This window comes from Arsenophonus nasoniae DSM 15247 (assembly GCF_000429565.1).
GTDB classification, from domain to species: domain Bacteria; phylum Pseudomonadota; class Gammaproteobacteria; order Enterobacterales; family Enterobacteriaceae; genus Arsenophonus; species Arsenophonus nasoniae.
This window is the reverse complement of record NZ_AUCC01000010.1, coordinates 1-57,671: the sequence shown is the minus strand read 5'-3', so window position 1 is coordinate 57,671 and position 57,671 is coordinate 1. Positions and strand designations below refer to the sequence as shown.

The 57,671-nt window shown below is 38.0% G+C and carries 45 protein-coding genes, 2 tRNA genes and 2 pseudogenes (1 of these 49 running past the window's edge); 30 read left to right on the top strand and 19 right to left on the bottom strand.

Annotation, left to right across the window (positions count from 1 at the left end; all coding sequences use genetic code 11):
* Positions 1-843, bottom strand: the 5' portion of a protein-coding gene (locus G468_RS0104205; protein WP_026822056.1) for an acetate kinase. Its footprint begins 360 nt before the window's first position; the window shows 843 of its 1,203 coding nt (coding positions 1-843); it begins with the start codon at positions 841-843; its stop codon lies off the left edge, out of view.
* A gap of 417 nt (positions 844-1,260) precedes the next feature.
* Between G468_RS0104205 and yfbV the strand changes: the two genes are divergently transcribed.
* From yfbV to G468_RS19650, 4 genes and pseudogenes are all read left to right on the top strand, one after another.
* Positions 1,261-1,716, top strand: coding sequence for a terminus macrodomain insulation protein YfbV (gene yfbV / locus G468_RS0104200; RefSeq protein WP_026822055.1), 456 nt, complete (start codon positions 1,261-1,263; stop codon positions 1,714-1,716).
* Between the two features lie 181 nt (positions 1,717-1,897).
* Positions 1,898-2,392 (top strand): YfbU family protein, encoded by a 495-nt coding sequence (locus G468_RS0104195; protein ID WP_026822054.1) that lies wholly within the window; start codon positions 1,898-1,900, stop codon positions 2,390-2,392.
* 18 nt (positions 2,393-2,410) lie between these two features.
* Positions 2,411-3,076, top strand: coding sequence for a sugar phosphatase (locus tag G468_RS0104190; RefSeq protein WP_026822053.1), 666 nt, complete (start codon positions 2,411-2,413; stop codon positions 3,074-3,076).
* Between the two features lie 87 nt (positions 3,077-3,163).
* Positions 3,164-4,993 (top strand): annotated as a pseudogene (locus G468_RS19650) (SLC13 family permease).
* Positions 4,994-5,058: 65 nt separating this feature from the next.
* On the opposite strand, the pseudogene yfbR reads toward G468_RS19650, so the two are convergent.
* Together yfbR and G468_RS0104175 are read right to left on the bottom strand one after the other, a co-directional pair.
* Positions 5,059-5,639, bottom strand: a pseudogene (gene yfbR, locus G468_RS19645) (5'-deoxynucleotidase).
* Between the two features lie 115 nt (positions 5,640-5,754).
* Positions 5,755-6,969, bottom strand: a complete 1,215-nt coding sequence (locus tag G468_RS0104175) for a pyridoxal phosphate-dependent aminotransferase (RefSeq protein WP_026822052.1) — start codon at positions 6,967-6,969, stop codon at positions 5,755-5,757.
* 741 nt (positions 6,970-7,710) lie between these two features.
* On the opposite strand from G468_RS0104175, the gene G468_RS0104170 reads away from it, so the two are divergent.
* The 20 genes from G468_RS0104170 to menE all read left to right on the top strand — a co-directional run bounded on the left by G468_RS0104170 (position 7,711) and on the right by menE (position 31,691).
* Positions 7,711-8,628 (top strand): LysR substrate-binding domain-containing protein, encoded by a 918-nt coding sequence (locus tag G468_RS0104170; RefSeq protein WP_026822051.1) that lies wholly within the window; start codon positions 7,711-7,713, stop codon positions 8,626-8,628.
* A gap of 770 nt (positions 8,629-9,398) precedes the next feature.
* Complete coding sequence (locus G468_RS0104165; RefSeq protein WP_026822050.1) at positions 9,399-9,839, top strand: NADH-quinone oxidoreductase subunit A; 441 nt, start codon at positions 9,399-9,401, stop codon at positions 9,837-9,839.
* A gap of 20 nt (positions 9,840-9,859) precedes the next feature.
* Complete coding sequence (locus G468_RS0104160; RefSeq protein ID WP_026822049.1) at positions 9,860-10,534, top strand: NuoB/complex I 20 kDa subunit family protein; 675 nt, start codon at positions 9,860-9,862, stop codon at positions 10,532-10,534.
* An 80-nt stretch (positions 10,535-10,614) separates the two neighbouring features.
* Positions 10,615-12,414: an NADH-quinone oxidoreductase subunit C/D gene (nuoC, locus tag G468_RS0104155; RefSeq protein ID WP_034249286.1), complete on the top strand. Its 1,800-nt coding sequence runs from the start codon at positions 10,615-10,617 to the stop codon at positions 12,412-12,414.
* Positions 12,415-12,416: 2 nt separating this feature from the next.
* Complete coding sequence (nuoE, locus tag G468_RS0104150; protein WP_026822047.1) at positions 12,417-12,965, top strand: NADH-quinone oxidoreductase subunit NuoE; 549 nt, start codon at positions 12,417-12,419, stop codon at positions 12,963-12,965.
* Positions 12,962-14,317, top strand: coding sequence for an NADH-quinone oxidoreductase subunit NuoF (nuoF, locus tag G468_RS0104145; protein WP_026822046.1), 1,356 nt, complete (start codon positions 12,962-12,964; stop codon positions 14,315-14,317). The genes nuoE and nuoF overlap by 4 nt, the downstream gene beginning before the upstream one ends.
* A 94-nt stretch (positions 14,318-14,411) precedes the next feature.
* Positions 14,412-17,135: an NADH-quinone oxidoreductase subunit NuoG gene (nuoG, locus tag G468_RS0104140; protein ID WP_026822045.1), complete on the top strand. Its 2,724-nt coding sequence runs from the start codon at positions 14,412-14,414 to the stop codon at positions 17,133-17,135.
* Positions 17,135-18,109, top strand: coding sequence for an NADH-quinone oxidoreductase subunit NuoH (gene nuoH, locus G468_RS0104135; protein ID WP_026822044.1), 975 nt, complete (start codon positions 17,135-17,137; stop codon positions 18,107-18,109). Before nuoG ends, nuoH begins: the two co-directional genes overlap by 1 nt.
* Before the next feature lie 17 nt (positions 18,110-18,126).
* Complete coding sequence (gene nuoI, locus G468_RS0104130) at positions 18,127-18,669, top strand: NADH-quinone oxidoreductase subunit NuoI (protein ID WP_026822043.1); 543 nt, start codon at positions 18,127-18,129, stop codon at positions 18,667-18,669.
* A 12-nt stretch (positions 18,670-18,681) separates the two neighbouring features.
* Positions 18,682-19,215, top strand: a complete 534-nt coding sequence (gene nuoJ / locus G468_RS0104125) for an NADH-quinone oxidoreductase subunit J (protein ID WP_026822042.1) — start codon at positions 18,682-18,684, stop codon at positions 19,213-19,215.
* Positions 19,212-19,514 (top strand): NADH-quinone oxidoreductase subunit NuoK, encoded by a 303-nt coding sequence (nuoK, locus tag G468_RS0104120; protein WP_026822041.1) that lies wholly within the window; start codon positions 19,212-19,214, stop codon positions 19,512-19,514. The genes nuoJ and nuoK overlap by 4 nt, the downstream gene beginning before the upstream one ends.
* Complete coding sequence (gene nuoL, locus G468_RS0104115; RefSeq protein ID WP_026822040.1) at positions 19,511-21,358, top strand: NADH-quinone oxidoreductase subunit L; 1,848 nt, start codon at positions 19,511-19,513, stop codon at positions 21,356-21,358. Before nuoK ends, nuoL begins: the two co-directional genes overlap by 4 nt.
* Before the next feature lie 19 nt (positions 21,359-21,377).
* Positions 21,378-22,898, top strand: a complete 1,521-nt coding sequence (gene nuoM / locus G468_RS0104110; RefSeq protein ID WP_026822039.1) for an NADH-quinone oxidoreductase subunit M — start codon at positions 21,378-21,380, stop codon at positions 22,896-22,898.
* A 6-nt stretch (positions 22,899-22,904) separates the two neighbouring features.
* Positions 22,905-24,359, top strand: a complete 1,455-nt coding sequence (gene nuoN / locus G468_RS0104105) for an NADH-quinone oxidoreductase subunit NuoN (protein WP_026822038.1) — start codon at positions 22,905-22,907, stop codon at positions 24,357-24,359.
* A 173-nt stretch (positions 24,360-24,532) separates the two neighbouring features.
* Positions 24,533-25,828: an isochorismate synthase gene (locus G468_RS0104100; protein WP_246067210.1), complete on the top strand. Its 1,296-nt coding sequence runs from the start codon at positions 24,533-24,535 to the stop codon at positions 25,826-25,828.
* 158 nt (positions 25,829-25,986) lie between these two features.
* A complete protein-coding gene (menD, locus tag G468_RS0104095) occupies positions 25,987-27,660 on the top strand; it encodes a 2-succinyl-5-enolpyruvyl-6-hydroxy-3-cyclohexene-1-carboxylic-acid synthase (protein WP_026822036.1) in 1,674 nt (557 codons plus the stop codon).
* On the top strand, positions 27,657-28,433 hold the full coding sequence (gene menH / locus G468_RS0104090) for a 2-succinyl-6-hydroxy-2,4-cyclohexadiene-1-carboxylate synthase (protein ID WP_026822035.1): 777 nt from the start codon (positions 27,657-27,659) through the stop codon (positions 28,431-28,433). The genes menD and menH overlap by 4 nt, the downstream gene beginning before the upstream one ends.
* 2 nt (positions 28,434-28,435) lie before the next feature.
* Positions 28,436-29,293 carry a 1,4-dihydroxy-2-naphthoyl-CoA synthase gene (menB, locus tag G468_RS0104085; protein WP_026822034.1) on the top strand — a complete coding sequence of 286 codons (858 nt, stop codon included), beginning with the start codon at positions 28,436-28,438 and terminating at the stop codon, positions 29,291-29,293.
* Positions 29,293-30,267 (top strand): o-succinylbenzoate synthase, encoded by a 975-nt coding sequence (menC, locus tag G468_RS0104080; RefSeq protein ID WP_026822033.1) that lies wholly within the window; start codon positions 29,293-29,295, stop codon positions 30,265-30,267. Before menB ends, menC begins: the two co-directional genes overlap by 1 nt.
* Positions 30,264-31,691: an o-succinylbenzoate--CoA ligase gene (menE, locus tag G468_RS0104075; protein ID WP_026822032.1), complete on the top strand. Its 1,428-nt coding sequence runs from the start codon at positions 30,264-30,266 to the stop codon at positions 31,689-31,691. Before menC ends, menE begins: the two co-directional genes overlap by 4 nt.
* 135 nt (positions 31,692-31,826) lie before the next feature.
* Here menE and G468_RS0104070 read toward each other — a convergent pair whose 3' ends face one another.
* Positions 31,827-33,290 (bottom strand): catalase, encoded by a 1,464-nt coding sequence (locus G468_RS0104070; RefSeq protein ID WP_026822031.1) that lies wholly within the window; start codon positions 33,288-33,290, stop codon positions 31,827-31,829.
* Positions 33,291-33,556: 266 nt separating this feature from the next.
* Here G468_RS0104070 and G468_RS0104065 point away from each other — a divergent pair, with 266 nt between their 5' ends.
* Positions 33,557-34,099 (top strand): YfaZ family outer membrane protein, encoded by a 543-nt coding sequence (locus G468_RS0104065; protein ID WP_026822030.1) that lies wholly within the window; start codon positions 33,557-33,559, stop codon positions 34,097-34,099.
* A 56-nt stretch (positions 34,100-34,155) separates the two neighbouring features.
* Here G468_RS0104065 and tyrP read toward each other — a convergent pair whose 3' ends face one another.
* Positions 34,156-35,370 (bottom strand): tyrosine transporter TyrP, encoded by a 1,215-nt coding sequence (gene tyrP / locus G468_RS0104060; RefSeq protein WP_026822029.1) that lies wholly within the window; start codon positions 35,368-35,370, stop codon positions 34,156-34,158.
* Between the two features lie 234 nt (positions 35,371-35,604).
* On the opposite strand from tyrP, the gene G468_RS19640 reads away from it, so the two are divergent.
* The gene (locus G468_RS19640; RefSeq protein ID WP_425322470.1) at positions 35,605-36,324 is read left to right on the top strand and encodes a class I SAM-dependent methyltransferase; all 720 of its coding nucleotides are present in this window, start codon (positions 35,605-35,607) and stop codon (positions 36,322-36,324) included.
* A 28-nt stretch (positions 36,325-36,352) separates the two neighbouring features.
* On the opposite strand, the gene yfaE is transcribed toward G468_RS19640, so the two are convergent.
* The 4 genes from yfaE to ubiG all read right to left on the bottom strand — a co-directional run bounded on the left by yfaE (position 36,353) and on the right by ubiG (position 41,165).
* On the bottom strand, positions 36,353-36,628 hold the full coding sequence (yfaE, locus tag G468_RS0104050) for a class I ribonucleotide reductase maintenance protein YfaE (RefSeq protein ID WP_026822028.1): 276 nt from the start codon (positions 36,626-36,628) through the stop codon (positions 36,353-36,355).
* 5 nt (positions 36,629-36,633) lie between these two features.
* Positions 36,634-37,770, bottom strand: a complete 1,137-nt coding sequence (gene nrdB / locus G468_RS0104045) for a class Ia ribonucleoside-diphosphate reductase subunit beta (RefSeq protein ID WP_026822027.1) — start codon at positions 37,768-37,770, stop codon at positions 36,634-36,636.
* Positions 37,771-37,781: 11 nt separating this feature from the next.
* Complete coding sequence (nrdA, locus tag G468_RS0104040) at positions 37,782-40,073, bottom strand: class 1a ribonucleoside-diphosphate reductase subunit alpha (protein WP_026822026.1); 2,292 nt, start codon at positions 40,071-40,073, stop codon at positions 37,782-37,784.
* 360 nt (positions 40,074-40,433) lie between these two features.
* Complete coding sequence (gene ubiG, locus G468_RS0104035) at positions 40,434-41,165, bottom strand: bifunctional 2-polyprenyl-6-hydroxyphenol methylase/3-demethylubiquinol 3-O-methyltransferase UbiG (protein ID WP_026822025.1); 732 nt, start codon at positions 41,163-41,165, stop codon at positions 40,434-40,436.
* Between the two features lie 166 nt (positions 41,166-41,331).
* Here ubiG and gyrA point away from each other — a divergent pair, with 166 nt between their 5' ends.
* Together gyrA and rcsC are read left to right on the top strand one after the other, a co-directional pair.
* Positions 41,332-43,959, top strand: coding sequence for a DNA topoisomerase (ATP-hydrolyzing) subunit A (gene gyrA, locus G468_RS0104030; RefSeq protein WP_026822024.1), 2,628 nt, complete (start codon positions 41,332-41,334; stop codon positions 43,957-43,959).
* A 151-nt stretch (positions 43,960-44,110) separates the two neighbouring features.
* Positions 44,111-46,960 carry a two-component system sensor histidine kinase RcsC gene (gene rcsC, locus G468_RS19635; RefSeq protein ID WP_248604872.1) on the top strand — a complete coding sequence of 950 codons (2,850 nt, stop codon included), beginning with the start codon at positions 44,111-44,113 and terminating at the stop codon, positions 46,958-46,960.
* A gap of 117 nt (positions 46,961-47,077) precedes the next feature.
* Here the strand turns inward: rcsC and rcsB are convergent, their stop codons facing one another.
* Both rcsB and rcsD read right to left on the bottom strand, forming a co-directional pair.
* Positions 47,078-47,725, bottom strand: a complete 648-nt coding sequence (rcsB, locus tag G468_RS0104020) for a response regulator transcription factor RcsB (protein WP_026822023.1) — start codon at positions 47,723-47,725, stop codon at positions 47,078-47,080.
* A gap of 1 nt (position 47,726) precedes the next feature.
* Positions 47,727-50,432 carry a phosphotransferase RcsD gene (gene rcsD / locus G468_RS0104015; RefSeq protein WP_026822022.1) on the bottom strand — a complete coding sequence of 902 codons (2,706 nt, stop codon included), beginning with the start codon at positions 50,430-50,432 and terminating at the stop codon, positions 47,727-47,729.
* 204 nt (positions 50,433-50,636) lie between these two features.
* On the opposite strand from rcsD, the gene G468_RS0104010 reads away from it, so the two are divergent.
* A tRNA-Ser gene (locus G468_RS0104010) sits at positions 50,637-50,724 on the top strand.
* Positions 50,725-50,730: 6 nt separating this feature from the next.
* Positions 50,731-50,806, top strand: a tRNA-Thr gene (locus G468_RS0104005).
* 352 nt (positions 50,807-51,158) lie between these two features.
* Here G468_RS0104005 and G468_RS0104000 read toward each other — a convergent pair.
* The 8 genes from G468_RS0104000 to G468_RS0103965 form a co-directional block, all read right to left on the bottom strand.
* Positions 51,159-51,395, bottom strand: a complete 237-nt coding sequence (locus tag G468_RS0104000) for a hypothetical protein (RefSeq protein ID WP_026822021.1) — start codon at positions 51,393-51,395, stop codon at positions 51,159-51,161.
* Between the two features lie 686 nt (positions 51,396-52,081).
* Entirely contained in the window at positions 52,082-52,867 is a 786-nt protein-coding gene (locus tag G468_RS0103995) for a hypothetical protein (protein WP_026822020.1), read from the bottom strand.
* 1 nt (position 52,868) lies between these two features.
* Positions 52,869-53,087, bottom strand: a complete 219-nt coding sequence (locus G468_RS19630; RefSeq protein ID WP_034249283.1) for a hypothetical protein — start codon at positions 53,085-53,087, stop codon at positions 52,869-52,871.
* A gap of 1,259 nt (positions 53,088-54,346) precedes the next feature.
* A complete protein-coding gene (locus G468_RS0103985; RefSeq protein WP_026822019.1) occupies positions 54,347-54,697 on the bottom strand; it encodes a Rap1a/Tai family immunity protein in 351 nt (116 codons plus the stop codon).
* A gap of 79 nt (positions 54,698-54,776) precedes the next feature.
* Complete coding sequence (locus G468_RS19625; RefSeq protein WP_051296937.1) at positions 54,777-55,481, bottom strand: DUF2971 domain-containing protein; 705 nt, start codon at positions 55,479-55,481, stop codon at positions 54,777-54,779.
* Between the two features lie 464 nt (positions 55,482-55,945).
* Positions 55,946-57,124 carry a tyrosine-type recombinase/integrase gene (locus G468_RS0103975; protein WP_026822018.1) on the bottom strand — a complete coding sequence of 393 codons (1,179 nt, stop codon included), beginning with the start codon at positions 57,122-57,124 and terminating at the stop codon, positions 55,946-55,948.
* A 1-nt stretch (position 57,125) separates the two neighbouring features.
* Positions 57,126-57,347 carry a hypothetical protein gene (locus G468_RS0103970; protein WP_026822017.1) on the bottom strand — a complete coding sequence of 74 codons (222 nt, stop codon included), beginning with the start codon at positions 57,345-57,347 and terminating at the stop codon, positions 57,126-57,128.
* Positions 57,337-57,671 (bottom strand): MT-A70 family methyltransferase (locus G468_RS0103965; protein ID WP_026822016.1); only part of this gene is annotated, 335 nt, incomplete at its 5' end. The genes G468_RS0103970 and G468_RS0103965, both read right to left, overlap by 11 nt.

The following is a 57,671-nucleotide window of genomic DNA, read 5'->3' as shown; positions in this document are numbered from 1 at the left end:
TTCAGTTAATCCAAGTATGCCAGACTCTTTGGTTAATAATGTATTGATTTTATCAACACTCATGCCCAAGGCGTCATGAAGGTGGAACACAATTGCTGGATCAATATCACCACTGCGAGTTCCCATCACTAAGCCTTCTAGGGGGGTCAGACCCATTGAGGTATCAACAGATTGCCCATTGACTACCGCAGTCACTGATCCGCCATTACCCAAATGGCAAGTGATTACATTCAGTTCATTGATCGATTTATTCAGTTCTTTGGCTGCTTGCTGGGAAACATAATAATGGCTAGTTCCATGTGCGCCGTAACGACGGATACCATGTTCTTTGTAAAGATTATAAGGCAGCGCATATAAATAAGCTTCAACCGGCATCGTCTGATGAAAGGCAGTATCAAAAACAGCGACATGTTTGTCATTTAAATGGGGAAATGCTTTTTTCGCTTCTTCAAGTCCAATAATGCCAGCAGGATTATGTAAAGGCGCAAATGGAATAGATGCTTTAATGCCTTCAACAACTTCATCATTAATAACAACTGATTGAGTAAACTTTTCACCGCCATGAACAATACGATGACCAATAGCAGAAATGGCTTGAGCTAATTCTGGTTTTTGGGTGAGAATTTGATTGACTATGAAAGTCATTGCTTCACTGTGTGCAGCACCTTCGCCTAAAGCAGCTTCGTTTTTCGTGCCATCTATTTTCCATTTAATACGGGCTTCTGGTAGATGAAAACATTCTGCTAAACCAGATAGTTGTTCTTCGCCGTTAACAGGATCAATGATAGCAAATTTAAGGGAAGAGCTACCGCAGTTGAGGACAAGTACCAGCTTACTTGACATGGAATTACCTACTATATCGTTATCATGCAGTCTTCTTTGTCAGATTAACCAGGAAGACTAGGGTTAATAAACATCAATCCAATAGAATGCTAGTAGCCTAGCTTATCCCTGGGATCATATTGAATGATTAATATCATATTTACGCAATATTATGATATTTTAATCGTATTTATCGAATAAATAACTATGTTTGCAATGTTGATATTAAAGATGCAATATAATATTAACATTATGGATTGAAAACATAGTAATAGACCAAATATAAACTTTATATGATATCAGTTTTTCTATAGATTATAGAAATCGTAGTCTCTGGCAACCAATGTTGCCCTGTAAATTCTACTAAAAAGATTTTATGCTTTATACATTTATTTTAAATTTTGCATGAAAAATTGATTGAAGTCATGTGAGGTATTGATGAATACGACACCAGAAACGACCCCCGGTTTCATACAAAAGTTGAAACTAGGTCGTCAGTATGCCAAGACATTTCCGTTAGAGAAATGTTTGATGCCTATTTTTCCCGAGCATCGTGTGATCACCGCTAGCCGATTTGCGATTCGTTATATGCCTGCTGTTGCTGTGTTTACACTTACCTGGCAGATTGCATTGGGTGGTCAGCTAGGACCGGCTGTGGCGACAGCGTTTTTTGCTTGTAGCTTACCATTGCAGGGTTTATGGTGGTTAGGTAAGCGTTCAGTTACGCCGCTACCTTCTGCATTACTTAGTTGGTTTTATGAAATTCGGGAAAAATTTAATCAAGCTGGAATTACCATTACGCCAGTTAAAGGTACACCGACTTATCAAACATTAGCAGAATTGTTAAAACGTGCTTTCAAACAATTAGATCGCTCTTTTATTGATGGTATTTAACTTAATTTGAAAGGATAGTGGGTCAGCTAATCAGTAATAGAGATAACAGGCATTAGAAAATAGTTTTTTAAAGGTTAATGCTTGAAAAGCCTTCTTAGATCAATAAAAGGTGTGTTATCACTATAAAAGGCAGGGCGGTGATGCGATGATTTAACAAATTTCCTCGTATTGGAGAGCCATAATGGAAATGACCCATGCACAACGCTTAATTCTGTCTAACCAGTATAAAATGCTGATCCTGCTTGATCCGGATAATGCCAAACGCTATCGACGTTGTCAAACTATCATTGAAGCTGGTTTTGGCTTGCAAATAAAAGAGTTAGAACAAGATTTTGCTGAGTTGTCAGAAGAAAATTGCCAGATTATCATTGATATTATGGAAATGTATCATGCCTTACAAGTTTCTTGGGAAAATCTATCGTCTAAAGCGGATATTACGGACAAAAGAGTTATCTTTTTAGGCTTTGATGCAGTGACGGAAGCACATTACCTACATTATGTTCGTTTTTTGGTGAATAGCGAAGGTCGTTATCGTCATTTTGTGCGTGGTAGCGATGATTTTAATGCTCAAACACCCATGTGGGATAAGTATCTGAGAATGTTAAATGTTTGGACATCTTGTCCGCGTCAGTATCATCTTTGTGCAGTAGAAATTAATCAAATCATTAATGCATGACTTATCTAAGGAGCATCAATGGTATTAAAATGTAAGGGATTTCTATTTGATTTGGATGGCACCCTGGTTGATTCTTTACCAAACGTTGAACATTGTTGGCGAGAATTTAGCCGTCGGATCGGTGTTTCAGAAACGGAGGTTTTGCACTATATTCATGGCAAACCGGCAATAAATTCTATCCGTCATTTTATGCCAAATGCCACTGAAACTAAAATTGATGAAGTTTTTTATTGGCTAGAAAATTTGGAAGCCGCCAATACGACAGGCATAGTGGCCCTACCCGGTGCGATTGATCTACTTGAACAACTAAATACATTTGCTATTCCATGGGCAATAGTGACTTCTGGCACCATTCCAATTGCTTTTAATCGGAGTAAAGCCGCAGGCTTACCGGAACCAAAACACTGGGTCACGATTGAACGGGTTGAGCAAGGTAAGCCGCAGCCAGATCCGTTTTTGCTTGGTGCACAACTACTAAATTTACCGCCAGAAGCGTGTATTGCGGTTGAAGATGCACAGGCAGGAATCTATTCTGCCTTAGATGCGGGTTGCCAGGTTATTGCTGTTCATGCGCCAGCAGGTATGGCGCGGCGAGAAGAAATATCGCTAATTATCAAATCATTTACTGAATTAAATATTTCAAAACCAGATAACCAAGGTGTTGTTACGGTGACTCAGCGTTAAAAAGATGTCAATTTCATAGAGTAGGCCGGCTAATTTGCACGATTTATGACAAATGAGCCCGATGAATAGACTTAATTTGAGGTCATTTTGAATAGCCAGCTGGTATGGGTACTAATTTTACTGCTAATCGTGGTCACGTTTTTTATGACTAATAAGATCCGTATGGATGTGGTTGCATTATTAGTCATTGTGGCTTTAGTATTAAGTGGAACGCTGACCCTTAAACAAGCAACAATCGGTTTTAGTGATCCCAATGTGCTGCTAATTGCAGCACTTTTTGTTTTTAGTGAGGGATTAGTTCGCACCGGTATTGCCTACCAAGTTGGTGATTGGTTAGTTGGTGTAGCCGGTAATAATGAAAATAAGATGCTGATTTTTTTGATGATAACAGTCGCAGGGTTAGGCGCTTTTATGAGTTCCACCGGCATTGTTGCTATTTTTATTCCCGTTGTTCTTAATGTGGCAAAACAAATGAGAATTCCACCAGGGCGCTTTATGATGCCATTAGGCTTTGCTGGACTCATCAGTGGTATGATGACGTTAGTAGCGACACCGCCAAATATGATAGTGAACAGTGAACTAGTCAGAGAAGGTTATACGGGATTCAAATTTTTCGCCATTACGCCGATTGGGATTGCGGTACTGTTGCTGGCAATTATTTATATGTGGATGGTTCGTCGTTGGTTAGGTAATCGCGAAATTGCAGCGGGTACTAATCCTCACCGGCGAACATTTCACGACTTTATTCGCGACTATAAGCTATCAGGTCGCGCTCGCTGTTTGGCCATCTGCCCAGGTTCCCCCTTAATAGGCTACTCTCTCGATGAATTACATTTACGCTCACGTTATGGTGCCAATGTTATTGGTATTGAGCGTTGGCATCGTTTTCGTCGACTTATGCTAAGTGTAACGGCTGCAACGGAGTTACATGAACGAGATGTGTTATTAGTCGATATCTCTGAGAGTGAAGTTGATCTCAATGACTTTTGCCATGAGCAAAAATTGGCCCCAATGATTTTGCGAGGTGAATATTTCTCTGCTCGCTCGCGTGAGGTCGGAATGGCTGAGTTCTCCTTAGCGCCGCAATCTTAGCTATTAGGCAGTACATTGCGAGAAATTAAATTTCGTACCCGTTATGGTCTTAATGTTGTTGGCATTTACCGTGAAGGAAAAACTATCGATGATAAATTAATTGATCAGCCAATGCGTTTAGGTGATATTTTACTGATCGTGGGTGACTGGAAATTAATTCGCTTATTGTCAACGGATAGGCGTAATTTTATTGTGTTAAATTTGGCCGCAGAAGTAGAAGCGGTGGCGCCTGCTACCTCGCAAGCGCCACATGCGATTTTTTGTTTGGTATTAATGGTTACTATGATGGCAATAGATGAAATCCCTAATTTTATTGCTGTGCTTATCGCGTGTCTTTTAATGGGAAAATTTCGCTGTATTGATATGGAAAGTGCTTATCGTGCAATACACTGGCCAAGTATTATGTTGATTGTTGGTATGATGCCTTTTGCTTTGGCATTAGAAAAAACCGGTGGTATCAATTTGATTGTTAATTTGCTAATGGATATTGCTGGTGGCATGGGAGCAAGGATAATGCTGCTTTGTTTATTTATTGTTTGTGCAGTGATTGGATTATTTATTTCTAATACTGCAACCGCAATATTAATGGCACCGATTGCCATTGCTGTCGCTAATCAGATGAATATCTCGCCTATGCCATTTGCTATGGTGATAAATGTTGCTGCTTCTGCGGCTTTTATGACTCCCGTTTCTTCACCGGTTAATACACTAATTTTGGCGCCTGGTGGCTATAAATTCAGCGATTTTCTTAAATTTGGTATTCCTTTTACTTTTTTAGTTATGGCTATTTCTATTATTATTATTCCTGAATTTTTTCCATTTTGACGTCATCCCCTATTATATGTAACAAATAGTAAGATAATGATATTATTTATATGCTGTATAATGTGTTAGCTACTAATTTCATCTAAAGATAAACTAAATCCTGGAACAAAAATTTCAATAAAGTATTGCATTTCATCGCTATAACGTTCAGAAAGTGTTTTTTCAAGTCGCATTTTAGCTAAATTAAACTCGCTGTTCCCTGCAGATAATTCTTCTAAGCATTTTAAATAGGCACAAAGTGCATCAGCTTGTTTAACAATAGCGCGTTCTTCCGCAGTATGATATTCATCATCCAAAATCGGCTGAAAATCTTGCTGTAATTCTTTTGGTAGCATAGCAACCAGTTTTTGTTGAGCGAATTTTTCAATTTTTTTGTATTCGTTCGCAATTTGCGGGTTATGATATTTTATCGGTGTTGGCAAATCACCGGTGATGACTTCACTAGCGTCATGATACATAGCCAGTAATGCGATGCGTTCAGGATTAGTTTGGCCATTAAATTTACGATTTTTAATGCAAGCAAGTGCATGAGCGACAAAGGCAACTTGTAGACTATGCTCTGAAATATTTTCTGTACGTACTTGCGCATCAGTGGCCAACGATTAATTAATTTCATACGAGAAAGATGGGCAAAAAAATAACTCATAGACTTTCCTCATGCGATTGTCATAGTGATAAACATTGTGAATTTACTAGGCAAACAAGTAAATAATAAAATAGAATATCCTTAAGTAAATTAAGGATATTCTATTGTTGGACAACTATTGGCGATAGTTTAGCAGGAATTGGCTAAATTTATTAATTGCAGCTTCAAGCTGACCAACATAAGGTAGTGTTACAATTCTGACGTGATCAGGCTCAGGCCAATTAAATGCCGTTCCCTGAACTAATAAAACTTTTTCTTGTAATAATAAATCAAGTACCATTTTTTGGTCGTTTGAGATATTGAATTTTTTGATATTAATTTTGGGAAACATATATAAAGCACCTTGCGGTTTAACACATGATACTCCAGGAATTTCATTAATCAGTTCCCAGGCACGATTACGTTGTTCATATAATCGTCCACCGGGACAGATAAATTCGTTAATACTTTGATAGCCACCTAATGCGGTTTGGATTGCATGTTGCATAGGAACGTTAGCACAAAGTCGCATGGAGGCTAATATTTCTAAGCCTTCAATATAGCTTTTGGCATTTTCTTTTGGACCATTAAGCACCATCCATCCCTGACGAAAACCAGCAACTCGATAAGTTTTTGATAAACCATTAAAAGTAATGGTTAATAGATCCGGTGCTAATGCAGCAATTGAATGATGTTGTGCATCATCGTAAAGAATTTTATCGTAGATCTCATCGGCAAAAATAATCAGCTGATGCTGACGAGCAATTTCGACGATCTCGGTCAATAATGCTTTGCTGTAAACAGAACCAGTAGGATTATTGGGATTAATGATGACAATACCACGTGTGCGTGGCGTAATTTTTTTACGAATATCATTTAAATCGGGAAACCAATTTTGTTCTTCATCACATCGATAGTGCACCGCTTTGCCGCCAGAAAGCGATACCGCAGCAGTCCATAACGGATAGTCAGGGGCGGGAACTAACATTTCATCGTTATTATTTAATAAGGCTTGCATCGATTGCACAATAAGTTCAGAAACACCATTACCAATAAAGATATCTTCAATATTAATGTCAAGCATTCCTCTGGCTTGATAGTGTTGCATAATTGCTTTGCGAGCGGAGTAAATTCCTTTTGAATCACTATAACCTTGTGAGTGGGTAAGATTGCGTAGAACATCAAATAAAATTTCATCCGGCGCTTCGAAACCAAAAGGTGCAGGATTTCCGATATGAAGTTTCAGAACTTTATGGCCTTCTTCTTCAAGACGCTTGGCTTCTTTAAGAACTGGCCCTCTTATGTCGTAACATACGTTATCCAATTTATTGGATTTACTGATTGTATTCATTTACTCTGTTTAAACCTCAATGTTAATAGAATATGAGGAAATTCCGCTGCATATTTATTTTCACACTCTACTCTTAGTTGGAAAATTTTTGAAGATACAGGCTAACTTTTAGTAGAAAAGGTTGATTTGAATAATTAAATTAGGTCAAATAAACTTTTTATCTAACTTAACTAGATAAATAAGTTCAAAAATATCATATAGGGCGGCCTTAAATTTTAAGTATGAGCTAATTTTTAGTAAACAAAAAATAAATTAATTAGTGTAATCATTGGCAGTGCATTTTTTGTTACAAACCATTGGTGGTTTCATGATAGAAATATTCTTTTTATAACATATAATTAAAGTTAATATGTTATCGCCGTATCTAAGCAAATAAAGTTTTGCTGCTGATTATCAATTTATAGTTTTTCCTAGCTGCATTATCTTTGACGGTTATTTTGTTGAGAATAACGTATTTTCTTCCTGTTTGGAAAATCGTTATTTTGGCATAGATTTGGAATTAAAAATTATTCTAATAAAAACGAGAAGAGGAACATTCTCATTGGCATTTTGTTTATCAATATGTAAAACATGCTTATTATTAAACAATTTAAGTTAATAAAAGTGTATACACAGTAATAAATACTGCATTAATAGAAATAAACTTTAATTTGTAAGGCTTTATCTTTATTTCTTTAACTATCAATGATTTTAATATCTATTGAATTCGTAAAAACACCAGGAATGATATAAGAGAACAAAATGATAAATTCAAATCGCCCAATTATGAATCTCGATCTTGATTTACTTAGAACTTTTGTTGCAGTTGCCGATCTGAATACCTTTGCCGCAGCTGCTGCGGCCGTTTGTCGTACTCAATCAGCTGTTAGCCAACAAATGCAGCGTTTAGAACAGTTAGTTGGCCGTGAGCTCTTTGAGCGCCACGGCCGAAATAAATTATTAACGGATCATGGATTGCAGTTATTAGGTTATGCGCGGCAAATATTACGGGCTAATGATGATGCTTCAGCTTCACTAACTTATAATGATGCTGAAGGCGAGTTGCGAGTGGGTGTTTCTGATGACACTACCAATACATTATTACCGTTTTTGCTTAATCGTATTGCGTCAGTCTATCCGCGTATGGCTGTTGATATTTATATAAAACGCGCCCATCTTATTAAAAATATGTTGGATAATGGTGAAATTGATTTAGCACTCATACCCACAGAATTGAGCCAATATCCCAGCACGCTTTTGCGTTCTGCACCCATCCTTTGGCATTGTGCCCCTGATTATCAGTATCAATTAAATGACCCCATTCCGTTGGTTGTTATGGATGAAACCAATCCGTTTCGTGAAATAGCATTAAGTACCCTTAATGCTGCGGGGATCAAATGGCGTATTGCTTATGAAGCCGCTTCATTATCGGCAGTGCTTGCAGCGGTTAATGCTGAAGTTGGTATCACTGCGCGTCCCTTGGAAATGCAGAATAGCGATTTAAGAATTTTAAGCGAAAGTGATGGTTTACCTCGCTTACCCGAAATTCGTTATTGGTTATACCGTAATATTGATGAGAAAAACGAGGCTATTTTAACGGTATTTGGTGCCATTAAAAATAAGAAAACACCTTACATAGTAGAGCCGTTTAGCGAGACAATTAATAAAGAAATATTATAAATCTGGAGGTTAAAAAATTACCCTTTAGTTTAGATTGTTATTTAAGTTTCATATTGCGAGCAATTCTATTATTCCTGCCCTGTTGCTCTATTTTAAATAGAAAAACAGGGTATTTTTTTATTTTCTGCACAAAGCTTGTTTTATTTAGCAGAGAATAGCCAAAATATTAGTACATAAAATATTCTTTATTATTGCGATAAACAAAGGCATTGTTTAACAAACATTATTTAAATATTTCTTATCAATAGTACTAAATTTTATTTTAGCAAAAAATCTATTCTGACTTGAAGGGTTTTTATTTCATCTAAAAATTAGGTTTATTTATAGAGTTGTGAAAAATGATAGTCGTTAATATAATCATATAAAGTTGATTATTTTTTAATCAGTTGTGTTTTTTCAACAGAATTGTGCGCATGATCAAAAAATAGCGGAACTGATGCTGTTTTAAAACAGGTTTTTCCTGAGATAATGGTGTAGAAAAAACGAAATATCAGTTACACTAGTTACTAGCTGTGAGTATTAGTTGAATGAGCTGTCCCGTTTTAGCTAGCGATGTTTTTTAATTTATAGTTTACGGTAAAAGGTGCGAAGAGAGGCATTATTCTATAAACAAAATAGTGGTGAGAGGGACAAAGTTGAAGAAAATTGATGTTTGTCTGTCGATTTTAATTTTTCTTCTCATCTAATTATGGTTAGTGTGGTGTAATATTGCGCTAATTCAAGAGCAAAGCAATGACACCGTTTTTATTTATAATGAGTAAGCAGCGAGTATGTCTACATCTATTGAAGTATTTGCTCATCATTGGGCTTTTGCAATCTATCTTATCGGTGCTCTTGGTCTGTGTTCCTTAATGTTACTTGGTGCCTATTACCTTGGTGGTAGATCCCAAGCCAGAGCAAAGCATATCCCTTATGAATCGGGTATTAATTCTGTTGGTAGTGCCCGTTTGCGTATATCAGCCAAATTTTACTTGGTTGCCATGTTTTTTGTTATTTTCGATGTTGAAGCGTTATTCCTTTATGCGTGGGCAGTCTCTATTAAAGAAAGTGGTTGGTTAGGCTTTATTGAGGCAAGTATTTTTATTTTGGTGTTATTGGTGGGCTTATTCTACTTGGTTCGTATTGGGGCACTTAATTGGACACCAGTGCGTTCATGTCGCCATGTTGCAAAACCAAGTGAAGTAATTAAAACCAACAATCGTCACCCCTAGTAAAATTGAGGCATTTAAAGATGGATTATACGCTCACTCGCATTGACTTAAATGGTGAGAATGACCGTTATCCCTTGCAAACACAACAAGTTGTCGGAGATCCATTAGAACAGCATGTTCATCGTAGTGTTTATATGGGTAAATTAGAGCATGCTTTACATAATATGGTGAATTGGGGCAGAAAAAATTCTCTTTGGCCATACAATTTTGGCCTTTCCTGTTGCTATGTTGAGATGGTGACCTCTTTCACGGCGGTACATGATGTTGCCCGGTTTGGTGCTGAAGTATTAAGGGCATCACCGCGACAGGCTGATTTTATGGTTGTTGCTGGAACCTGTTTTACTAAAATGGCTCCTGTTATTCAACGACTTTATGATCAAATGTTAGCGCCTAAATGGGTGATTTCGATGGGGGCTTGTGCTAACTCGGGGGGTATGTACGATATTTATTCTGTTGTTCAAGGGGTTGATAAATTTCTTCCTGTTGACGTTTATATACCCGGTTGTCCACCACGTCCTGAAGCTTATATGCAAGCTTTATTATTATTACAAGAATCGATTGGTAAAGAACGTCGTCCATTATCATGGGTGGTCGGCGATCAGGGTGTTTATCGCGCGAATATGCAATCTGAAAAAGAGCGTAAACGTGGGGAAAGAATAGCGGTTAAAACGCTACGGACACCCGATGAAATATAAGGCTTATAAATAAGCTATTCAGCGTAACAGAAGCAATGTGTTGCGGTCGTAATAAACCTGATCAAGTGTTGTGGTGCATAATGATAACAGATCAGATAACGCAAGAAAGTGTCAGGCCAGTATGGCAAACTTATGATCATTGCGATGATCCAATAATTTTGGCACTGCGTAACCAATTTAGTCCAGATGCTTTCACCATTCAATCAACTCGTACGGGAATGTTAGTCATATGGATCAAACGTGAACAACTTCTTGCCGTGATAGAGTTTTTGAAAAAGCAGCCTAAACCTTATGTGATGCTGTTTGACTTACATGGGGTTGATGAACGGCAAAGAGTATATCGGCATGGTTTACCTGACGCTGATTTTTCCGTTTTTTACCATCTCATTTCCATTGAGCGTAACCGCGATATTATGTTGAAAGTGGCGCTTAGTGAGAAAGATCTTAATGTTCCATCTCTAGTTTCTTTATTTCCCAATGCTAATTGGTATGAACGTGAAGTATGGGATATGTTTGGCATAACATTTACTGGCCATCCGAATTTGCGGCGGTTATTAATGCCAGTAACCTGGCAAGGACATCCATTATGTAAAGATTATCCGGCCAGAGCCACTGAATTTGATCCTTTTGTTTTAACCAAACAGAAGCTTGATTTAGAGATGGAGTCACTGACCTTTAAACCCGAAGAATGGGGGATGGCTAGAGGCAACGAACATGAGGATTTTATGTTCTTGAACCTAGGCCCGAATCATCCTTCATCTCACGGCGCTTTTCGAATTGTACTGCAACTTGATGGTGAAGAGATTATCGACTGTGTACCTGATATTGGTTACCACCATCGAGGTGCAGAGAAAATGGGCGAACGCCAATCCTGGCACAGTTATATTCCCTACACTGACCGCATTGAGTATTTAGGTGGCTGTGTTAATGAAATGCCTTATGTATTAGCGGTAGAAAAACTGGCAGGTATTGATGTCCCTGAGCGCGTTATGACTATCCGCGTTATGCTGTCAGAGTTATTTCGTATTAACAGCCATTTACTCTATATCAGTACTTTTATTCAGGATGTCGGTGCGATGACACCGGTTTTCTTTGCCTTTACCGATCGGCAAAAAATATATGACATCATTGAAGCAATCACTGGTTTCCGTATGCACCCTGCTTGGTTTCGGATCGGTGGCGTTGCCCATGATTTACCACAAGGTTGGCAGAAACTGTTGCAGGAATTCCTGGATTGGATGCCAAAGCGTCTCGATTCTTATGTAAAGGCAGCATTGCAAAATAGTATTCTTAAAGGACGCTCAGTGGGGGTTGCCGCTTATACGACTAAAGAAGCATTAGATTGGGGGGTTACTGGTGCTGGATTAAGGGCAACGGGTCTTGATTTCGACATTCGTAAATGGCGTCCCTATTCAGGTTATGAAAACTTTGAATTTGAGGTTCCCATCGGCAACAACGGCGATTGTTATGATCGTGTGATGTTAAAAGTAGAAGAGCTACGGCAAAGCCTGCATATTCTTAAGCAATGCTTAAATAATATGCCGGCTGGACCATTTAAAGCTGATCATCCACTCACGACCCCACCACCCAAAGAGCGCACCTTACAGCATATTGAAACCATGATTAACCATTTTCTACAAGTTTCATGGGGACCAGTTATGCCTGCAAATGAGGCTTTCCAGATGATTGAAGCAACAAAAGGGATCAATAGTTACTATCTGACCAGTGATGGTAATACGATGAGCTATCGTACACGCGTTCGTACGCCAAGTTTTGCCCATTTACAGCAAATTCCTGCTGTAATCAGAGGCAGTCTGGTGTCTGATCTTATTGTCTACCTTGGTAGTATTGATTTTGTCATGTCAGATGTGGATCGTTAATAATGCAAGATGAATTTAATCCAAATCAACAGCAAAAGCGGCTTGATGTCGCTAATAGGATAGAGTCTCACACCAAACATGATTTTGCGTTGACCGAAGAAGAGCGGGAAGCGATCGAACAAGAAAAACATCATTATGAAGATGCTAGGGCTGCATCAATTGAAGCATTGAAAATTGTGCAAAAAAAGCGCGGTTGGGTGGAAGATGGTGCTATTTATGCGATTGCCTCTCTGTTAGGTATTCCTGCTAGTGATGTCGAAGGGGTAGCGACCTTCTATAGTCAAATTTATCGTCAACCGGTTGGTCGTCACATTATCCGTTATTGTGACAGTGTGGTTTGTCATATTACTGGTTATCAAGGTATTGAGACTGAAATTATCAAACTATTGCAGATTGCGCCCGGACAAACCACCGCCGATGGCCGTTTTACCTTATTACCAACTTGTTGTCTGGGTAACTGTGACAAAGGTCCTACAATGATGATTGATGAGGATACGCATAGTCATGTAAAGCCATCTGATATTCAACGGCTATTGGAGCAGTATCCATGACAACACAGCGACAAATTACCCGTAATGAACAGACGCATCCATTAACTTGGCGTTTACGTGCAGATCAGCAACCCGTCTGGTTAGAGGAGTACTTAAGTAAAAATGGTTATCAAGGTGCTAAAAACGCCTTAAAAAACATGTCGCCAGATCAAGTGGTTAGCTTAGTTAAAGATGCTGGTCTTAAAGGTCGTGGTGGTGCTGGTTTTTCTACCGGTCTGAAATGGAGTTTGATGCCGAAAGATGACAGCATGAATATTCGTTATCTACTTTGCAATGCGGATGAAATGGAGCCAGGAACCTATAAAGATCGTCTTTTAATGGAACAGCTACCGCATTTGTTGATCGAGGGAATGTTAATTGGTGCCTATGCATTAAAAGCATACCGTGGATATATCTTCCTACGCGGTGAGTATATTGAAGCAGCCAAACATTTACGTAAAGCGATTGAGGAAGCGAAAGCAGCGGGTCTATTAGGTAAAAATATTCTGGCTACTGGTTTTAACTTTGAGCTTTTTGTCCATACCGGTGCTGGACGCTATATTTGTGGTGAAGAAACAGCGCTAATTAACTCCCTTGAAGGACGCCGAGCAAATCCGCGATCAAAACCGCCTTTTCCGGCAACATCCGGTGTTTGGGGGAAGCCAACTTGCGTCAATAATGTGGAAACACTCTGTAATGTGCCTGCGATTATTGCACATGGTAAAGAGTGGTATCTCGGCCTTAGTGAAGGTAAAAGTAAAGATGCAGGTACCAAGCTGATGGGATTTTCTGGCCGGGTTAATAATCCAGGGTTGTGGGAATTACCTTTTGGTATCACTGCGCGCGAAATCTTAGAAGATTATGCGGGTGGCATGCGTGAAGGTTTAACCCTCAAAGCCTGGCAACCAGGCGGGGCGGGTACCGATTTTCTGACCGAAGCGCATCTTGATTTAGCGATGGATTTCGACAGTATCGCTAAAGCGGGTAGCCGTTTAGGAACCGCACTGGCCATGGCGGTTGATCATAAAATTAATATGGTTTCTTTAACCCGCAATTTAGAGCAATTTTTTGCCCGTGAATCGTGTGGTTGGTGTACGCCGTGTCGTGATGGCCTACCTTGGAGTGTGAAAATTTTACAGGCTTTAGAGCGGGGTGAGGGACAACCCGGTGATATTGAAACATTAGAGCAACTATGTCGCTTTCTTGGGCCAGGTAAAACTTTTTGTGCGCATGCACCCGGTGCGGTGGAACCTTTGCAGAGTGCTATCAAATATTTTCGTGCTGAATTTGAAGCTGGCATCAGTCAACAGAATTTGGCCAACTTGAGTCCAATTGCAGGTATTCAGCCAAATTTGTTAAAGCAACGTTGGTAATAATCTACCCGAAGCTAAATAAAAACGTATTTAAGTCGACTGAATTTTTGATTAACGCCTGCTAAAAAGCAGGCCATTAGGAAGCATGCTGACTATGGCTACAATATATGTAGACGGCAAACGATATGATGTAAATGGGGCTGAAAACCTATTGCAGGCCTGTCTCTCTCTGGGGCTGGATATCCCTTACTTTTGCTGGCATCCAGCGTTGGGTAGTGTTGGTGCTTGCCGTCAATGCGCAGTTAAGCAATATCAAAACGCTGACGACACCCGAGGTCGTCTGGTCATGTCCTGCATGACCCCGGCTTCTGATGGAACCTATATTTCCATCGATGATGATGAAGCTAAGCAGTTTCGTGCAAGTGTTGTTGAGTGGTTGATGACAAATCATCCACATGATTGTCCGGTTTGTGAGGAAGGCGGCAATTGTCATTTACAAGATATGACAGTGATGACTGGTCATACGATGCGTAAATATCGTTTTACTAAACGCACTCATTATAATCAGGATCTGGGCCCATTCATTGGGCACGAAATGAATCGTTGTATCGCTTGCTATCGCTGTGTTCGTTATTACAAGGATTATGCTGATGGTACCGATCTAGGTGTTTATAGCGCGCATAATCATGTCTATTTTGGCCGGGTGGAAGACGGTACGCTAGAAAGTGAATTTGCTGGCAATTTAGTTGAGATCTGTCCCACGGGTGTTTTTATTGATAAAACCCATTCTGAACGTTACAATCGCAAGTGGGATATGCAATTTGCGCCAGGAATATGTCAACAGTGTAGTATCGGTTGTAACACAAGCCCTGGTGAACGTTATGGTGAATTACGCCGGATTGAAAATCGTTACAACGGCATGATAAACCACTATTTTTTATGTGATCGTGGCCGCTTTGGTTATGGTTATGTTAATCGTAAAGATCGTCCTCGCCAGCCTCAATTAGTTAAAAAAGGAAAACGCCACACGATTTCGGCGCTAGAGGCGATGCAAGCGGGGGCGAAAATTTTACGCCAGGCAAAAAAGACTATTGGTATTGGGTCACCACGAGCCAGTATCGAGAGCAATTATGCATTGCGAGCACTGGTTGGCGAAGATAACTTTTATTCCGGTATTTCCGCAGCACAACAGCGTCGTCTCGAATTAATGGTCAACATTTTGCAAAAGGGCGGCGTCTATACGCCGACATTGCGCGAAATTGAAAATTATGATGCGGTACTGGTTTTGGGAGAAGATTTAACCCAAACTGGGGCACGTATTGCATTGGCGGTTCGTCAAGCGGTTAAAGGCAAAGCCAGAGCAATGGCTGCAGCACAAAAAGTGGCAGATTGGCAAATCGCCGCAGTGTTAAATATAGGCCAACATGCTAAATATCCTCTATTTATCACCAATATAGACGATAGCCGGTTAGATGACGTTGCTGCATTAAATTATCGGGCACCAGTTGATGATCAAGCTCGCTTTGCTTTTGCTATTGCTCACGCTTTGGATAGTAAGGCGCCAGCCGTTAATGATTTACCGGCAGATGTCAAAGCGAAAGCGGAATTAGTGGCCGCAGCATTATTGCAGGCCAAAAAGCCACTTATTATTAGTGGTAGCAATGCTGGTAGTGACGCACTTATCCAGGCCGCGGCCAATATAGCCTTTGCATTAACCGGGCAGAATGTCGCAGCCGGCATTACCTATATTGCTGCTGAAGCGAATAGCTTTGGTTTGGCTTTAATGAATGCTCAACCGTTAGATAGGGCAATTGAGCGTATCGCATCCGGTGAGGTTGATACTGCCGTTGTTATGGAAAATGATCTTTATCGCCATAGTGATGTTGACAGCGTTAATAATGCTTTGGATAAGCTTAATAAATTGATTGTCGCCGATCATCAGCGTACCGCTATTATGGATTATGCAGATCTTATTTTACCCGCCGCTAGCTTTGCTGAAAGCTCTGGAACAATGATTAATAATGAAGGTCGCGCACAACGTTATTTTCAAGTGTTTGATCCGACTTATTACCAACCTAATATTGCCATCAATGAAAGTTGGCGTTGGTTTCATTCATTGCAGGCAGAGTTTGAAACACGTCAAATAGATTGGTCACAATTAGATCATGTGATCAAGGCTTGTATAACCGCCATGCCTCAGTTTACCGCTATTGTTGATGCAGCACCTAATGCGACATTCCGTATTCGCGGACAAAAACTAGCACGATCTCCGCAACGTTATAGTGGTCGTACCGCAATATTGGCTGATATTACGGTCAGTGAACCTGGCCAGCCAAGAGATATTGATACGCCATTTGCTTTTTCTATGGAAGGCAACAACAGTCCCATGGCTAAACGCCAACAAATTCCATTTGCTTGGTCGCCAGGCTGGAATTCACCTCAAGCATGGAATAAGTTTCAAGCTGAAGTCGGCGGGCCGTTACGCTTTGGTGATCCGGGTATCCGATTATTTAATTCAACCGATAGTCGCCTAGATTATTTTACTGCTATTCCGCCAGCGTGGCAGCGCCAAGATGACCAATGGACGGTTGCTCCTTACTATCATTTATTTGGTAGTGATGAAACCTCCCAGCGCGCGGAAGCAATACAACAACGTATGCTAGAAGCTTATATTATGCTCAATATTGAAGATGCTGAAAACCTAGCGGTGAAAGTTGGTGCCATGCTTGAATTCAGTTATGGTGGGCAAGTTTATCGATTGCCAGTTCGTGTCAGTTATCATTTAGCGCGAGGGCAGGTTGGCTTACCACTAGGTATGCCCGGTATTGCGCCATCGATGGCAGGTGTTGCCGTGAAAAATTTACGGAGGGCAACATGATGACGCTATTTTCTACCGAAATCACTGCTGCGATTATTGCTGTTTTACAAGCGATAGTTATTTTGCTGGTAGTGGTTATTTGTGGCGCTTTAATGAGTTTTGGCGAACGCCGCTTATTGGCACTGTTCCAGAATCGTTATGGACCTAATCGGGTAGGGTGGGGAGGTTCATTACAGATTGCTGCTGATATGATAAAAATGCTATTTAAAGAAGATTGGATCCCGCAATTTTCAGATAAGCGTATTTTCATGTTGGCACCGGTAATTGCTTTTTGTTCCATGTTATTGGTGTTTGCCATTATTCCAGTTAGTGCAACTTGGTATGTTGCCGATCTTAACATTGGCTTACTGTTTTTTTTCATGATGGCCGGATTAGCGGTTTATTCGGTACTGTTTGCGGGTTGGTCAAGTAATAATAAATACTCTTTATTAGGCGCGATGCGCGCTTCTGCCCAGACCTTAAGTTATGAAGTTTTTTTGGGACTTTCATTAATGGGGGTCGTCGCTCGCGCTGGCTCCTTTAACTTAATCGATATTGTCAATTCACAAGTAGGGTTATGGAATATTATTCCCCAATTTTTCGGCTTTTTAACCTTTGTTATCGCAGGTGTTGCAGTTTGTCACCGTCATCCATTTGATCAACCTGAATCAGAGCAAGAACTGGCTGATGGCTATCATATTGAATATTCTGGTATGAAATTTGGTCTATTTTTCGTCGGCGAATATATCAGTATTGTCACCGTTTCCGCATTAATTGTGACCTTATTTTTCGGTGGTTGGCTTGGCCCATTTTTACCTGGCTTTATTTGGTTTGCCTTAAAAACTGCCTTCTTCATGGTGATGTTTATTCTGGTTCGCGCCTCATTACCACGTCCGCGGTATGATCAAGTGATGGCTTTTGGTTGGAAAGTGTGTTTGCCATTGACGTTGATCAATCTGTTAGTCACAGCAGCCGTTATTCTATGCAATGCTTAATAAGGGAGGATTGAGCCATGACATTAAAAGAGTTAGTGGTTGGTTTAGCCACCCAAATACGTAGTATTTGTATGATTGGGCTACACGCTTTTCATAAACGTGAAACGAAAATGTACCCGGAAGAACCGGTTTATTTACCTCCTCGCTATCGCGGGCGTATTGTATTAACTCGTGATCCTGATGGTCAAGAGCGATGTGTGGCATGCAATTTATGTGCTGTAGTTTGCCCTGTTGGTTGCATTTCACTGCAAAAAGCGGAACAGCCAGATGGCCGTTGGTATCCAGAATTTTTCCAAATTAATTTTTCCCGTTGTATTTTTTGTGGTTTATGTGAAGAGGCTTGTCCGACTACCGCTATTCAACTAACGCCCGATTTTGAAATGGGGGAATACCAACGCCAAGATTTAGTTTATGAAAAACAGGATTTGTTGATTTCAGGGCCAGGTAAATATCCAGATTATAATTTTTATCACAAAACGGGTATGGCGATTAATGGTAAAGATAAAGGTGAAGCAGATAATGAAGCTAAGCCGATTAATGTCAAAGATTTGTTGCCATAAGGAACGATGTTTATGGAATTTACATTTTATGTCGCCGGATTGGTTGCTATTTTGGCGACGCTAAGGGTAATAACACATACCAATCCAGTTCATGCGCTGTTGTATCTGATCGTTTCCCTGTTAGTTTTAGCAATAGTTTTCTTTGCTGTTGGATCTTATTTTGCTGGTGCCTTAGAGATTATCGTTTATGCCGGAGCGATCATGGTGCTGTTTGTGTTTGTTGTCATGATGCTTAATTTAGGTAAATCAGTCGTCGATCAGGAACGTGTCTGGCTACAACCAAAAGCATGGATTGGCCCAGCCATTCTTTCAGCCGTTTTACTTGGCGTTATTGTTTATGCCATCGTGGCAATAAAACATAGCCAGATCAAAGGCGAAATGATCAGTGCTAAACAGGTTGGCATCAGTTTATTTGGTCCTTATGTGTTAGCGGTTGAACTGGTTTCTTTATTGTTATTGGCAGGTCTGGTCGTGGCATTTCATATCGGGCGTGAAAAACGGCTACACGCTGTTGATAGTCATTCTGAAGTGGAGGAACAAGTATGATCCTTCTGCAACATGGTTTAATTTTAGCGGCGATTTTATTTGTTTTAGGCTTAAGTTGTTTACTGATCCGGCGCAATCTTCTCTTTATGTTAATTGGATTAGAAATAATGATTAACTCAGCGGCATTAGCGTTTGTAGTGGCGGGTAGTTATTGGGGACAAGCTGATGGTCAAGTGATGTATATTTTAACCATCAGTTTGGCTGCAGCGGAAGCAAGTATAGGATTGGCGTTGTTATTACAACTTCATCGTCATCGCCAGAACCTTAATATTGATGAAGTCAGTGAGATGCGCGGATGAATTTACTCTATTTAACCATTCTGCTGCCACTATTGGGATTTCTACTGCTCGCATTCTCTCGCGGACGTTGGTCGGAAAATTTGTCCGCTATCGTCGGGGTTGGTTCGGTAGGTTTGGCAGCACTAATAACCTGTTGGCTAGCGATTGATTTTTATGCTAATAATGCTGATGGTGGCTATGTTTATCGTCAGACATTGTGGCATTGGATAGCAGTAGATAACTTTAACATTCCTATTACACTGGTACTTGATGGTTTATCGTTAACCATGTTAGCGGTTGTCACCGGCGTTGGCTTTTTGATTCATCTATACGCTTCTTGGTATATGCGTGGTGAAGAAGGTTATTCACGCTTTTTTGCTTATACCAATTTATTTATTGCTAGTATGGTTATTCTCGTTTTGGCTGACAACATGCTGCTAATGTATCTTGGTTGGGAAGGCGTCGGCTTATGTAGTTATTTGCTAATTGGTTTTTATTATACCAAGCCAGAAAATGGCAAAGCAGCCATGAAGGCTTTTTTTGTCACACGAATTGGTGATGTTTTTTTAGCCATTGGCATGTTTATTCTCTATAACCAATTTGGCACTCTGAATTTCCACCAATTGAGCCTATTAGTGCCACAGCAAATTAGCGCGGGTTCGCCGCTTATCAATTGGGCAACGTTAATGATCCTTGGCGGTGCAGTTGGTAAATCTGCTCAGTTACCTTTGCAGACTTGGTTAGCCGATGCAATGGCCGGCCCAACGCCAGTATCTGCCCTTATTCATGCCGCAACCATGGTCACTGCGGGGGGTTATTTAATTGCCCGTACGCATATTTTGTTCTTAATGGCACCGGAAATATTGCATTTAGTCGCTATTATTGGTGCGGTTACCCTTATATTGGCCGGATTTGCGGCTCTAGTACAAACCGATATCAAACGCGTACTGGCTTATTCGACGATGAGTCAAATAGGTTATATGTTTTTAGCTTTAGGGGTTCAGGCATGGGATGCGGCTATTTTTCATTTGATGACCCACGCGTTTTTTAAAGCGTTACTTTTTTTATCCGCAGGTTCAGTTATTGTTGCCTGTCACCATGAACAAAACATATTTAAGATGGGTGGCTTACGTAAAACGCTACCCTTTGTTTATGGTTGCTTTTTAATTGGCGGGGGAGCGTTATCGGCAATACCGCTAGTTACTGCCGGCTTTTATAGTAAAGACGATATCTTATGGGGAGCCGCCCTGCAAGGAGAAACGGTTTTACTGTGGGCTGGCATAATTGGTGCATTTATGACCGCACTCTATACCTTCCGTATGATTTTTATTGTCTTTCATGGCAAAAAACAGGCAAGGGTTCAAGCTGTCGGTGGTATTAGTCATACCCTGCCGTTAGCGGTATTAGCCGTATTATCCACGGTTGTTGGAGCACTGATTATTCAACCGTTAGCGGGCATATTCCCTGTCAGTGAAACAATCGATGAGTCGGGTAAAGTTAGGTTAGAAATAGTTTCAGCGATTGTTGCATTACTCGGACTGGCACTAGCGATATTTCTCTATCTGGGCAAACGTCAGGTTGTTAAATCTATTGCTAAAAGTCCAGTGGGACGTTTTTTTACTGCTTGGTGGTATCAGGCATGGGGATTTGACCAACTTTATAACCTTATTTTTATAAAACCCTTTAAAGTAATTGCTCAATTATTGGCAAATGATCCGGTCAATTCATTCATGAATATTCCAGCTGTGATGTCGCGTTGGGGCAATAAAGGCTTAACTTTTAGCCAGAATGGGCAGATCCGTTGGTATTTGGCTTCTATGGGGTTTGGGGCAGTGTTGATGTTAGCACTGTTACTTCTGGTTTAATTAAGGGACACATTGCGCCATGCTATTACCTTGGCTAATACTTCTTCCCTTCATCGGTGGTGTGCTTTGCTGGCAGTCCGGACGATTTAATCAACGGGCACCACGCTATTTAGCACTGCTTGTGATGGGGTTAACACTGCTCCTCTCTGTACTACTTTGGTTACAGGGAAATTATTCGTTGACTAATACTTTAGCATTACCCCAATGGCAGGCAATCTTTTTCATGCCATGGATCACGCCATTAGGTATTAATATTGCCTTGGCAATTGATGGTTTATCATTACTAATGATAGTGCTAACAGCTATCATGGGGATTTTTTCGGTATTGAGTTCGTGGAGTGAAAATCAACCAAATCAAGGGGCTTATCACTTTCATTTGATGTGGATTCTAGCCGGAGTGATGGGAATTTTCCTGGCGGTAGATCTGTTTTTGTTTTTCTTCTTCTGGGAAATGATGTTGATCCCAATGTATTTTCTGATTGCTAATTGGGGACATAAAGGCTCGGAAGAACGTGCACATGTCAATGCAGCGACTAAGTTTTTTATTTATACCCAAGCAAGTGGCTTGATTATGTTGGTAGCAATTGTGGCATTGGCGTTAATTCATTATCAGTCATCGGGTAATTGGTCATTTGCCTATCACGATCTATTAAATACCAAAATGTCAGCGCTGACACAGTATCTGTTAATGCTAGGGTTTTTTATTGCATTTGCAGTGAAAATGCCTTTGGTACCTTTTCATGGCTGGATGGCAGACACACAAGAACAATCGCCAACAGCCGGCTCCGTTGATATTTCAGGTATCATGCTTAAAACGGCAGCTTATGGTTTATTGCGTTTCACATTACCGCTATTTCCTACCGCATCGATTCAATTTACCCCTATCGCGATGACGCTAGGTGTGATCAGTATATTTTATGGTGCATGGTTAGCATTCAAACAGACAGATATCAAACGCCTGGTGGCTTATAGCAGTTTGTCGCATATGGGCTTTGTTACCGTCGCTATTTATGCCGGTTCTACCCTGGCTTACCAAGGAGCAGTGTTACAAATGATTGCTAATGGCCTGTCAGGTGCGGCTTTGATCATTATTAGTGGTCAACTTTATGAACGTACCGGAACCCGTGATATGCGCATGATGGGAGGATTATGGAAACGGATCATGTGGCTACCTGCACTATCACTATTTTTTGCTGTGGCAACATTGGGCATGCCGGGTACCGGAAATTTTGTTGGTGAATTTATGATCCTATTTGGCACTTTTGGGCAATTTAAATTGGTGACAACGATTATGGTATTCGGTGTGGTATTTGCGTCTATTTATGCACTTTGGATGATGCAACAGGTCTATTATGGTAGCGCAAAATCAGAAAAAGCACTGCCCGCTTTAAATGGTCGCGAGATATTGGTTTTACTGACATTAGCCTTGTTATTAGTGATATTAGGTTTTTATCCGCAACCCGTGTTAGATACTTCAAAAAATGTGATGGAATCGCTGCACAGTTTGTATTCTATTTCGTTTTCAACCTTAAGGCCATAATTCGTCATGACCATAACTTTTGAACAATTGATCGCATTGTCACCACTTCTGATCGTTGGGCTATTAGTGGTGATTGTGATGTTATCCATTGCCTGGCGGCGCCTTCATTTACTCAATGCCACTTTAACGATAGCCGGTTTTATTATTGCGTTAGTGACCTGCTTTTTAATTGGCGATAAATTACCGCTTGAAGTCACTCCATTAATCTATGTAGATAAATATTCACTCTTTTATAGTGCACTGATTTTGCTTACTGGTATTGGCACAGCAATTTATGCCTATGGATGGCTTACCGGATACCCTGATAATAAAGAAGAGTTTTATTTATTATTAGCTATCGCGGGAGCAGGCGGGATTTTGTTATCAATGGCCAACCATTTAGCAAGCTTATTCATTGGTATTGAATTAATTTCATTGCCATTATTTGGCTTGGTTGGCTATGCCTTTACCCAGAAGCGTTCATTAGAAGCTAGCATTAAATATATGTTGCTATCCGCCGCTGCCTCTGCATTTTTATTGTTCGGTATGGCGTTACTTTATGCTGAATCAGGCAGTTTGCTATTTGCCAAATTAGGTTTAAGCCTAAATGAGCATATTATTCACTATCCGGTCATTATGGTTGGTGTTGGTATGATGTTGGTCGGAATTGGTTTTAAACTCTCTTTTGTCCCTTTTCAATTGTGGACACCGGATGTTTATCAAGGTGCACCTGCACCTGTAGCAACATTTTTGGCAACCGCGAGTAAGATCGCTATTTTTGCGGTTTTAATGCGTTTACTAATGACATCACCGATAGCAGAAAGTCAGGCATTATTGTTAGTACTTAGTATTATTGCCATTGCTTCTATCTTGTTTGGTAATTTAATGGCCATATCGCAACGGAGTATTAAACGGCTGCTAGGTTACTCATCTATTGCCCATATGGGATATTTACTGCTGCCGTTAATTGCGTTACAAACTGATAGTGTTGCAGCGCAAATTACGGTAGCAATCTATTTTATGGGGTATTTATTGGCCAGTTTAGGTGCTTTTGGCGTTGTCAGTATTCTATCTAGTCCCTACTGTGGTGATGATAAAGACGATATTAATGTTTATCGGGGATTATATTGGCGTCAACCGGTGCTGGCGATTATTTTGACCATCATGATGCTGTCGTTAGCAGGCATACCTATTACGCTAGGTTTTATTGGTAAATTTTATCTGATTATTACGGCTATTAATGCCGAATTATGGTGGTTAACAGCCGTTGTTATTATCGGTAGTGCGATGGGTTTATACTATTATTTACGTTTTATGGCTTGTATATATAGCCGTGAGCCGCTAGCTAATGACCAACCGCACAAACAAGTAAGTGTTAATTTAGCCACTTTATTTGCGTTATTGTGTGCCGTTATAACAATTTTATTGGGAATATGGCCACAACCTTTGTTTGAGATTGCACTTGCTGCTTTGGCGGCATAAATATCTTCATGTATTAATAGCCTGGCGTTAATATCGCTGGGTTTTTTATGCTAGAGATTGTTAATCGCAAAAAATTTAATGATCGTTTGCTAAAGCGACAAATGGCAGAATAAATACAAGATTAGCCAATTGGTTTGATGAAATGATTTATTGCAGTCAAGAGGATAGTAATAGTGGTTAATATTAGCGAGTTCATGGCAAGTGTTTATCAATTTTTATCTGAACGACAAATTGAAGGGAAAAGTGGGCAACAATATCAATTTTCTTTACCCGCTGATATTCAATTTCCTGCCTTAGATTGGCTAGCTAGTCAGCAATTTTATCCTCAATTTTATTGGCATCATCGTGATGGTCATGAGGAAGTGGCTTTACTCGGCGAGGTAAAACATTTTACTAATATTGTCGATGCTGAACAATTTTTACAGCAACAATCCGCTACCACAACTATGCGGATCTGGGGATTGAATGCTTGGCAGCCACTGCCTGATAATGAATATTATGCTGGTTTTGTTGGTGATGAGAGCTATTTATTCTTACCGCGGGTCGAGTTTCGATATTGTCAGGAAAGGTGGATATTAGCTGTCAATATTATTGATCAACAAGATCTGCCACACGCCCTGCAATTTTTAGCCGAATTGCAATTGGTTAAACCCATTTCTCCGCTTAATAGTCACATTAAGCAAGTTCAACATCTTCCTGAATACCAACAGTGGCGCGATTTAACTACTCAGGCAGTGCAACTAATTAATAGTGGAGTGATGGATAAAGTTGTTATTGCCCGCCAAACGGATATTCAATTAACAAAGCCGTTAAATGCGGCCAGTCTGACGTCGGCAAGTAAAGCGGTTAATCGTCAATGTTATCATTTTATGTTGTCCTTTAACGCTCAACATACCTTTTTATCAGCAACGCCTGAGCGACTTTATTATCGTAAATTTCAACAACTTTATACTGAAGCATTAGCTGGAACGGTAGTCAATTCATCCGATCAGGCAATCAGGCAAACCTATTCGGATTGGTTAATGAATGATGATAAAAATCAGCATGAAAATCGATTGGTGGTAGAGGATATTTGTCAAAGATTACAAAATAATTGTGAAAAGATTAGTGTTTCCTCACCTGATATTATTTTATTACGTAAAATTCAGCATCTGCGTCGTCTTATTCGCGTCACACTACGTGATGCTAGTGATAGCGACTGTCTAAATCGTCTACAGCCGACAGCTGCGGTTGCTGGTGTGCCGAGAAAAACAGCTAAGCATTTTTTACAGCAAAATGAGCCTATTTGTCGTGGTTGGTATGCAGGTAGTGCCGGCTATTTATCACTAAATCAAAGTGAATTTGTTGTCTCTTTACGTTGTGCACACCTGAATGATGATCATCTTCGACTTTATGCCGGTGCCGGTATCGTTAACGATTCAGATCCCTGGCAAGAATGGCTTGAGGTGGAAAATAAGGCCGCAGGGTGACAAACATTGCTAAATAAGGAAACATTTTGTTGTGAAAGTTGATTTTTACAACAAAAATAATATTTAAGCGTCATTTTATTGAACTGGAATAAAGAAAATAACGTAATTTTACTTAAAATTGCTATTATTTTATTTCTTATTTCTGCTTTGAGTCATGTATGTCGCATAGTGTTTTTAACCGTCAATGGGCGGAAGTTATTCTTGAAGCATTAACCCGACATGGATTAAGCCATGTTTGTATTGCACCAGGCTCTCGCTCTACACCATTGACATTAGCCGCCGCCGCAAATTGTAAGTTAATTTGTCATACTCACTATGATGAACGCGGCTTAGGCTATTTTGCTTTGGGCTTGGCAAAAGTAGTTAGCAAACCGGTGGCCGTTATTGTTACTTCTGGTACCGCAGTCGCTAACTTATATCCTGCTTTAATCGAAGCTGGCTTAACGGGTGAAAATATCATTTTCTTAACCGCCGACAGGCCAGCAGAATTAATTGATTGTGGTGCTAATCAGGCGATCCGACAAAGCGCTATTTTTGCTGATCATCCGGCACAAACATTAACATTACCCAGCCCAACCCAAAATATCAGTGCACAATGGTTAGTTAGTACCATTGACAATGCCATGAATAATCTTTCCCATGGCGCTTTACATATCAATTGCCCATTTGCAGAACCTTTATATGGTGAAGCTTCAACACAGATTGACTGGCAAAATTCACTCGCGGGTTGGTGGCAATCTTCCACACCCTGGTTGCAAGGTGATGTCTCTCGTTCATTAGCATTGGTCACCGATTGGCATGTTTGGCGACAAAAAAAAGGTCTGGTGATCGCGGGCAGAATGCGGCCTGATGAGGGAGCGCAAGTTGCACAATGGGCAGAAATGCTAGGTTGGCCAATAATTAGTGATGTTTTATCACAAACTGGGCAACCTTTACCCTGTGCGGATCTTTGGTTATCCATAACCGCGGTGAAAAACATTTTGCAAAATGCCCAGTTAGTCGTCCAGTTTGGCTCAAGTTTAACCAGTAAACGTTTATTGGAATGGCAAGCACAATGCCAACCTGAAGAATATTGGATTATTGATCACATTCCTGGTCGTCTAGATCCGACAAATCATCGTGGTAGGCGATTGGTTAGTTCCGTATCTAACTGGTTAATTGCCCATCCGGCCGTTGCCTGTTTACCGTGGGCGAACGCATTGATAGCTATTGTCAATAGTGTTTATAGCGGCGTCACGCAACAGTTTGAACACCAATTTTCAGAAGCCGCCATTGCGCATCAACTTACACAATTGTTACCGACCAATGGGCAACTTTTTGTGGGTAATAGTTTGATTGTCAGATTAATTGATACTCTCAGCCAATTGCCGGCCAGTTACCCAATTTATAGTAATCGTGGAGCCAGTGGTATTGATGGTTTGATTGCTACATTAGCGGGTGTGCAAACTGCCAATGCGAAACCCACGTTAGGGATCATCGGCGATATTTCGGCGCTTTATGACTTAAATAGTCTAAATTTATTACGTGCTGGCTTAGCACCCATGGTGTTGATTGTGGTGAATAATAATGGTGGTCAAATCTTCTCTATGCTGCCTACCCCTGAAGTGGAAAGAGAACGGTTTTATTGCATGCCTCATCAGCTGCAATTTAAGCATGCGGCTGCCATGTTTGGTCTCTCTTACGCTGCACCGTCGAATTGGCATGAGTTGAAAGAGACTATCAACAATTATTGGCAGCAGGGTGGTAAGGCGTTAATGGTCGAATTGCTAGTAGAAGGTGATGAAGGGGCAAAAACACTTAATCAACTTGTTAACCAGATGATGCAATTATGAGGTTATATACACGACGATACCATGAAAAATGTGCTGGGACATGGTTAGTTTGGTTACATGGTCTACTTGGCGCAGGCGGTGAATGGCTGCCTATTATTGAACAATACGCTAATCGCCCATCACTGACGATTGATTTACCGGGGCACGGACGTTCACCGCATATTCCGTTGGCAAATTTTTCTTATTTAAGTCGGCTAATTGAGCAGGCAATTCAGGCTAATCAAATTGACAGTTATTATCTCATTGGCTATTCATTGGGTGGAAGGATCGCGATGTATTACGCCTGTCAGTCTCAACCTACTAAATTGAAAGCATTAATTGTTGAGGGGGCCAATGTTGGTTTAAAACGGCCCGCTGAACGTTTACTACGTTTAAAGCATGATCAGTCTTGGGCAAAACGCTTTCGAAGTGAGCCTATGGATAATGTCTTATCTGATTGGTATCAACAAGCCGTCTTTCATGACTTATCCGCTGAGCAACGGCAACAATTAATTGCTGAGCGCGCAAATAATTGTGGCGAACATGTTGCTCATTTATTGGAAACGACTTCATTAGGTAAACAACCTTTTTTAGTCAATAAATTATTACAGCGAAACTACCCTTTCAGCTACCTCTGTGGTGAGTATGACGAAAAGTTTTGCGCTCTCTCACAACAATTTTCGTTACCACTTATTCGGATACCTGAGGCTGGGCATAATGCCCATCGTAGTAATCCTGTTGCTTATGCTACAGCAGTGGAGCGTTTTTTAACATTTTCTGACGGAAGGAATTGAATATGCAGTGTCTGAATAAAGAACAATCTTATGCTGTTGCACAATGGCATGATTATTCCGCTCAATTTGAAGATATTCTTTATCATAAAACCAAAGATGGAATTGCTAAAATTACGATTAATCGTCCCCATGTTCGTAATGCATTTCGGCCACAAACCGTCAAAGAGATGATCCAGGCATTATCCGATGCTCGTTACGATAATGCGATAGGCTGCATCATTTTAACCGGTCAGGGAGAGAAAGCCTTTTGTGCCGGCGGTGATCAGAAAATTCGTGGTGATTATGGTGGCTACCGAGATGATAATGGCATCCATCACTTGAATATTTTAGATTTTCAACGCCAAATTCGGACCTGCCCAAAGCCGATTGTTGCTATGGTTGCCGGTTATGCGATTGGCGGTGGGCATGTATTACATATGATGTGTGATTTAACCATTGCTGCTGACAATGCCATATTTGGTCAAACTGGCCCTAAGGTGGGTTCATTTGATGGTGGTTGGGGCGCTTCTTATATGGCACGTATCGTTGGACAAAAAAAAGCGCGCGAAATTTGGTTCTTATGTCGTCAATATGATGCTCGGTCTGCATTGGATATGGGATTGGTAAATCAGGTTGTACCTTATGCTGAACTTGAGCGGGAAACGGTAAGCTGGTGCAGAGAGATGCTAAAAAACAGCCCAATGGCATTACGCTGTTTGAAAGCAGCGCTGAATGCGGATTGCGATGGCCAAGCAGGTTTACAAGAGTTAGCCGGTAATGCCACGATGTTGTTTTACATGACTGAGGAAGGTCAGGAAGGCAGAAATGCTTTTAATGAAAAACGACAACCCGATTTTTCAACTTTTGAGCGTAATCCATAATGCGTAAGGCGGCAATATATCAATTTAGTCTTCCGCTGGAAACGGGGATTATATTACGGCAGCAACGATTAAAATCCCGTGATGGTTTTCTTATTCATTTACAGGAAAATAGCTCTCATGGCTGGGGTGAAATTTCACCTTTACCCCAGTTTAGTGTTGAAACATTAGAAACGGCTCGATCGGCACTACAAACGAGCTTGCGTGATTGGTGTCAGGGGGCAGCAATAAAAGAATGTGATATTCCATCCGTGGCTTTTGGGCTCAGTTGTGCACAGGCTGAATTAATGGCTGAATTACCGGAAATAACCCATTATCCAAAAGCTCCCCTTTGCACTGGTGATTTGGATGAGCTTATTTTACAACTAAATGCGGCTAATAGTGAAAAAGTGGCTAAGGTTAAGGTTGGCTTTTACGAGTCAGTGCGCGATGGGATGGTGGTTAATTTGCTACTTGATGCCGTTCCTTGCTTGCGTTTACGCTTGGATGCAAATCGAAGTTGGAATCCCTCACAAGCCGCCGCATTTGCTAAGTATATTAAGCCAGCTAATCGCGCTAGAATTGATTTTATTGAAGAGCCTTGCAAAACCATGCATGACTCGCTGGCTTTTGCTCATCAAACGGGGATTGCAATTGCTTGGGATGAAAGTGTTCGTGAGCCTACTTTTCAACTTAAAAAACAGCCAGGCGTTAGCGCCATCATTGTTAAACCCACCTTACTGGGCAGCTTAAATCGTTGTAAGCAACTTATTGATAACGCACGGGCTTTGGGATTAGAGACGGTAATTAGCTCTAGTCTGGAAAGTAGTTTTGGTTTAACCCAATTAGCGCGAATAGCCAGCTGGTTGACACCACAAACCGTGCCAGGATTAGATACCTTGTCTCTCCACCAGGCACAACTTGTTCGTCAATGGCCGGAAAGTTCATTACCGCTCATCGGATTAAATGAATTAGAACGAATATGGCAACATGAATGATATTTAATCAATGGCCTTGGCTCTATTGGGCGGAAAAATCACCGACAGACATTGCGCTGATAACCGAGAATAGACAATATTGCTGGCACCAATTAGTGGCAAAAATTAATGCTATTGCCGCCAATTTTCAACGTCAGTTGCTTGCTCCCCAGCAGATGACTCTGATGTTAAGAGGTAAAAATGGTCTTTCCATGCTGTTATGTCAGTTGGCATTATTACAATTGGGTGCTCGTATTTTGCCGCTTAATCCACAACTGCCAGAGAGTAGCATCACAGAATTAACTGCCGGTTTGGCGATTGATTATATGATTGATTTTACAGAAGAGCCGTTGTCTTTGCCGAATATAAAATCATTAGATTATCGAGCTGTCATAACAAAATCGCCTAATTTTCAAGATGATGTCACTGTAGCTGTGCCTTTTATGCCATTGCTGCCAGCGACATTAATATTAACCTCCGGTTCAACCGGTTTAGCGAAAGCAGTGGTACATAATATTGCCGCTCATCTCAACAGTGCTAGGGGGCTGCTTGCATTATTGCCATTTCAACGAGAGGATTGCTGGTTGCTATCGTTACCGCTTTTTCATGTCTCAGGTCAGGGAATTATTTGGCGGTGGTTATTTCGAGGAGCAAGATTAGCAATAAAAGCAACCAGTTCGTTACCCCATGCTTTACAGCAATGCAGCCACGCGTCTTTAGTACCTACTCAATTATGGCGTTTATTGCAGATAAAAAATATTGAGCAAAAAGCCAGTTTACAGAATGTGTTATTAGGCGGCGCGATGATCCCGCACGAGCTAGTTGCTGCGGCTAAACAGCATGGGATCCGCTGTTGGTTAGGTTATGGTATGACAGAAACCGCTTCCACGGTTTGCGCTAAACAAGCAGATAGTGGCATAGGGATTGGTTTACCTTTAACCGGTAAGTCGCTTCGTTTAGTCAATAGTGAAATTTATATTCAAGCTGATAGCTTGGCCTTAGGCTATTGGTGGCAGGGTAAAGTGCTACCATTAGCATTAGTTAATGGCTGGTTTGCTAGCCGTGATAAAGGCTCGTTTGCGGAAGGTGAATGGCGGATCTTAGGTCGATTGGATAATCAATTTTTCAGTGGCGGGGAAGGTATTCAACCCGAAGATATCGAAGCCATCTTAAATAGCCATCCCGATATTAAAAAGAGTTTTATCATCCCAATAGCCGATAGAGAATTTGGTCACCGTCCAGTTGCGGTTATTGAGTCTGATAATCAACAACTGGTAACCAGTTTAAATCAGTGGTTAGAAAATCGGTTAGCTGCTTTTCAACGGCCTATTGCTTATTATTTATTGCCTAGAATGTTAATAGAGAATGCCGGCATTAAGCTTTCACGTCACAATATCAAACAATGGCTTTTGCAGCATCATAATGATGATAATAAACGGGTTTAAACCAGTCTGATGTTGGCTTTAAGGCGAGAATAGTTGAGAGTAATGGAGCTCCTTGCTTAAACACATTTCTTAGACTGCCATCAGGGTAAAAATGATTCGGAGAGGTTTTACCCTCTCCTTGATGACTAAATCGTTTTACTTATGGTGTTTTTTTCGCTGTTTTTCTAATGCTTTTTCAACCCCTTTGCCATATTTAGGGTGTACCTTATTAAATAACGCAACCTGTCGTTGCTGGGTTTCAATTGACGCTGCTACTAATTCACTGGCGATCCTTTCAAACATACGCTTATGTTCATGTTTACTCAGCAATTCAAACAGTGCACGAGGCTGGCTATAATAATCATCATCTTCGCGATGATTCCAGTGATCGGCTGCTCCTGTCAACGTTAATGGCGGTTCTTTAAATTGCGGCTGTTCTTGAAATAGGCCAGCGCTATTCGGTTCGTAAGTCACTCCATTGCCGCTATTACCATCCACTCGCATGGCGCCATCACGGTGATAGTTATGAAAGGGACAAGTGGCAAGTGGTTTATTCACTGGGATTTGAAAATTATTGACCCCTAAACGATAACGATGAGCGTCTCCATAAGAGAATAGCCGGCCTTGTAACATTTTATCCGGTGAAAAACTAATACCTGGCACAATATTAGCTGGGCTAAAGGCAGCTTGTTCCACATCAGCAAAATAGTTATCAGGATTGCGGTTTAATTCAAATTCACCCACATCGATTAATGGGCAATCTTTATGTCGCCATACTTTAGTCAAGTCAAATGGATTATAAGGCAGTTTAGCGGCATCGGCTTCAGGCATAACTTGGATTTGCAATTTCCAACGCGGATAATTTTTGTTATTAATGGCATCAAACAGATCACGTTGTGAACTTTCACGATCTTTACCGACAATTCTTTCCGCTTCGTCATCCATTAAATTTTCAATGCCTTGCTGGCAGCGGAAATGAAATTTGACCCAGAATCGCTCATTTTTTTCATTAATAAAACTATAGGTATGACTACCGAAACCGTGCATATGACGGTAAGATTTGGGAATACCTCGGTCACTCATATCGATAGTTAATTGATGAAGAGATTCAGGCAAATGTGAGAAGAAATCCCATTTATAAGCAGGGTTACGTAAATTCGTATGCGGATCACGTTTTACGACATGGTTAAGATCAGGAAATTTTAATGGATCACGTAAATAAAAAACCGGTGTATTGTTACCCACTAAATCCCAATTACCTTCTTCGGTGTAAAACTTTAAGGCAAAACCCCGAATATCTCGTTCTGCATCAGCAGCTCCTCGTTCGCTAGCAACGGTAGAGAAACGAATAAATAATTTGGTTTCTTTACCTATTTTTGAGAAGATTTTTGCCCGTGTATATTGGCTAATATCATGGGTAACGGTGAAAGTACCAAATGCACCGGAGCCTTTAGCATGCATACGGCGTTCAGGAATAACTTCACGGTCAAAGTGAGCCAATTTTTCTAAAAACCAAACATCTTGTAACAGCATCGGGCCTCGAGGGCCTGCGGTGATAACGTTATTATTATCAACGACGGGTGAGCCTGCAGAGGTAGTAAGACCTTCTTTTTTCTCCATTACACATCTCCAGTTTTTTTGAAATAGAAAAATGTATTTAAAAATGATTAGCAGGTGTTACATAATTTCATTAATCTTATTAAAGTTATATCAAATAAATTATCTAAGCTAATAAGATATATAGCCAATCAAAAATACCTATTGCTGCGATATATCAGCGTCAAAAATTTTTTTTACAAAAAAATAATAATAATTCGCAAGAAAATGAAATATATTGTCGATATTTTAGTAACCAGAATAATTAATGACTTAGGATAACTATTTTGATGAAAAGGTTTTTATTACCCGTAACAGTTGGATGTTTTTTATTCTCAGGCCATTCTAATGCCGCTTCTATTAATGCACAAGTAGGAAAAGATTTTACTGAACTTACGGCGGGCATTGGTAGTAAAGGGGCAGGCCTGGGCATAAATGGCAATTGGACACGTAGTGATCATGATGGTCAAGTAACCAGTTTAGGCGCCACTTTTGGTCTACCTTTGGGGCCTTTTAGCGCTTATATTGGTGGCAAAGCTTATTATTTATCACCACAGGATAATAATAACGGTTTTGCCTTTGCTGCGGGTGTTGGCGCTAATTGGCAAATTATGCCATCGTTGGCGCTATATGGGGAAATTTATGGCTCGCCGCGTGATTTAACTTCAGGTAATTATGCTTATCAGGAAGCCGATGTTGGCATTAAATATGAAGTAATTAAACCATTAGCCATTAATTTTGGTTATCGCTTCATGAAAGTACAAGGTAAACATCATCATCCTAATAATACTATTGCCGATGGTTTTTATCTTGGCGCAGGCGTCAGTTTCTAGCTGCTTAATTATGCGCACCATATAAATTATGGTGCTTTCCTTTATGTCAAACTGGGTTAGCCAACAGCAGGTAAAATGCCAATAACAATGGCTATCTGAATTAAAATCACGCCAACACCACAAATCAATACTACCAGCAACCCCGCTGTTCCACCTTTAACCCGGTAACAATTAGTTTTGTTAGTTTCAATCTTTCTCGCTTGCATAACCATCAATGCGGGTAGAATGAGTGCTAAGATAGATAAAGCAACGGCTGCATAAGTTAAGGCTTTAACAAAACTGCTAAAAAAAAGTGCGCAAATTAGTGGCGGTAGGAAGGTTAATAATCCACTTTGTAAGCGACCGAATGCGCTATTTTTACGCTTAAACATATCGGCTAAATAGTCAAATAAACCCAGCGTAACACCCAAAAAAGAGGTTGCTAATGCCAGATCCATAAACAGGTTAACGGCAATAGTAACTTGTGAAGTGGCAACGATATCATTAATTGCAATGAGTAATCCGTTTAAACCCGACTGGGCGGCTAATATACCGATAAAGGTGTTTTGTGGGATAGCGCCTAAGGTGGCTATTTGCCATAAAATATAAGCGAATAATGGGAGCGCACTGCCAATAATAAAAATTTTACGTAACTTTTTGATATCCCCATCCATATAGTTTACTAGGCTAGGGATACTACCGTGAAAACCAAATGAAGTAAAAATGACGGGAATGGCTGATAGAACTAACCCTTTTTCTACTGGCATAGCGATAAGATTGATATTTTCTACATGCGGCATCATGACGACTAGCATGATAAGTAGAAAAACAATTTTTGCGGTAAACAGCATGCGATTTATCAAATCGACAGAATGCGTACCAATACAGACGATTGCACCGCCAATAAGGGTGAATAAAATAATAGCGCAATTGATGCTAATATTTATTCCTATCCAAGATAAAAGGCTATTAGCGATCAAAATACCTGCTCCGCCGATATAAGCTGTCGCTAATGCATACATCAGTAGTAGCATACTTAAACTGGTTATCATTTTTCCAGCTAAGCCAAGATATCGTTTGGCAATAGAGCCTAAACCTAAATGTGCGGGATGGTATTGATATACTTCGACTAGTAGTAGCGCGGTATAACTCATTAAAGCCCATAGTCCAATGAGCATAAGCGCAATCATAGGAAAGCCAACGCCCGATGCAGCAAGCGGCATCGCCAGCATACCTGCACCGATTGTGGTGCCAGCAACAATCAAAATACTACCCAGTGTCGGATTTTTCACATGTAATCCTGAGTTTTATCGCTAAATTTTTATAGCGGCAGAGTAAATGATTGCTTATTGCGTGTCAAATTAATATTACATTATTTGGAATTTTATGTTTACATTGTGAAGTAAGCATTAGTGAATAGGATAATGATCAGGCATAATATAAAAATTCGATTAAAAAGTGATAGTTAAGCTAATTTTATACCAATTATTGGGATTGAATCATGAAAGAAAATATTTACGATCAGGATGATTTTTTTATCGCCTATCGCCTATAGCCAATTTCCACGTTCTGTTGAAGGATTGAATGCCGCCGGTGAATGGCCAGCATTGCAACGTCTCTTACCTAATTTTCAAGGTAAATCAGTATTAGATTTGGGCTGTGGTTACGGCTGGCATTGTTTATATGCCGCACAACAGGGGGCGATAAAAGTCATTGGCACCGACATTTCGCAGAAAATGTTAAAGGTGGCAAAAGAAAAAAATCGCTTTCCTACTATCATCGAATATCGGCAACAAGCGATAGAGGATATGCAGTTTGCCGATGCTAGCTTTGATCTGGTCGTCAGTTCGCTAGCATTACATTATGTCGCTAATTTTGCGCAAATATGTCATAAAATCCACGCTTGTTTAACTGAAAAAGGCCAGTTTATATTTTCGGTTGAGCACCCGGTTTTTACTGCTGATGGTTCACAAGATTGGTGTTATGATCCTTCAGGCGCTAAGCTCCATTGGCCGGTTGATAACTATTTTAGCGAAGGTGCGCGGCAGGCAGAATTTCTCGGCCATAAAGTGACTAAATACCATAAAACCTTAACAATTTATTTGACCAGTTTATTGACAGCCGGCTTTTCTATTGAACAACTCATTGAGCCTCAGCCGGCTGATTATTTGTTAGATAAAATTGCTGGCATGAGAGATGAGCTACGGCGTCCGATGATGTTACTGGTGGTCGCTAAAAAAGCGTAAATACGCTTATTAGTGCCTGATGGTGTTATTAATTGATATCAATATCAATATCAATATCGGTAAGCGGCTGGCAACTGCATGCTAATATCTCATTTTTATCAATGAATGCGAGCGGTTTATGCCGATATCCCACTTTCCCTTTGCATAGGCGAACCCGGCATGCACCACAAAAGCCTTCTCGGCATTGAAATTCAATTTGAATTTTACTCTGTTCAAGGGCATCAAGTAGACTGGTATGTTGTTCGGAATGAAAAGAAATTTGTATACCCTGCGCGTGGCGCAGGGTGATTTTATAGCTTGCCATAACGGTTATAACTCAAAACTACGCAGCTCATCGGTATCAACTTGGGCATCAATTTGCCCTACTAAATAGGAACTTACTTCGACTTCTTGTGGTGCTACCTGAACATTATCAGAAACTAACCAGGCGTTGATCCATGGAATAGGGTTAGAACGAGTTTCAAAGGGTAATTTTAAACCCACCGCTTGCATGCGAATATTGGTAATATATTCGATATATTGACATAAAATATCTTTATTAAGACCGATCATTGAACCACCAGAGAACAGATACTCCGCCCACTCCTTTTCCTGTTCAGCGGCTTGAACAAACAATCGGTAGCATGCTTCTTCGCACTCTTTGGCAATAATAGCCATTTCAGGATCATCCTGGCCAGAACGCATTAGATTTAACATATGTTGAGTGCCCGTAAGATGTAGTGCTTCATCCCGCGCAATCAATTTAATAATTTTAGCGTTTCCTTCCATCAATTCGCGTTCAGCAAAAGCGAATGAGCAAGCAAAGCTAACATAAAAGCGAATAGCTTCTAGCGCATTAACACTCATCAAACATAAATAGAGTTGCTTTTTTAGCTCATGTAAAGAAATGATTACACTTTTGCCATTAATCGTATGACTGCCTTCACCTAACAGATGGTAATAACTGGTCAGCTCAATTAAATCATCATAATAAGCTGAAATATCTTTTGCCCGCTTTAAAATTTCGTTATTAGTGACAATATCGTCAAAAATAATTGATGGCTCATTAACAATATTACGAATAATGTGGGTGTAAGAGCGTGAATGAATAGTTTCTGAAAATGACCAGGTTTCTACCCAGGTTTCAAGCTCAGGAATAGAAATAAGGGGTAGCAGCGCCACGTTAGGACTACGTCCTTGAATAGAATCTAATAATGTTTGGTATTTTAGATTACTGATAAAAATGTGTTTTTCATGTTCAGGAAGTGCTTGATAATCAATACGATCACGAGAAACATCAATTTCTTCTGGGCGCCAGAAAAAAGAGAGTTGTTTTTCAATCAACTGCTCAAAAATGGGATATTTTTGCTGATCATAGCGTGCAACGTTAACAGGCTGTCCAAAGAACATAGGTTCTTGTAATTGATCATTTTTGGTTTGCGAAAATGTTGTATATTGGTATTCCATACGTCCTCACGTTAAATCTTACAAGCTCCGCCATCACAATCGCTATCAGCAGATTCAACAACTTCTTCCAGATCGACTTGGGTATCTTCTGCACCATCACGGGTATTATGGTAATAAAGCGTTTTTACCCCATATTTATAAGCAAGTAACAAATCTTTCAATAACTGGTTCATTGGAACTTTATTATTTGGGAAACGGGTTGGATCATAATTAGTGTTAGCAGAAATAGATTGATCAATAAATTTTTGCATAATACCGACCAATTGCAAATAACCGTCATTGTTGGGCATTTGCCATAATAATTCATAATCATTTTTTAAGCGTTCGTATTCAGGTACCACTTGGCGCAAAATACCATCTTTTGATGCTTTAATGCTGATATAACCTCGCGGTGGTTCAATACCATTGGTGGCATTAGATATTTGGGAGGAAGTTTCTGATGGCATCAAGGCGGAAAGCGTTGAGTTGCGCAAACCATATTGCTTGATATTTTTGCGTAAAGTTTGCCAATCATAATGTAGTGGTTCAGATGTTAGTGCATCTAATGACTTTTTATAACTATCAATCGGCAAAATACCTTTTGCATAAGTGGTATCATTAAACCATGGGCAAGCACCTTGCTCTTTTGCCAGTTCATTGGATGCTTTCAATAAATAATATTGGATCGCTTCAAAGGTTTTGTGGGTTAGATTATTGGCACTACCATCGGAGTAGTGAACACCATGTTTTGCCAAATAATAAGCATAATTAATGACGCCAATACCCAAAGTACGGCGACCCATAGAGCCTTTTTCCGCGGCAATAATCGGATAGTTTTGATAATCGAGGAGTGAATCTAATGCACGTACCGCCAATACTGCTAACTCTTCCAATTCATCTAATGAGGTAATCGCACCTAAATTAAAAGCGGAAAGAGTACAAAGTGCAATTTCACCCTTTTCGTCGTTAATATCGTTTAACGGTCGGGTTGGCAAGGCGATTTCCAGACAGAGGTTTGATTGACGAATTGGCGCAACCTTAGGATCAAATGGGCTATGGGTATTACAGTGGTCTACATTTTGAATATAGATACGACCCGTTGATGCTCGCTCTTGCATCATAAGTGAAAATAGATCAAGCGCTTTAACACGTTTCTGGCGTATGCTTGCGTCTTGTTCATATTTTAAATATAAACGTTCAAATTCGCTTTGATCAGCGAAAAATGCTTCATATAAACCGGCAACATCAGAAGGGCTAAAGAGTGTAATTTCTTCACTTTTGATCAGGCGTTCATACATGAGTTTGTTAATTTGTACGCCATAATCGAGATGACGAACACGATTGCCTTCAACGCCACGGTTATTTTTCAGCACCAATAGGCTTTCAACCTCTAAATGCCAGAGAGGATAAAATAGTGTGGCGGCACCACCACGCACGCCACCCTGAGAACAAGATTTCACCGCGGTTTGGAAATGTTTATAGAAAGGGATACAGCCGGTATGAAACGCTTCACCTCCCCGAATTGGACTACCTAGAGCGCGAATGTGGCCGGCATTAATACCAATACCGGCACGTTGAGAAACATATTTGACAATCGCGCTGGAGGTGGCATTAATTGAATCAAGGCTATCGCCACATTCAATTAATACACAAGAACTAAATTGGCGGGTTGGTGTGCGTACCCCCGCCATAATGGGGGTAGGTAGTGAAATTTTAAAATTTGAAATTGCATCATAAAAGCGATGAATATAGTCTAACCGTGTCTCTTTTGGATAGCGTGAAAAAAGGCAAGCTGCAACCAAAATATAAAGAAACTGGGCACTTTCATAAATTTCACCGCTTACTCGGTTTTGCACCAAGTATTTGCCTTCTAATTGTTTAACTGCCGCGTAGGAAAAATTCATATCACGCCAATGATCCAGAAAACTATCCATCTGCTCGAATTCTTCTGCTGAATAATCGGTAAGCAGATGCTTATCATATTTACCTATCTTAACCATATGCAAAACATGTTGATATAGTGCAGGTGGTTCAAATTGGCCATAGGCTTTTTTACGTAGATGAAAAATAGCTAATCGCGCTGCAAGATATTGGTAATCAGGTGTATCAGCTGAAATAAGATCTGCAGCCGCTTTGATCATGGTTTCGTGAATATCTGAAGTTTTGATGCCATCATAAAATTGGATCTGAGAACGTAGCTCGACTTGGGAAACGGATACATCTTTTAGGCCTTCAGCTGCCCAGGTAATGACTTTATGAATTTTATCAAGATCAATGCGTTCTTTATGTCCATCACGTTTAGTGACTAACAGACTTTGGTTCATGAGTAGATACACCTAAAGTTAACTAGCTAAATATTTATTGATCACTACCCTCGAGGGTTAATAACAAAAATACAAAATGGCGTGCGGTTAAACGCATAGTAAGTTTGTATTTTGAACTAAATTGGAGAGTAGTAAACACAATATATAGTGTTTGATTGCGTTTATACTAACAAGATAATGGTATTTGCTGTTTTTATCAAGTCTACAAAAAATGGGGTTTTAGCAATAATCCAGCACTGAATTTTGCCAATTAGCCAATAACTCTGTGTGATAATAGGAGAATATTATAATTTATGTTACCGGCAATGGTGAAAAATAAATTAGTAATGAGCTACTGATTGCTGTTTTATTCAGCAAATGTTAACAATTATTGGCATTTGATAAATGCAACATATAATTAACATCAACATTCGATCCTAAGGAAAATTTGTCGCTGATAGGATTATAGTGTAATCCAATGATATGTTGTTCTTGTAAAGATGTTTTATCTATCCAATTAAGTAGTTCTGAAGGTCGAATAAATTTTTTCACATTATGCGTACCCTTGGGAACCATTTTTAAAATATGTTCAGCGGCAATGATTGCCAATAACCAGGCTTTTTTATTACGATTAATGGTAGAAAAAAATACATGACCGCCCGGTTTGACTAATTTTGCACAGGATTGAACTATTGACTCAGGATCAGGCACATGTTCCAGCATTTCCATACAGGTGACAATATCGTAAGTTTTAGGGTGTTTTTCTGCATGGCTTTCAGCGGTTTCTTCTAGATAGTCAATTTGTATATTGCTTTCTAATGCATGGAGTTTTGCGACCTCAAGGGGCTCTGTGGCCATATCAATTCCTGTCACTAGGGCACCTTCTTTCGCCATACTTTCTGATAAAATTCCACCGCCGCAGCCAATATCGAGCACTTTTTTACCGAACAAACCATTAGCGTGTTGCAGGATATAATTTAAACGTAATGGATTAATCCGATGAAGAGGTTGGAATTCACTTGTTTGATCCCACCAACGTGTGGCAACAGAGCTAAATTTGTCAATTTCAGCTAGATCAACATTTGCCTGGCTCAGCGAATTCTTATTATTCATCAGAAAATTTACTCCTTAATTTTTTTATTAACATAGACTGTATAATGGCATTAGGTCATTATACATGTTTTATTGATCATTATGCGTTTCGTGTTTTTATAAAATGGCGATTTTGTGGTATAATTTTACTCCTTAATGAATAAGGAGTATGAGGGACAGTGGCTCCATGAGTGACATAGCAAGAGAAATTACCCCAGTCAATATCGAAGAGGAGCTGAAAAGCTCTTATTTGGATTATGCGATGTCTGTAATTGTTGGACGCGCCCTTCCAGATGTACGAGATGGATTAAAACCTGTTCACCGTCGCGTATTATATGCGATGAATGTGTTAGGTAATGATTGGAATAAAGCATACAAAAAATCAGCCCGTGTAGTCGGTGACGTCATTGGTAAATATCATCCTCATGGTGATAGTGCTGTTTATGATGCGATAGTTCGTCTGGCACAACCTTTTTCAATGCGTTATATGCTAGTTGATGGGCAAGGTAATTTTGGCTCTGTTGATGGCGACTCTGCTGCTGCAATGCGTTATACCGAAGTACGCATGGCAAAAATTGCCCATGAATTGTTGGCGGATTTAGATAAGGAAACTGTCGATTTTATCCCTAACTATGATGGTACTGAGCAGATCCCTGATGTTATGCCAACACGGATCCCAAACTTGTTGGTTAACGGTTCTTCAGGTATTGCTGTTGGCATGGCTACCAATATTCCACCTCATAACCTTAGTGAAGTCATTGATGGCTGTCTGGCTTATATTGATGATGAAAATATCAGTATTGAAGGATTACTGGAGTATATTCCAGGCCCTGATTTTCCAACTGCCGCGATTATTAATGGTCGCCGTGGTATCATCGACGCATACCGGACCGGGCGTGGCAAAGTCTATATTCGTGCACGTGCTAACATCGAAGTTGATGATAAAAATGGTCGTGAAACCATTATCGTCAATGAGATCCCTTATCAGGTTAATAAAGCCCGTCTAATTGAAAAAATTGCTGAATTGGTAAAAGACAAGCGTGTTGAGGGGATTAGCGCATTACGTGATGAGTCTGATAAAGATGGCATGCGTATTGTTATTGAAGTAAAACGGGATGCAGTCGCCGAAGTGGTACTAAATAATTTGTATTCCCTCACCCAACTTCAAGTCTCCTTTGGCATTAATATGGTCGCCTTATATGATGGTCAGCCAAGACTTTTAAACTTAAAAGAAATTCTTGAAGCTTTTGTTCGCCACCGTAGAGAAGTGGTCACTCGGCGGACTATTTTTGAATTGCGCAAAGCACGTGAGCGGGCTCATATATTGGAAGCGCTCGCCGTCGCATTAGCAAATATTGATCCAATTATTGAACTTATCCGCCAAGCATCAACACCTAATGAAGCGAAATTGGCTTTGATTGCTCGTCCTTGGCAACTAGGTAATGTTTCTGCCATGTTAGCAAGTGCAGGCGATAACGCAGCTCGTCCTGAATGGCTTGAACCTCAATATGGTGTGCGAGAGGGTCAATATTATTTGACTGAACCGCAAGCTCAGGCAATTCTTGATTTGCGTTTGCAAAAATTAACAAGCTTAGAGCATGACAAAATATTGGATGAATATCGTGAGCTGTTAAAACAAATTGCTGCGTTACTATATATATTAACCAGCCCAGAACGGTTAATGGAAGTCATTCGTGAAGAGCTGGAAGCTGTTAAAGAACAGTATCGTGATGTCCGTCGCACCGAAATTACTGAAAATAGTGCAGATATTAATATCGAAGATTTAATTAATCAGGAAGATGTGGTCGTTACTTTATCACATCAGGGCTATGTTAAATATCAGCCACTCTCTGATTACGAAGCACAGCGACGCGGAGGTAAAGGTAAGTCGGCAGCGCGAATTAAAGAAGAAGATTTTATTGAGCGTTTGTTAGTTGCCAATACCCATGACACAATTCTATGTTTCTCGAGTCGTGGCCGTCTCTATTGGATGAAAGTTTACCAGTTACCGGAAGCTAGCCGTGGCGCGCGTGGACGACCAATCGTCAATTTATTACCGTTAGAACAAAATGAACGTATTACCGCAATCTTACCGGTACGTGAATTTGATGATGGTCATTATGTATTTATGGCGACAGCGAGTGGCACAGTTAAAAAGACATCACTAAAAGATTTTAGTCGCCCTAGAAGCGCTGGGATCATTGCAGTTAACCTTAATGAAGGTGATGAACTGATTGGTGTTGATTTAACAGCAGGTAAAAATGAGGTAATGCTTTTCTCTGCTGGTGGTAAAGTGGTTCGTTTTGCGGAAAATGCGGTTCGTCCGATGGGGCGCACCGCAACCGGTGTTCGCGGTATTAAGTTACATGCGGGCGATAAGGTTGTTTCATTAATTGTACCTCGTGGTGAAGGTGATATTTTAACCGTTACAGAAAATGGTTATGGTAAACGAACTGAGCAGAGTGAATACCCAACAAAATCGCGTGCTACCCAAGGTGTTATTTCCATTAAAGTTAGCGAACGTAATGGTAATGTGGTCGGGGCAATTCAGGTAGAAAAAACGGATCAAATTATGATGATCACTGATGCTGGCACCTTAGTGCGTACCCGAGTTGCAGAGGTTAGCATTGTCGGAAGAAATACTCAGGGTGTCACTTTGATTCGTACTGCTGAAGATGAAAAAGTAGTTGGTTTACAACGTGTTGTTGATCCTGAAGAAGAGGAAGAAGATAACCAAACGTTGATAGAAGATACCATTGGCGTAAAAGCAGAACCTGATATTAATAGCGTAGAAAATCTTACGCTTAATGAATGATAGATTAGCTTTATCTGTGCGGGCACATTAGGTGCCCGTTTTTACGATTTATGTCAATTCAACTTTAGTGATAACTTTTTATTATTCCGCTTATCGTATATGCTTTACCATTAATACACTTCTTTTATAGTTAGGACAGTGTTTGAGATATATATCTTCATTTAGAACGTCATTGAAAATTTCTCGCTATTTGTTCCGTACTTTGGGCGTTATGCTGTGGGTAATGGGAGCAGTAATCACACTTTTTTATCTATTTAATATCTTTAATAAAGTTAAATCTAATATCCATCAACAGTATACATCCACTTATGACAGTATGGTTGAATACGTACATTATACAGATAAGACTCTGAGATCAATACAATATATGGTAGATAGCCATATCGAAAAATTAGCGGTAGATCCTTATTATATGCCCGTATTACCGAAACAACTTAATTTCACCTTTTTACCCCTAACGGCAGATGCAGATTGTAGTAAATTGCATGAAACATCAAAGAATTACTTAATTGCATTTAATCAATTATTCTCTTTTTGGCGAAATAATATTGTGCCACCACAAGGCTTAAAAACAGTTTTTATTGTTGGTCCAGAAAGTAACTGTATGATTGATCTCGCTATCCGAAACAGTTCTACCAGTCTTCAATCGTTAAAAAAAATAATTCATGAAAATATGCGAACTTATATGAGTTTGCGAGCCCAAGGAAGAGAACAAAATATTTATTGGATCACACCAGCCTCAGGAACTGATAATGGTTCTTTCTACATATTAGCGCCTATTTATGATAAAGGGACTTTGATTGGTTTAATTGGTTTAGAACGCTCAATACGCTTGGAGCAGTTTAATCTACGCTATGAAAGACCAATAAGTACCTTTGTTTTAAATGCAAATAATAGATTAGTTTTACATTTTCCTTATGATAGCAATTTAAGATCTGATGATTATGTTTATCAATTAGAAACCTTTCATTTTGGTTATGATAATGATTTTAGTCGATTAATTTATAAAAACCGCTTACTACCTTCGTTATTAAGTGTCGTTTTTTCTGTGCCTATTAGTGATGTTCTTAATGAGTTTAAGCTGTCAATTATAAACGGCATACTGTTAAATATAATCTCATTTATTATAATTACTTTTTTAATCTGGCTATTAGAAAGGAAGATGTTATTACCGGCAGAAAATAATGCCATTCGTTTAGAAGAACATGAACAATTTAATCATAAAATAGTAGCGTCAGCGCCGGTGGGTATTATTATTTTACGCCTGGTTGATGGTGTTAATATATTGAGTAATGAACTTGCCCATGATTATTTTCGATTATTAAGCCATGACGATAAAACCCGTATCCTCTCAATTATCCAAGATAAATCTAGTAGCTATATTGATGTAGTTACTACCAGCCATACTCATCTACAAATAAGTTATGTTATTTCTCGTTATCAAAATAAGGAAGTCGCCATTTGTGTTCTGGTTGATATCAGTGCCCGTGTTCAAATGGAAAACTCTTTACATAATATGGCGCAGGCATCAGAGCAAGCTAATCAAGCCAAATCTATGTTTTTAGCAACAGTCAGTCATGAATTACGAACTCCACTTTATGGCATTATCGGTAATTTAGAGTTATTACAATCTTATGAATTACCCATTCAAGCTGATCGTCTATTGACGACAATGGATCACTCTTCATCATTGTTATTAAAAATAATTAATGATATTTTAGATTTTTCAAAAATTGAATCTAAGCAACTTAATATTGATCCGGCACCATTTAATTGTCGTGAAGTTTTCTCATTTATTATTTCAAATTATATTCCGCTAATAGGCAAAAAGGGTCTTTCCATTTTTTACTATATCGATCCTGATGTACCCGATATCATTAATGCTGATTCGGTTCGAGTACAGCAAATTATCTCTAATATTCTAAGTAATGCGATTAAATTTACAAAAACTGGTTTTATTCTGTTAAATATTTTTATAAAAGATTTTTATATTTATATTGAAATTAGGGATACAGGAATTGGTATACCTGATAATATATTGATGCAACTTTTTGATCCTTTCTTTCAAATTAAAGTCAATAATGAAAGTTTTTCCCAGGGAACCGGTTTGGGCTTACCTATATGTGAAAAGTTAATTAACTTAATGGATGGCGATATTGAAGTTAACAGTCAGGTTGGTATCGGTAGTAGTTTTACCGTCAGGTTGCCTTTGTTTGATAGTCAATATGTGACTTATAAGCAGCCGGAATATCGGCAAAATTTTCGTATCGGTTTGTATTTTTTTAATCATCATCTGCGAGCTTATCTTCAAACTTATTTAAACTACAATGGTTTTAATTTAACAACAATTTGGGATGAACACAGTAAAGATAAACTCTATGATTTGATTATCACCGATTCCGAAAACTTAGTGGCTGAAAGTAAGTTTATGCTTAGGTTATTTTCAACTTTTATCGGTGAACCACTGGAAAATGCGAAAAATGATTGGTTTCATAATACTTACCAACTTGATATGTTGGCTAGTTTTATTGATCAATTAGTGATGGAAAATAGTGAGCAAGAAGTTGCTAATCAATCTTCAATAATATCGCTACCAGATAAAAAATTATGTTTTCTTACGGTATTGATTGTTGATGATCATCCGATTAATCGGAGTTTACTAGCCGACCAACTGAAATCAATAGGCTTTAATATAGTACTCGCTGAAGATGGGCTAATAGCTTTGGATTGTGTGCGACAAAATAATATCGATATTGTTTTGACAGATGTGAATATGCCTAATCTTGATGGCTATGGTTTGACAAAGTTAATTCGAGAAGAAGGGTATGCGATCCCTATCGTTGCTCTAACGGCAAATGCAATGGCAGAAGAAAAGCAGCGTTGTTTAAGTGTAGGAATGGATGACTGCCTATCCAAACCAGTTACATTAAAAAAACTAAAGCAATCGCTGTTGAAGTGTTGCAATGCTAACATGTTAGCAACCCAAGAAAATAATAATTAAGTACTATTATAATATTCAAATGGTTATTAATTTATAAAAACTGATGGAAAACCGATTAATCTTATTCATTACCTATTAAGATTAGGATCAATCAGTTTTTTATTTACTATCACATTACTAGTTAATTTCTTTCTCGATTGTGACTGAAGAAAGATAATTTAATAATGCTATATCATTTTCAACACCGAGTTTTAGCATAGCCGACTTTTTTTGGCTACTAATTGTTTTAATACTTCGATTAAGTTTTTTTGCAATTTCGGTGACTAAGAAACCTTCCGCAAATAGGCGCAGCACTTCACTTTCTTTCGGGGATAAACGTTTATCGCCATAACCATTCGCATTAACTTTCTCCAATAATTTCGATACATTTTCAGGAGTGAATTTTTTTCCTTTTTGTAAGGCTGATAATGCTTTTGGTAAATCAGCAGGTGCTCCTTGTTTCAAAACGATCCCTTCTATATCTAAATCTAACACAGCACTTAATATTGCAGGATTATTATTCATGGTAAGGACAATGATTGATAGATTGGGATAGTGTCGTTTAATATATTTAATTAATGTAATTCCATCACCGTATTTATCACCAGGCATCGAAAGATCAGTAATTAGAATATCTGCATTAAGTTTAGATATATTATTGATAAGAGATGTGGAGTCTTCAAATTGACCAACCAAATTAATTCCCTCGATTTGCTCAAGAGATTTTCGTATACCAAATAGTACAATAGGATGATCATCAGCGATAATGACATTAAGGTTATTCATTTTATTGGTTGCCCTCTGGCATTAGTTTTTTGATAAAGATATCAATATCTCTAATGCTATTTAAAATCTCAAATTCATTATTATCTGCTATGTGCTGTTCTAATTGTTCACATGCTTTTTTTAGAAGCTCGAAGTTTAGCATAGCAAAAACACCTTTTAGTCTATGTGCTGTATCTTTTAGTTTTTTTAAGTTACCTTTTTCTTGGTTAGTATACAGCTTATTAATATCTATAGGTACTGTAGTAAGGAATAAATTACGATAGTCACTATCAGAAAGCTCTTTTTTATAATCCTCAAGGATTATAGGATCTGAATTATTGTTATGATTGATGATAGTAAATATTGATTTATCTGTTGATTCTTGTTCTGTAATCAAATTATCTTCGATTAAGATAGAAATTGCATTAATAAGTTCATCATTAAAATTGAAATTACATTTTATCAAATTTTGTTTTACTACTCTATAATTAATAATATTATCAACAAGATAAATTATTGGTTTATCATATTCTTTTTTATAATCAGTTATAAAGAAATCATAGGACGAATAACAATTATTTTTGCCTATATCAGAATAATGAGCGCCATAAGTCATTAAATGTTGCTGGATAATTTTATGAATTTCAGGATTTCTAATATCAAGAAGTATATTAACACCATCAAGAAGAGGTAATGGCTTGGAACTTTGTTCATTTTCTAATTCTAAGGGTAATGTCACGGTATAATGAGAACCGATCCCAACTTTGCTTTTTATGAAAAATTCGCCTTTCATACGGTAACATAGTTGGTGACAGAGATAAAATGTCATTCCTGAATTGGATAGGGTTTCATCATTATTTGTTGAGCTAGCAAAAGGCATGTGAATGTTTGCCAGATCCATTGCATTAAGTCCTATACCACTATCAATAATTTCAAAGGATAGACGCTTAGTTTCATAGTTCACAATAACAGTAATTTTACCAAAATTAGTTGTATTGATTGAATAACTCAATAAAAGTGAAATTATTTTAAATAAAGCGTTATTATTTGTGGTGATATGTTGTTCATAATTTAAATTATTATGATAGTAAAGTGAAAGACCTTTATTAATAATCAGTGATATTTTTTCTTTTAGTATTTTATTCATCATCTCAGCGATTGAGGCAGCTTTAAATTCATTTGGCTGCTCTAACTTCCACTCACCAGATTCAATAGTATTGAGTAGAGCAATATTATCAATCCAGTTAACAATATAATGTGTCCTAATTAATAATTCATTAATTAAATATTTTATGTTTTGATTATCAGCAGTGTTTTTGAGTTGGTGAATAAGGCTATTAATTTCTATGATGGGAGTCTGGATCTCTTTACACATGTTAGACAACATCGAGCGACGGACTTGAATATTTTTTTCATACTCATGTTTAGCCAACAATAATTTTTTATTTGTTAGTGCTTCTTTATCTTGATCATGAATAAAAAACATATAAGTATTATCTAATAATTGATTATTTATTAATTTTATTTCATAGATAGTATCTTCAATTGAAATTTGAATAGCACCATGATGCTGGATTGCCATATCACGAATACGTATCAAGTCCATATGGGGTAAAAGCAGGTCAGCGATTCCATTACTCATAATTTTGCGATTAGTAGAAAAATTATAAAGTAGAAAACCAGTAGGAATGTTTGAAATAATATAGTTGCTAATTGTGTTTGTAATTTGTATCTCGTGAAACATATTATGATTAGGAGCAATAAAACGCGTCCTAATGTGTAAGCTGCCGACAATAGAAATAGTAGTAAAAAAACAAATGGCAATTATGGCCCACAAGTTATTGTATAAAAGATCCCATAAAACATCCTTAATTGGTAATTGATAGACTATCTGATAAGTTGTTCCGGGAATAGGCTGCATAAATTGTAGTGAAAGGCCATTAAATTCAATATCAACTGGGTTTCCATTGTTGTGCATGATGTCATTTGAAAAAGCAATTGATAAATATTCAGGATTTATATTTTTTGAGAGTAATAAATTTATCGGTAATTCAAAAGTTATAATGGTGGTTAATTGGCAAGGTGAGTTAAACATCGTGCGGTAAGTATAATAATATGAATTATCAGGGCGTGTAGGATGAATATCGGACAAACTTTCTCGTTTGTCTATTGCCGATGATAATGTCAACATTTCAGAGCGTTTTTCTTCTGCGGTTAAAGTTAAATAACTCTCTTTATAGCGTATCTCGGGTTTTAGTATCGAATGAGTAGTTACCAACAAAAGTGTATTATCTGGACCATTAAGATAGTACATCGAACTAAATTCATTTTTAGCGCCCCATATTATGCCCATATAGTTAGATAATTTATATGCCAGATTGATATTCGTATTATTTTGGCGGCCAAAAATAATTGCGTCGACATGCCGCTCATAGTTATTGATCCAAAAAATATCAGGGCGTAATTTTATTGGTAAAGGGGTATCACTCTTAGTTTCATCTTCACCATCATTAGCAATATAATAGAGCTGACTTGCGTAATAACGATAATCTTCAATTTCATATTCAAGTTGTTTAGTGATGTTACTAAGCGCATTTTGACTATTATTGATCCAGTTATGAAAGTAATTGTAGGCAAATAAACATAACAATAATACAAGCGAGCTGATAAAAATTATAAAAAAGCGAGTTAGCGATGAAAGTTGTAAATTTGGTTGATTATAATCCATTGGTAGAAGAGGCGCCTTTTTATTAAACATGAAAAAATCAGTGTTCTGATTACTATTTAAACAATTCTGTCTTATTATTTTAACAGGTAATTTCGCATAGTATAATTTTAGTGATCAAACTTTGAACAAATGATAAAAAAAATAATATTTTTTTATATTAAGGTCTAGACAAGGTCATCACATTTCGCCATAATTCCGCGCCATGGAAGGATGGCCGAGCGGTCGAAGGCAGCGGTCTTGAAAACCGCCGATGGGAAACCATCCTAGAGTTCGAATCTCTATCCTTCCGCCAAATTTCGCCGGCTTAGCTCAGTTGGTAGAGCAACTGACTTGTAATCAGTAGGTCACCAGTTCGACTCCGGTAGCCGGCACCAAATAAGTCAAAGCTACTCAGTATGTCCCACAATACCTTAAGGTAAGTGGGATATTTCTGGGATGCTTTTATAGCATAAATATCTATTTATTGCCGATACCTATATAAGTTGATAGGCATATCTGTAAAGTCCCTCAGTCTTTCGTTTCATTTCAATCAAGTTCACACGCTTGAAAAGAGTATTAGTTGTCTAAGCTATCTTGATTTATATCTTAAAATCATTTAAGTGAAGCTGTTAAATATTTGAATTTGATGTTAAGCGGCATGTTAAATAATCTCTATTTTAAGCTTGCCACCACGGTGGTATAATTAAAAGTAATGTAATAATATTGTTATGAATAATTATAGCAATTTCACTGTTTACTTTGGTCCGTAGCTAAGATATTTATATCCCTGTTATCGACAAGACCATTTTTATCCCAACAAAATTTTTCTCCGATTTCATCATCATAATGACATGCCGCAATAAAAGCATGTTTGTGATATATATATTCATCCGCGTTTTTATTGCTAGTGGTCACATTAGCAAATGAATATGCCTGAATAAGAGAGCAACAGATGATAGATAATATTTTCAAGCAATTTTTCACTATTTTTCCTTTTATCGTTTAGGCTAGAAATAAACAAAATAAGTTTATCAACCATAAACTAACAATATCAATTTATTTTTAATTATTTTATTACTCTTCTCTATAAGATGATATTACCAGAGTTTTATATTGATTATTATTTACTTGCTATTTAACTATCTTAAAAACTTAGAAAAATTAAGTTTTGTATTTAATATGAGTAATATTGTCATATTAAATTTCAATGTGAAAAATCATATTAATATTCAGTATAGAATTAAAAGTAGTTGCTTAATATGGTAATCGAATGTGCTTTTTTTATTGACAAAGGTTAAAAATTCAAAAAAAATAATTAAACATATACTATGTTACTAATTAGATCAGTTAAAATATAATTAAAAATTCCTATGCTGATTAATTTTAAAATGGGTTAAAATATGTTTTAGATTTTACAAATTAATTTAATTTATTATAAAAAAATTTAATAAATAATTTTGAGAAAAGTAATTTATTTTTATTTAAATCTAATAATTTATCGTCTTTCTTAATTTAACTATTTGAATTTTTTAATAATATTATAACCTATGATGTTGCTTTTATGTTTAACATAAATTGCTAATATGGTGTATTATATTATTGGTACTTATTTTATAACTAATCTAATAATATTGTTACACGATAAAAATAGACATTATTGATCCTATATTTTAATTAGATTTAGTGTTTCTTTTTTCTTCTTTTGCTGCTGAATTATTGACACTATTGTAGAGTTTAAAATCAAACCAAGAGATATGAGAAATTTCGTCAGTAGAAACAACAATATTTAAATCCTTTATTTTGTTAGGATATACATTTGTAAATTCTAACAACAGAGTATCCTTGTCTCGATAGCCGGACATAACGGGAAAGAAAGAGATATATTTATTTGGTTCTTCTTTTTCGTTTGGATCAGATAATCCGCTGATAATACCAATGTAAACTTTCTTTGAAGCGAGGTTTATCAATACTGGACGTTTTGGTGTTGACTCTAAAGCATCAAGTAACATGCAGTCAATACTACCATTTGATAATGTTTTTCTCAGTACTCTTGCATTTTTAGCTTGGCATATTTTATTGTAAGTTGCTAAATGTTTTTTACTGTAAAAATAACCAAGTATATAGTTTTTTATCCAAACAATAAAAACATATACCCATGAAAATAAAATTGATGTGACTGATAATAATGTTAACAATGCATATATATGATCATTTTTTTCATCACCAGTTAGGATAAAGTTTTTTGCAATCAGATCTAGCAAATGAAAATTTGGCAAAAAGAATTTAATTAATACGGCAATTATCGTGGCGCAAAAAAGGCAGAAAGTACCGTAAGTAGCTACTTTTAGGTATAAAAGCTGCCCATCGTGCCGATGTAATCTAAAGTAGTGGTAGGGATTTTGGACTATCATAATATAGCCGCTAACTAAAATGGGAATAAGAAGTAATGCTAACAAGCTATTTCCTTGTACTCGTTTTTTTCTGTTTTACTATTAAGTTAGCCATCTTTTGCATTTCTTTTACTTCGGGCAATGCTGCAATTTCATTAGAGGGGATATAAGCGGCACCACTTTTGTCAACACGCACAAATGCGGAAATTTTATCATTTTGTCTTTTGCTCGTTTTCTGATGATCACTCGGAAAATATCTGGTAATCCAATTCCGCAATGTTGACATAATAACCACCTATGAACACAGACTTTTTATCAGTTAATTGATTACTTGTTTGATGGTTTAAGCATCAAACAATATTATATACTTTTTGCTGTTAATTTGTATACCGTTCAGTCATGGCAGTTAAATTTATCGCAACGTATTAACTTCTGTTGCATTAAAAATAATTTAATGTGTTAAAGAAAACAGCTTGAATTAACCTATTGATTTTATTGTGTAATCATATGGAAGGATACAGCCAGCAGCAATTGAGTGAGATACGTTGGACTGTCTCATATAAAAGAATAATAAATTAAATTTCGATGAAATGGCGATATTAAGTATATTCTGACTGCCTTTGAAATAACGACTTTTTGTATAAAATTTATATTATTATTAAGTTAATATAATAAAAATGATCAATGTAGAAAAAATGGCTCAAAATTAAAAGATTATTATTCATATTTATAATTTTTAGTTACTTTACTAGCCTGTCTATCAATTGTTAAGTAATAAAAAATAATATGTTTATATGTTAGGTTTGAACCCATCTTTCACTAGTTATTAGTAGCCAAGCTATTCTGAGAGATTTATTAATGTTAGCAATATTGCAGTTGATAATTTAATCTCAACAAGTATTTTATTAGTCATGATTACAAACAAAAACTTTAGGTATTTTTTTGTTACATAAATGTTGAGTTTATCGGATTTGACTCCCGCGTTATTATAAAGTTTTTAGTGTACAATTTTCATTTGGCTGTTAATCGAGCTACGATGGTTGTAGTCGTTTCTCTTTTAATCATGAAATGAAGATTTGTTTGACTAAAATGTCGAATAAATAATTTACTTAGGTTGATTAGATGAAAGGTCTTATTCAGAATGATACTAAAAATTAGGAAGATTATTCTCCATATCAATTTATCATTGGTTGTTTGTCATTAGGTCAGAACAATTACATTTTTTTGTGATTTAGAGTATTAAGCTGTGATGAATATCATACTAATTAGTTTTCAGATCAATATTCGAGCAAATTTGTGTTATGTTTCGTTATTGACAGCAGTTGATTGGCTTTATATTTTAACTATTTGCCTTACATCATTATTTTTTCCTGTGTGTTTTGGCCAGCTTAGCTGGCTTTTTTTTTACATTCTATAAGGGATGTTGTGCGGTTAATTACAGTATGTTTAGGTAAAATAAACAATAAATTCTTGTTAGATGTTCTGGTGAAAAGGCTACCGAATTTTGTCTAGCATCAAAGACAGGAAAAGAATGTAGATGAAATATTATGTATTACATGGCCAGACTTTGTTTAATGCCATAATCGCTAATGTAATTGCTGGTTTTTCTCTTTCTTGCGGATTATCTTTTAAATATTTACCAACTATATCTGCAAATTGTCCCATTTGGGCATCAACTGGAGAACAATAAAATAAATTATTAGCAACATCTATACCTATCATAAAACCTAAATATGATCCCGCATCATAACCATCATTCATTGATGATGACCCATTCTCTATACGTTCATACGCTTTAAACCATTTATATAAATCATTTCCCGTTTTTACATCAGCATTTGCATAACAACAATAAGTCAATAAAAATAACATAAAAATATTTATTATTTTTTTCATCCATTTCTCACAAACCCCCTGATAAACAGGGTAGGATTTATTACTTCGTCAATGATGATTATTAAATGACAGGTTTTAATTATACTGCAGTAGATTCTTTCAATAGTTGTTCCCTTAACAGATTAATTTCTTTAGTTTTAATTTTATTAACCACCACTTTATAGTCCTGAAATGCGATACGAGCTTTTGTGATTTCGACTGAAGAAAACCTTGGTTTTTTAATAAGTTTAAGCGTTTCTTTCATGTCAGATAACGAGCACATTGAGCCAAAAATTACTTCTTTCAGTATAAAGTCTTCGTTAAAGTTCCTAAAATAATTTTCTCCCTCTTTTATACATTCAGTTCCAGATAGTTTTTGAAAAACTCTGACCTCATTTTCGTACTCCCAATCTTTGAATTTAGTTGTCATAAGCTTTTTTATGAATTTTTTCTTCGCAAAATTGTAAGTCAAGTCTATAGGAGCATCTATCAATTTGCTTTCATACTTAATATCCCATAATCTATCTTTGACTTCAAAACCAAGAACTATTCCTTTATGTCTGTCGGCATAGTGTCCCCACATTAGTGGGTTGCGCCAACTCTTACTTAAGCAAATTAGTCCTTCTTTTTTGTTAATTTCTTTCTTCTGACGTTGCAGCTTTTTTCTAGTATGTAAATCTCCACGATTGACACCTAGTAATTCGAATGGGTCATTTAGGTCTGAAAAGCGAGATATTTTTATTCTGTCATTTTCTATATTACTTATTGCATGTACCGCTGATGTAAAATAGTACAAGTTAACCATAAGTAGTTCCTAGTGAGAAAAAATCATTAAATCGAGTAGATAACTATTTTTGCATCATGCTAATTAAAAATAGGAGCAGGCAGAAACAAGTCTACTGACTGATTTTACTTGATTATAAATTTTGAAAATTGATTTATATGAAGTCTTTGATGCGATCGGCTAATGAAAGAGCAGGAAACCACAAATAATTATCGGTCATTTTACCACAATTTTACCCCAGTTTTACCACCCATAAATTTCAGACACAAAAAAACCAATCATAACTGATTGGTTTTCTTGGTAAAAGCTGGTCGGCATGAGAGGATTTGAACCTCCGACCCCCGACACCCCATGACGGCAACTAATTATCATGTAACTCATTGATATTTAATATATAAATAGCAGTTTGACTGTATAAACAAACAGTGCATAAATTACAATATATGCATTATATACATCAATAACTTAAATTGAGTTTTTCCCCGTCATAATGATATCTCTCCGTGAGGTACTTCTACCCAATCTACATGGTTCTGAGTATATATTTTGGTTGACTTTGCGTCACTATGTGCCATTCTTGCTTGAGGGTCTAATCCATTAATTTTAAACAAGTGTGCCGCTAATGCGCGAATTTCGTGAAATGTTGGTCTTTCAGCTAATGTTAAATTTGCTGTTACCCCTAGTTGATCTCTCAAGTTAGAAAATGCTCTGCTCAAGTAATCAGGCGCGATTTGAGTAGGGTGATGAATCTCACTACTTATTTTGCTTGGTCTTTTTATTGGAAGCCTATGGACAACATACGGACTTGCGATAGAATCACGACTATTATCAATTATTTCTTTTAGCTTAGCGCCAATAGGTATAGCTATATGTGATGCTTCTTTATCTTGAACTTTTTGACGATGTATATAAAGCATTCCATAAATATTATTTTGAGGTTCTTTATACCATATACATCCACAAATACCTTCTTGTGGCGATTTGATATTGTATCTTATACGAGAGACTTCTAACCTTGCTTGAGTGGTTTGTAACGCAAGATCCATAGCAGTTCTTAACCATGGTTCAGCGGCATTTCTAATTTTTTTGAAATCATCGAAAGATAAACGGTGTCTAACTTTTTTATCTGTACGTCTGCGTTTTTTTCGCTCTGCTGGATTATCTAGCATTAAAGATTCATCAATAGCGTAGCTAAATAATTTTTTTAAAAAAGAAACTTTTCTATTTTGTACGTTAGCGGATGCGTTCCCATGATATTTGTTGATATATTCATTAACATGTTCAAGCGATATTTCTGTGCAAAGAATATTAATAAAAAATTCTTTTACTCTTTCTATATCATTCTTCCAATCAGCTAATGTTGTTATTGATGGGGTTTCATCTTTTACTATTCTCTTAAATAAATGTTCAACATGTTCAGAAAATGGTAGTCCTTCGCCAAATTTACCGCCTGACTCTTGAATTAAAGAATTTATAGATATATTTAATAATGGCCGCATTATATTGTTATATTCTCTAGCAATGGCAATAGCTAATGCTTTGTCATTTCCGATATTTTTCTTTTTTCCATTTATTAAAACTAATCTGTAAATATTTTTTGATTTATCGAAGAAAAGAAAATCAGGGAGATTACGATACTCCCTCTTTCTTGGACGAGCTGCCATTTTATGAATCTCGTATTAATTCATTGACATGTGATGAGATAATAGAATCAGTTCCCCACCGTTCAGATGAAACAACCCATATAGAACCATCAACGATCTTACCCTTGAGTTTTCCTACTTCAATCCATCGTTTAATTGTTCTATTATCAGGTATTGAGCCTTCTTCAAATTCACGAGAACCCCATAAACTAGCTTTCATTAATTTGTTATTATTAATGAGCATTTTTTAATCTCCTTGTATTATACAAACTCACACTATTCTCAGGCGCTTCATTGCCCCATAGATCCCAGCCCTGCACTTTGTCACGAGCAAAAAGTTCGATACGTTTCACCTCACCGTAAAGTTTCTCTAATCGGTAATGGACTTCTTTTGGTTTTTGGCTATGTTCACCGAGACAGGCGTAGATAACTTGTTTGATGGAAGCGTCCTTGCGTTCTAGTCCTTTTCCCTTGATGGCAATTAAGCAATCTTCTGAATTACTGCGGGTGTAGTTACCGCCATTCATGCGTGTTTCAGCATTGAGTAATGTCAGAAAGTCATCAGCAT

What these genes read in the sequence shown, in the direction of transcription:
- G468_RS0104065 (WP_026822030.1), top strand. Translation starts at nt 33,557, where the DNA reads ATGAAAAGGTTTTTATTACCCGTAACAGTTGGATGTTTTTTATTCTCA.
- G468_RS19625 (WP_051296937.1), bottom strand. Translation starts at nt 55,481, where the DNA reads ATGGTTAACTTGTACTATTTTACATCAGCGGTACATGCAATAAGTAAT.
- G468_RS0104160 (WP_026822049.1), top strand. Translation starts at nt 9,860, where the DNA reads ATGGATTATACGCTCACTCGCATTGACTTAAATGGTGAGAATGACCGT.
- G468_RS0104170 (WP_026822051.1), top strand. Translation starts at nt 7,711, where the DNA reads ATGATAAATTCAAATCGCCCAATTATGAATCTCGATCTTGATTTACTT.
- nuoG (WP_026822045.1), top strand. Translation starts at nt 14,412, where the DNA reads ATGGCTACAATATATGTAGACGGCAAACGATATGATGTAAATGGGGCT.
- G468_RS19630 (WP_034249283.1), bottom strand. Translation starts at nt 53,087, where the DNA reads ATGTCAACATTGCGGAATTGGATTACCAGATATTTTCCGAGTGATCAT.
- ubiG (WP_026822025.1), bottom strand. Translation starts at nt 41,165, where the DNA reads ATGAATAATAAGAATTCGCTGAGCCAGGCAAATGTTGATCTAGCTGAA.
- menC (WP_026822033.1), top strand. Translation starts at nt 29,293, where the DNA reads ATGCGTAAGGCGGCAATATATCAATTTAGTCTTCCGCTGGAAACGGGG.
- menE (WP_026822032.1), top strand. Translation starts at nt 30,264, where the DNA reads ATGATATTTAATCAATGGCCTTGGCTCTATTGGGCGGAAAAATCACCG.
- nuoF (WP_026822046.1), top strand. Translation starts at nt 12,962, where the DNA reads ATGACAACACAGCGACAAATTACCCGTAATGAACAGACGCATCCATTA.
- yfbV (WP_026822055.1), top strand. Translation starts at nt 1,261, where the DNA reads ATGAATACGACACCAGAAACGACCCCCGGTTTCATACAAAAGTTGAAA.
- G468_RS0103975 (WP_026822018.1), bottom strand. Translation starts at nt 57,124, where the DNA reads ATGGCAGCTCGTCCAAGAAAGAGGGAGTATCGTAATCTCCCTGATTTT.
- yfaE (WP_026822028.1), bottom strand. Translation starts at nt 36,628, where the DNA reads ATGGCAAGCTATAAAATCACCCTGCGCCACGCGCAGGGTATACAAATT.
- nuoK (WP_026822041.1), top strand. Translation starts at nt 19,212, where the DNA reads ATGATCCTTCTGCAACATGGTTTAATTTTAGCGGCGATTTTATTTGTT.
- nuoC (WP_034249286.1), top strand. Translation starts at nt 10,615, where the DNA reads ATGATAACAGATCAGATAACGCAAGAAAGTGTCAGGCCAGTATGGCAA.
- menB (WP_026822034.1), top strand. Translation starts at nt 28,436, where the DNA reads ATGCAGTGTCTGAATAAAGAACAATCTTATGCTGTTGCACAATGGCAT.
- G468_RS0103985 (WP_026822019.1), bottom strand. Translation starts at nt 54,697, where the DNA reads ATGAAAAAAATAATAAATATTTTTATGTTATTTTTATTGACTTATTGT.
- nuoJ (WP_026822042.1), top strand. Translation starts at nt 18,682, where the DNA reads ATGGAATTTACATTTTATGTCGCCGGATTGGTTGCTATTTTGGCGACG.
- nrdB (WP_026822027.1), bottom strand. Translation starts at nt 37,770, where the DNA reads ATGGAATACCAATATACAACATTTTCGCAAACCAAAAATGATCAATTA.
- nrdA (WP_026822026.1), bottom strand. Translation starts at nt 40,073, where the DNA reads ATGAACCAAAGTCTGTTAGTCACTAAACGTGATGGACATAAAGAACGC.
- G468_RS0104190 (WP_026822053.1), top strand. Translation starts at nt 2,411, where the DNA reads ATGGTATTAAAATGTAAGGGATTTCTATTTGATTTGGATGGCACCCTG.
- G468_RS0104070 (WP_026822031.1), bottom strand. Translation starts at nt 33,290, where the DNA reads ATGGAGAAAAAAGAAGGTCTTACTACCTCTGCAGGCTCACCCGTCGTT.
- nuoL (WP_026822040.1), top strand. Translation starts at nt 19,511, where the DNA reads ATGAATTTACTCTATTTAACCATTCTGCTGCCACTATTGGGATTTCTA.
- nuoN (WP_026822038.1), top strand. Translation starts at nt 22,905, where the DNA reads ATGACCATAACTTTTGAACAATTGATCGCATTGTCACCACTTCTGATC.
- rcsD (WP_026822022.1), bottom strand. Translation starts at nt 50,432, where the DNA reads ATGGATTATAATCAACCAAATTTACAACTTTCATCGCTAACTCGCTTT.
- G468_RS0103970 (WP_026822017.1), bottom strand. Translation starts at nt 57,347, where the DNA reads ATGCTCATTAATAATAACAAATTAATGAAAGCTAGTTTATGGGGTTCT.
- nuoH (WP_026822044.1), top strand. Translation starts at nt 17,135, where the DNA reads ATGACGCTATTTTCTACCGAAATCACTGCTGCGATTATTGCTGTTTTA.
- G468_RS0104195 (WP_026822054.1), top strand. Translation starts at nt 1,898, where the DNA reads ATGGAAATGACCCATGCACAACGCTTAATTCTGTCTAACCAGTATAAA.
- nuoE (WP_026822047.1), top strand. Translation starts at nt 12,417, where the DNA reads ATGCAAGATGAATTTAATCCAAATCAACAGCAAAAGCGGCTTGATGTC.
- gyrA (WP_026822024.1), top strand. Translation starts at nt 41,332, where the DNA reads ATGAGTGACATAGCAAGAGAAATTACCCCAGTCAATATCGAAGAGGAG.
- G468_RS0104175 (WP_026822052.1), bottom strand. Translation starts at nt 6,969, where the DNA reads ATGAATACAATCAGTAAATCCAATAAATTGGATAACGTATGTTACGAC.
- rcsB (WP_026822023.1), bottom strand. Translation starts at nt 47,725, where the DNA reads ATGAATAACCTTAATGTCATTATCGCTGATGATCATCCTATTGTACTA.
- G468_RS19640 (WP_425322470.1), top strand. Translation starts at nt 35,605, where the DNA reads ATGATTTTTTTATCGCCTATCGCCTATAGCCAATTTCCACGTTCTGTT.
- nuoI (WP_026822043.1), top strand. Translation starts at nt 18,127, where the DNA reads ATGACATTAAAAGAGTTAGTGGTTGGTTTAGCCACCCAAATACGTAGT.
- menH (WP_026822035.1), top strand. Translation starts at nt 27,657, where the DNA reads ATGAGGTTATATACACGACGATACCATGAAAAATGTGCTGGGACATGG.
- menD (WP_026822036.1), top strand. Translation starts at nt 25,987, where the DNA reads ATGTCGCATAGTGTTTTTAACCGTCAATGGGCGGAAGTTATTCTTGAA.
- nuoM (WP_026822039.1), top strand. Translation starts at nt 21,378, where the DNA reads ATGCTATTACCTTGGCTAATACTTCTTCCCTTCATCGGTGGTGTGCTT.
- G468_RS0104165 (WP_026822050.1), top strand. Translation starts at nt 9,399, where the DNA reads ATGTCTACATCTATTGAAGTATTTGCTCATCATTGGGCTTTTGCAATC.